The sequence below is a fragment of the Formosa algae genome, from assembly GCF_001439665.1.
Taxonomy (GTDB): Bacteria; Bacteroidota; Bacteroidia; order Flavobacteriales; family Flavobacteriaceae; genus Formosa; species Formosa algae.
Map to the genome: position 1 here is coordinate 1 of NZ_LMAK01000035.1, position 48,290 is coordinate 48,290.

40 protein-coding genes are annotated in these 48,290 nt (G+C 34.2%); 26 read left to right on the forward strand and 14 right to left on the reverse strand.

Features of this window, described 5'->3' with window-relative positions; translation table 11 throughout:
* The 4 genes from AST99_RS10050 to AST99_RS10065 form a co-directional block, all read right to left on the reverse strand.
* Positions 1-479, reverse strand: a 479-nt coding sequence (locus tag AST99_RS10050; RefSeq protein WP_157486354.1) for a hypothetical protein, incomplete at its 3' end; no start/stop codon positions are given.
* A gap of 374 nt (positions 480-853) precedes the next feature.
* Complete coding sequence (gene deoD / locus AST99_RS10055; protein ID WP_057781709.1) at positions 854-1,549, reverse strand: purine-nucleoside phosphorylase; 696 nt, start codon at positions 1,547-1,549, stop codon at positions 854-856.
* A gap of 39 nt (positions 1,550-1,588) precedes the next feature.
* Positions 1,589-2,245, reverse strand: coding sequence for a deoxyribose-phosphate aldolase (gene deoC, locus AST99_RS10060; protein ID WP_057781710.1), 657 nt, complete (start codon positions 2,243-2,245; stop codon positions 1,589-1,591).
* A gap of 250 nt (positions 2,246-2,495) precedes the next feature.
* A complete protein-coding gene (locus AST99_RS10065) occupies positions 2,496-3,173 on the reverse strand; it encodes a YiiX/YebB-like N1pC/P60 family cysteine hydrolase (protein ID WP_083495660.1) in 678 nt (225 codons plus the stop codon).
* Positions 3,174-3,273: 100 nt separating this feature from the next.
* Between AST99_RS10065 and AST99_RS10070 the strand changes: the two genes are divergently transcribed.
* From AST99_RS10070 to AST99_RS10115, 10 genes are all read left to right on the forward strand, one after another.
* Entirely contained in the window at positions 3,274-3,789 is a 516-nt protein-coding gene (locus tag AST99_RS10070; RefSeq protein WP_057781712.1) for an adenine phosphoribosyltransferase, read from the forward strand.
* A 383-nt stretch (positions 3,790-4,172) separates the two neighbouring features.
* The gene (locus tag AST99_RS10075) at positions 4,173-5,042 is read left to right on the forward strand and encodes a hypothetical protein (protein ID WP_057781713.1); all 870 of its coding nucleotides are present in this window, start codon (positions 4,173-4,175) and stop codon (positions 5,040-5,042) included.
* 149 nt (positions 5,043-5,191) lie between these two features.
* A complete protein-coding gene (locus tag AST99_RS10080) occupies positions 5,192-6,706 on the forward strand; it encodes an arylsulfatase (RefSeq protein WP_057781714.1) in 1,515 nt (504 codons plus the stop codon).
* A 172-nt stretch (positions 6,707-6,878) separates the two neighbouring features.
* Positions 6,879-8,414 (forward strand): arylsulfatase, encoded by a 1,536-nt coding sequence (locus AST99_RS10085; RefSeq protein ID WP_057781715.1) that lies wholly within the window; start codon positions 6,879-6,881, stop codon positions 8,412-8,414.
* A gap of 159 nt (positions 8,415-8,573) precedes the next feature.
* Complete coding sequence (locus tag AST99_RS10090; protein WP_057781716.1) at positions 8,574-9,548, forward strand: AAA family ATPase; 975 nt, start codon at positions 8,574-8,576, stop codon at positions 9,546-9,548.
* 26 nt (positions 9,549-9,574) lie between these two features.
* On the forward strand, positions 9,575-10,510 hold the full coding sequence (locus tag AST99_RS10095; protein ID WP_057781717.1) for a DUF58 domain-containing protein: 936 nt from the start codon (positions 9,575-9,577) through the stop codon (positions 10,508-10,510).
* 5 nt (positions 10,511-10,515) lie between these two features.
* Complete coding sequence (locus AST99_RS10100; protein ID WP_057781718.1) at positions 10,516-11,034, forward strand: DUF4381 domain-containing protein; 519 nt, start codon at positions 10,516-10,518, stop codon at positions 11,032-11,034.
* Complete coding sequence (locus AST99_RS10105; protein ID WP_057781719.1) at positions 11,024-12,016, forward strand: vWA domain-containing protein; 993 nt, start codon at positions 11,024-11,026, stop codon at positions 12,014-12,016. Before AST99_RS10100 ends, AST99_RS10105 begins: the two co-directional genes overlap by 11 nt.
* Before the next feature lie 3 nt (positions 12,017-12,019).
* On the forward strand, positions 12,020-13,765 hold the full coding sequence (locus AST99_RS10110; RefSeq protein ID WP_057781720.1) for a VWA domain-containing protein: 1,746 nt from the start codon (positions 12,020-12,022) through the stop codon (positions 13,763-13,765).
* Positions 13,759-15,126: a BatD family protein gene (locus tag AST99_RS10115; RefSeq protein ID WP_057781721.1), complete on the forward strand. Its 1,368-nt coding sequence runs from the start codon at positions 13,759-13,761 to the stop codon at positions 15,124-15,126. The genes AST99_RS10110 and AST99_RS10115 overlap by 7 nt, the downstream gene beginning before the upstream one ends.
* A 64-nt stretch (positions 15,127-15,190) precedes the next feature.
* On the opposite strand, the gene AST99_RS10120 is transcribed toward AST99_RS10115, so the two are convergent.
* The 4 genes from AST99_RS10120 to AST99_RS10135 form a co-directional block, all read right to left on the reverse strand.
* Positions 15,191-16,078: a bestrophin family protein gene (locus AST99_RS10120; RefSeq protein ID WP_057781722.1), complete on the reverse strand. Its 888-nt coding sequence runs from the start codon at positions 16,076-16,078 to the stop codon at positions 15,191-15,193.
* Between the two features lie 132 nt (positions 16,079-16,210).
* Positions 16,211-16,996, reverse strand: coding sequence for a TlpA family protein disulfide reductase (locus AST99_RS18940; RefSeq protein WP_083495661.1), 786 nt, complete (start codon positions 16,994-16,996; stop codon positions 16,211-16,213).
* A gap of 13 nt (positions 16,997-17,009) precedes the next feature.
* Entirely contained in the window at positions 17,010-18,857 is a 1,848-nt protein-coding gene (locus tag AST99_RS10130; RefSeq protein WP_057781724.1) for a M56 family metallopeptidase, read from the reverse strand.
* A 2-nt stretch (positions 18,858-18,859) separates the two neighbouring features.
* On the reverse strand, positions 18,860-19,219 hold the full coding sequence (locus tag AST99_RS10135) for a BlaI/MecI/CopY family transcriptional regulator (RefSeq protein ID WP_057781745.1): 360 nt from the start codon (positions 19,217-19,219) through the stop codon (positions 18,860-18,862).
* 184 nt (positions 19,220-19,403) lie between these two features.
* Between AST99_RS10135 and AST99_RS10140 the strand changes: the two genes are divergently transcribed.
* Positions 19,404-20,348 carry a calcium/sodium antiporter gene (locus tag AST99_RS10140; RefSeq protein WP_057781725.1) on the forward strand — a complete coding sequence of 315 codons (945 nt, stop codon included), beginning with the start codon at positions 19,404-19,406 and terminating at the stop codon, positions 20,346-20,348.
* A 285-nt stretch (positions 20,349-20,633) separates the two neighbouring features.
* Here AST99_RS10140 and AST99_RS10145 read toward each other — a convergent pair whose 3' ends face one another.
* Positions 20,634-21,656: a glutamine synthetase beta-grasp domain-containing protein gene (locus tag AST99_RS10145; RefSeq protein WP_057781726.1), complete on the reverse strand. Its 1,023-nt coding sequence runs from the start codon at positions 21,654-21,656 to the stop codon at positions 20,634-20,636.
* 191 nt (positions 21,657-21,847) lie between these two features.
* On the opposite strand from AST99_RS10145, the gene AST99_RS10150 reads away from it, so the two are divergent.
* The 8 genes from AST99_RS10150 to AST99_RS10185 all read left to right on the forward strand — a co-directional run bounded on the left by AST99_RS10150 (position 21,848) and on the right by AST99_RS10185 (position 33,309).
* On the forward strand, positions 21,848-24,034 hold the full coding sequence (locus AST99_RS10150; RefSeq protein WP_057781727.1) for a glutamine synthetase III family protein: 2,187 nt from the start codon (positions 21,848-21,850) through the stop codon (positions 24,032-24,034).
* Between the two features lie 626 nt (positions 24,035-24,660).
* Positions 24,661-25,842: an AIR synthase related protein gene (locus tag AST99_RS10155; RefSeq protein ID WP_057781728.1), complete on the forward strand. Its 1,182-nt coding sequence runs from the start codon at positions 24,661-24,663 to the stop codon at positions 25,840-25,842.
* Between the two features lie 35 nt (positions 25,843-25,877).
* Positions 25,878-26,843: a DUF3078 domain-containing protein gene (locus AST99_RS10160; protein ID WP_057781729.1), complete on the forward strand. Its 966-nt coding sequence runs from the start codon at positions 25,878-25,880 to the stop codon at positions 26,841-26,843.
* A gap of 194 nt (positions 26,844-27,037) precedes the next feature.
* Positions 27,038-29,596 carry an adenosylcobalamin-dependent ribonucleoside-diphosphate reductase gene (locus tag AST99_RS10165; protein WP_057781730.1) on the forward strand — a complete coding sequence of 853 codons (2,559 nt, stop codon included), beginning with the start codon at positions 27,038-27,040 and terminating at the stop codon, positions 29,594-29,596.
* A 209-nt stretch (positions 29,597-29,805) separates the two neighbouring features.
* A complete protein-coding gene (locus AST99_RS10170) occupies positions 29,806-30,435 on the forward strand; it encodes a hypothetical protein (protein WP_057781731.1) in 630 nt (209 codons plus the stop codon).
* Positions 30,436-30,537: 102 nt separating this feature from the next.
* A complete protein-coding gene (gene prfA, locus AST99_RS10175; protein WP_057781732.1) occupies positions 30,538-31,614 on the forward strand; it encodes a peptide chain release factor 1 in 1,077 nt (358 codons plus the stop codon).
* 77 nt (positions 31,615-31,691) lie between these two features.
* Positions 31,692-32,510 carry an orotidine-5'-phosphate decarboxylase gene (gene pyrF / locus AST99_RS10180; protein WP_057781733.1) on the forward strand — a complete coding sequence of 273 codons (819 nt, stop codon included), beginning with the start codon at positions 31,692-31,694 and terminating at the stop codon, positions 32,508-32,510.
* A gap of 4 nt (positions 32,511-32,514) precedes the next feature.
* Positions 32,515-33,309 carry an ABC transporter substrate-binding protein gene (locus AST99_RS10185; protein ID WP_232301610.1) on the forward strand — a complete coding sequence of 265 codons (795 nt, stop codon included), beginning with the start codon at positions 32,515-32,517 and terminating at the stop codon, positions 33,307-33,309.
* Here the strand turns inward: AST99_RS10185 and AST99_RS10190 are convergent.
* The 4 genes from AST99_RS10190 to purU all read right to left on the reverse strand — a co-directional run bounded on the left by AST99_RS10190 (position 33,278) and on the right by purU (position 35,807).
* The gene (locus tag AST99_RS10190) at positions 33,278-33,502 is read right to left on the reverse strand and encodes a Lacal_2735 family protein (RefSeq protein WP_057781734.1); all 225 of its coding nucleotides are present in this window, start codon (positions 33,500-33,502) and stop codon (positions 33,278-33,280) included. The two genes, AST99_RS10185 and AST99_RS10190, sit on opposite strands and share 32 nt — an antisense overlap.
* A 78-nt stretch (positions 33,503-33,580) precedes the next feature.
* Entirely contained in the window at positions 33,581-33,781 is a 201-nt protein-coding gene (locus tag AST99_RS10195) for a Lacal_2735 family protein (RefSeq protein ID WP_057781735.1), read from the reverse strand.
* Positions 33,782-33,997: 216 nt separating this feature from the next.
* Positions 33,998-34,765 carry a DUF4197 domain-containing protein gene (locus AST99_RS10200; RefSeq protein ID WP_057781736.1) on the reverse strand — a complete coding sequence of 256 codons (768 nt, stop codon included), beginning with the start codon at positions 34,763-34,765 and terminating at the stop codon, positions 33,998-34,000.
* Between the two features lie 187 nt (positions 34,766-34,952).
* Positions 34,953-35,807 (reverse strand): formyltetrahydrofolate deformylase, encoded by an 855-nt coding sequence (purU, locus tag AST99_RS10205; protein WP_057781737.1) that lies wholly within the window; start codon positions 35,805-35,807, stop codon positions 34,953-34,955.
* A 145-nt stretch (positions 35,808-35,952) separates the two neighbouring features.
* Here purU and AST99_RS10210 point away from each other — a divergent pair, with 145 nt between their 5' ends.
* From AST99_RS10210 to AST99_RS10220, 3 genes are all read left to right on the forward strand, one after another.
* A complete protein-coding gene (locus tag AST99_RS10210; RefSeq protein ID WP_057781738.1) occupies positions 35,953-39,402 on the forward strand; it encodes a methylmalonyl-CoA mutase family protein in 3,450 nt (1,149 codons plus the stop codon).
* A gap of 397 nt (positions 39,403-39,799) precedes the next feature.
* Positions 39,800-41,338, forward strand: coding sequence for a PhoX family protein (locus AST99_RS10215; protein ID WP_057781739.1), 1,539 nt, complete (start codon positions 39,800-39,802; stop codon positions 41,336-41,338).
* Positions 41,339-41,353: 15 nt separating this feature from the next.
* Positions 41,354-43,171: a cytochrome-c peroxidase gene (locus tag AST99_RS10220; RefSeq protein WP_069727836.1), complete on the forward strand. Its 1,818-nt coding sequence runs from the start codon at positions 41,354-41,356 to the stop codon at positions 43,169-43,171.
* A gap of 74 nt (positions 43,172-43,245) precedes the next feature.
* On the opposite strand, the gene AST99_RS10225 is transcribed toward AST99_RS10220, so the two are convergent.
* Entirely contained in the window at positions 43,246-43,971 is a 726-nt protein-coding gene (locus AST99_RS10225) for a hypothetical protein (RefSeq protein WP_057781741.1), read from the reverse strand.
* A 132-nt stretch (positions 43,972-44,103) separates the two neighbouring features.
* Between AST99_RS10225 and AST99_RS10230 the strand changes: the two genes are divergently transcribed.
* The 4 genes from AST99_RS10230 (at position 44,104) to AST99_RS10240 (ending at position 48,239) form a co-directional block, all read left to right on the forward strand.
* Complete coding sequence (locus tag AST99_RS10230; RefSeq protein ID WP_057781742.1) at positions 44,104-44,712, forward strand: DEAD/DEAH box helicase; 609 nt, start codon at positions 44,104-44,106, stop codon at positions 44,710-44,712.
* 119 nt (positions 44,713-44,831) lie between these two features.
* Entirely contained in the window at positions 44,832-46,124 is a 1,293-nt protein-coding gene (locus AST99_RS10235; RefSeq protein WP_057781743.1) for a DUF445 domain-containing protein, read from the forward strand.
* Between the two features lie 232 nt (positions 46,125-46,356).
* The gene (locus AST99_RS19005) at positions 46,357-46,524 is read left to right on the forward strand and encodes a DUF3050 domain-containing protein (protein WP_420865357.1); all 168 of its coding nucleotides are present in this window, start codon (positions 46,357-46,359) and stop codon (positions 46,522-46,524) included.
* Positions 46,525-47,336: 812 nt separating this feature from the next.
* Positions 47,337-48,239 (forward strand): hypothetical protein, encoded by a 903-nt coding sequence (locus AST99_RS10240; protein ID WP_232301611.1) that lies wholly within the window; start codon positions 47,337-47,339, stop codon positions 48,237-48,239.
* Positions 48,240-48,290 lie beyond the last annotated feature (51 nt).

Below are 48,290 nucleotides of genomic sequence, written 5' to 3' on the forward strand. Positions count from 1 at the left end.
TAACCATAAATACTTTTAGTGCTTTTTTTAAAAATTAATTCTTTTTCTCCTTTTTGATTAGTAATATAATTTAAATTTTCAGGTAAAATTTTAATATTTAAACCAAGCATTGGTCCGTGATTGAAATCTTTAACACGAAAAATAATTCTAACAGAATCATTTATTTCTTCTAAGCTAGAAACAGATATCTTGCTTGTTTTTCTAAATTCAGGTTCTTTGTATATAAGTGTTAACGTATTATTTTTATAAAACCAATTACCCGAAAGGTTAGATTTATTATTTAGGTGCTCATTAAATATTATATTGAATTTTTTATTTTTCTTTAGAATAAGACATTTAGAAATACTTTTTATTCCATTATCTACACAATATTTACCCTCTACTTTTTCTTGTCCATACATTTTAATACTACCCAAAAAAAGTAGTAAAATAAAAAATAGTTTAATTACATTTTGTTCCTTTTGAATTGCTATTACCATTTTGCTCTGATGTTATAATATTTCTAATCTTTAGTCTGTCTTAAATATTAAGCAATAATATACGCATGTATAGTTTCGATAATTATAGTTCTAGCAATTGACAATTCTGTAGTGCTACTGGGGGATTGATGTGACGCCTTTCGGTTTGAGTACATAGATAGTAGATAAGAACTAAATATTTTTGAAATCAATATTTCAAAAATAAAATAAATTAAAATAATTGGGTTGCGGTAAAACCGTAATAAAATGAATTAATTCTAGAGTGTAGTGTGTATTCTATTTGGTGCTCAGAACTGTATTGTGCCTATTACTTGTGAAGAGTGGGGGAAGAAGTATACAAGCGCAGTATAACTTTACACTGCGCTTTATGTGTGTTATGCCAAGTCTAAGGCAATTTCTATCATGTCTTTAAACGTGGTTTCACGTTCTTTGGCAGTCGTGCGTTCGCCTGTTACTAAAGAGTCGGAAATGGTTAGGATGGCTAAGGCATTTACATTGTATTTGGCGGCTACGGTATATAAACCTGCAGCTTCCATTTCTACACACAATACTCCAAAGTCTGCCCACTGTTTATACGAGTCGAAATCGTCTGCATAAAACTCGTCGCTAGACAATACATTACCGGCCTTTATTGGTACTTGCTTGGCTTTAGCACTGGCAGTAGCTTTCATAAACAAGTCGAAACTTGCTGTAGGGGCAAAATCGGCTCCATTAAAACGGGTTTTGTTAATTCCAGAGGAAGAGGCAGCCATGGCAATAACAATATCGCGAATCTTTACATCTTCTTGATACGAACCTGCCGATCCCACGCGTATTAAGTTTTTAACACCATAATCTTTGATAAGTTCCCGACTGTAAATCGAGATACTCGGAATTCCCATACCGGTGCCCATAACAGAAATACGCTCGCCTTTATACGTCCCAGTGTACCCAAACATATTACGTACGGTGTTAAAACATACAGGGTCTTCTAAATAGGTTTCGGCAATCCATTTGGCACGTAACGGATCTCCTGGTAGTAAAATAGTTTCGGCAATGTCTCCTTTTTTGGCTTCAATATGTAAACTCATGTGGTACGTCTTTATTTTTAAATAGGGAATAGGCGGGTGTTATACGGTTTGTGTATAGGCTTGAACTATGGCTACCCCAGACGAGGTCCCTATACGGTCTGCACCTGCTTCTATATATGCTAAGGCGGTTTCTAAATCGCGTATCCCACCAGAAGCTTTGACTAAAGCTTTACCATTAGCTGTGGCTTTCATTAAAGTGACAGCTTCTATGGTGGCACCGCTACCAGAAAATCCAGTCGATGTTTTTATGAAATCGGCTTGGGCTTTTATGCACAATTCGCTTGCGGTTTTAATCTCGGCAGCAGTAAGTTCACTAATTTCTAAAATCACCTTTAAAGTGACATCACCCATACAGGCTTTTACAGCTCTAATGTCATTATATACAAAATCGTATGCTCCAGCGCGTAGCATACCTACATTTAAAACCATGTCTATTTCTTGAGCCCCTTGTGCGATGGCGGTTTGGGTTTCGAATACCTTAGTTTCGGTAGCCATGGCACCTAACGGAAAGCCGATTGTGGTACACACCTTCACATCAGATCCGCGCAGTAAGTCGCGCACTAATGGCACATAATAACTGTTTACACAAACAGAAAAGAAATTATAAGTAATGGCTTCCTGACACAATAATGTTATGTCTGTAGGCGTAGCCGAAGATTTTAAAAGGGTATGATCTATATATGTTGCGATATTCATAATGATACGGATTAAAACATTTAATACAGTAAAAATACAACGAACCGCAAGCAATAAAAATTATTTATCGCATAAAAATGCTCGAAATTTTACTTTTCGTGTCGAAATACCACAGGCGTACACTATAAATTTTTGATATATGTAAACCCTTACCAAAGGATTCATTCATAGATTGAACAAAATAGAAGGATAAAAAGGGAAACTAAAACCTTGGTAAAAGCCACTATGCTTCAATCTGTATTAGGAGTGTTTAGGGTGTCGATCGTGTAGGTTCGCCATATTTATAAACCATATCTATAAATGGCGAGCGCGACATGCCACCAGGATTTAAGCCCGGTTGCCCTTCTGGGATGCTGTAGTTTAAATCGTTAAAATAGGTTTCCCAAATGGCAAAGGTTTGTTGGGTGTCTGGCGCAATAAACGTCATAGGGTATTCTTTAAAAATAGGCATATCGCCATTGGCATGTTTAAAAGCTAAATGAATTAATTCTGAACAATAATACTGGTCGTTATTAATATCGAAATACGGATCGTACGCAGCCGTCATTTTAGATTGTATAAAGTCTATCGCTCCAGGAATGAGGTCTTTAAAGTCTGGTTTTACACGTCCTACTAGTACTTTCGGGGCGTTGTGTACGTCGCTGCTTCGGCTTAAAAAGGTGTCTATAGGGGTTAATACCACGCCTGCGCTTACGGCTTCCATAACTTTTAAATGCCCTTGAGCATCTTTCATCACTAATCCCACATGCGAAAAGTTATAATCGTCAAAACCTTGTGTTACAGCTTCTATGGCATTACAGAACGGACCGCAATCTACATCCTGAAATAATAAATCGCCTTCTTTAAGTGTAAAATCGGGTTCAGAACTACAATTACAGCACAGCAAAGAAAGTGTCATACACGACACAATATGTATAAGCGATTTCATGATATAAACGGTAAGGTTGAGACAAATGTAAGCAATTGAATTTAAATGAAACAGTTCGGGTAGAGTGGCATAATAGAGATGCTTTTTTTATCTTCGTAAAATGAATAATATAGAACCTTTTATCCGCGATATAAACGATTTTCCAAAACCAGGTATTGTCTTTAAAGATTTAACGCCTTTATTAAATAATCCAGCAGCCACCGCCTCTTGTTTACAGCAGCTATTAACTTTGGTAGGTGATAAGCCAGTAGATAAAGTTGTAGGGATGGAAGCCCGAGGCTTTTTCTTTGGGATGCTTATAGCACAAGCCCTAAATGCTGGATTTGTACCGGTACGTAAACCAGGTAAACTCCCTCACCATACCCTAACAGAAACTTACGCTTTAGAATACGGTACCGATAGTTTAGAAATTCATGAAGACGCTATTAAACCGGGAGACCGCGTGTTAATTCACGACGATGTTTTAGCCACAGGCGGAACTGCTGCTGCAGTTTGTAAATTGGTAGAACGGCTTGGTGGTGAAATTGTACAGTGTAATTTTATTATGCAATTGGATTTTCTTGATGGTAAGGCACGTCTTAAAGGGTACGATGTAGGCTCGGTATTGACGTATTAGATGTGGATGGTTTGTAGTTAGTGGTTTTAGTTGTTGGTTTTTATGATTGGCGAATAGTGATTGGCGAATAGTGAGTGATGAAATTATACATACCAAATTAAACTTGAATAAAAAATGCGTATATTAGCGTATGTGGTTGTTTTTTAGAGTGTTGATTTTTTGTAACACGTGTAAGTAGCTAGAAATTTTTGGAAAACTTTTAGGTTTGCAAGGGTTTGCGTCTCTTATTAAATACACCAAAACCGTTATAAAGCGTAGCGATTTATAAATTACAGACAGTAAAAACAATGACAATGGTAAACACAACAGTATAGGCGTTTGTAAGATATATCTGTCTAAAGTTTTATATTTTTACGTCTTTAAATGTAAACAGAATACATAACATGGAAGATATATTTAAGGCAGGTCTCGATACTGTACCTTTAGATTCTATATATAATCAGGAGTTGGTAGATTGCTTGCCTGGTATTTTTTATTTATACGAAGTTATCAATGAAAAAGCATATTTATTGCGTTGGAATACTAAGCATGAAACTGTAACCGAACGCACACCTGAAGAGTTGTTACATGCAGAATTATCATCGTTCTTTAATCCTGTAACTGTGCCTTATATTATAGATTGTTTTAGTATAACGTTAGATATTGGATTTGTTAAAAATGTATATGCTAGTATACTAACTAAAAGCGGAAAAGAAATTCCGTATGTGTTTGAAGCTTACAGGTTTTCTAAAGACGGTAAGATGTTTTTTATGGGTATGGGCATGGATGTCTCTGATTTAATGAGTGCTAAAGAACAAATTAAACTGTTAGAGCTTCAAAAACAGCAAAAAGAGAAAGAATTGTTTTCTATTGCATTACAAGAACAACAAAAAGAAGAGTTGCTTCAAAATGTATTGTTGAAATTAGAAGCTATAGAGTCGCAAGAGGTGAGTCAGTTACGTACCAAAGAGATTAAAGCCCTAACAAGCGAAATTAAAAGTCATTTTTCTACGCACGATAATTGGAGCGTATTTAAAAAGTTATTTCAAGAAATACATTATGATTTTTTTGAAACCTTATCCGCTAGACATCCCCAACTCACTAAAGGTGAATTAAAATATTGTGCCTATTTAAAAATACAAATGCATACTTCAGAAATCTGTAACATTATGAATATTTCTAAAGAAGGTTTAGCTAAAAAAAGATATCGATTAAAGAAAAAATTAGATTTAAAACCAAAATTGAGCATAGATGCATACATCAGTTCATTTTAAATAAAAAGATAGTTTTGTCCATGATTTGTCCATAATTATGTGGCTATAAAACTACTATTTTTGTCAACATATAATCGCGAAATTAAAAGCAGCCTATAAGCTGTATTTAAAATATTAATCTTAGAGTCTAATTTTATTAACCATTTTTTATGAAAAAAAACAAATTTTTTACATTGTTGCTTGTCGGCCTTGCCACAGCAGCATTCGCCCAAAATAAGCCCAATATTGTGGTGTTTTGGGGAGATGATGTAGGGATGTGGAACATCAGTGCATACCACAATGGTATGATGGGTGGAACTACGCCTAACATAGACCGTATTGCTAATGAGGGTGCGCTATTTACCGATCATTATGCGCAACAATCATGTACTGCTGGACGTGCGTCTTTTATCTTAGGACAACACCCATTTAGAACAGGATTATTAACTATTGGTATGCCAGGTTCAGAACATGGTATTAATGAAGCAGATCCTACCATTGCAGAATTATTAAAGCCACTAGGTTACAGTAGTGGGCAATTCGGTAAAAACCACTTAGGAGATCAAGACAAGCATTTACCAACTAACCATGGTTTTGATGAGTTTTTTGGAAACTTATATCACTTAAATGCTGAAGAAGAACCAGAAACAGAATTTTACCCAAAAGATCCTGAATTCAAGAAAAAATACGGACCAAGAGGGGTGTTAAAATCTACTGCCGATGGTAAAGTAGAAGATACAGGACCATTAACGTCTAAAAGAATGGAAACTGCAGATAGCGAATTTATCGATGCAGCTTTAAAATTCATTGACAAAAATGCTAAGGCTAAAAAGCCATTCTTTGCATGGGTAAACTCGACGAGAACTCACGTATGGACACATTTATCTGATAAGTACTTACACAAATCTGGTTACGGTTTATATGCTGATGCCATGATGGAATTAGACGATGGTGTTGGTCGTGTATTAGATAAATTAGACGATTTAGGTATTGCAGATAATACTATTGTGGTATTCTCTACAGATAACGGTGCCGAGAAGTTTACATTCCCTGACGGTGGAACTATTCCATTTAGAGGTGAAAAAGGAACAACTTGGGAAGGTGGATTTAGAGTGCCTGCTATGGTAAGATGGCCAGGTCACATTAAGCCAGGAACAGTTATTAACGATATCTTCTCTCAAGAAGACTGGATGCCTACATTGTTAGCGGCAGCTGGAAACCCTAATGTTAAAGAAGAATTATTAAAAGGAAAGTCTTACTCTGGTAAAACGTTTAAAGCGCACTTAGATGGGTATAACCAATTACCATTATTAACTGGTGAACTTAAAAAAGGAGAAGGTTTAAGACATGAAATTTTCTATTTTGATGCTGCAGGAAACTTAAATGCATTACGTTACGACGATTGGAAATTACACTTCTCTATCATGGAAGGTTCAATTAACGAAGCCTACAGAAAATCGCCAAGTTGGCCATTAATTTTAAACTTAAGAAACGACCCATTTGAAGTATCTATGGATGCTGCATTATACATAAGAAATTATGCAGACCAAATGTGGATGATGGTACCAGCTCAAAATTATGTTGGTAAGTTCTTAGGAACATTTAAAGAATTTCCTCCAAGAAAAGGAAGCTCTTTAAGTATAGATAAAGTAATTCAAACTTTACAAACACCTACAAGAAACTAAATCTAGTAAGTGTCACATATTTAAAACTGATATTATGTAAATAATATCAGTTTTTTTTATCATTTTTTTTAGAAAAGTCCTCTATTTTTCAGAATATATTGTAATTTAAAGGTCTAACAAGCTATTATACAGAGGTGTGTAATTGCTACTAATCAATTTATATAATACCAATATGAAAACAAACCGCAGACTAGCATTGCTGTTATTGGCGTGTGCCACAACAGCCTTTGCACAGAAAAAACCTAATATTTTAGTCCTTTGGGGTGACGATATCGGACAATCTAATATTAGTGCCTATACCATGGGGTTAGTAGGTTATCGTACTCCTAACATCGATCGTATTGCCGATGAAGGTATGATTTTTACAGATTATTATTCTGAACAAAGTTGTACGGCAGGACGTTCTACTTTTATCTTAGGGCAAAGTGTATTACGTACAGGATTAAGTAAAGTAGGAATGCCAGGAGCAGAACAAGGAATTTCTGAAAAAGATCCTACTATTGCCGAACTATTGAAGCCTATGGGATATGTAACCGGGCAATTTGGTAAAAACCACTTAGGTGACCGTGACGAAATGTTACCAACCAATCATGGTTTTGATGAGTTCTTCGGAAACCTATATCACTTAAATGCTGAAGAAGAGCCAGAATTAGAAGATTATCCAGATCCGGCTAAATATCCAAATTTTGCTAAGAAATATGGGCCTAGAGGTGTCATTCATTCTACCGCCGATGGTAAAATTGAAGATACAGGACCCTTAACTAAAAAACGTATGGAAACTATTGATGACGAATCGTCTGATGCTGCCATTGCGTTTATCAAAAAATCTGTAGCTTCAGGAAAACCATTCTTTGTTTGGTGGAACGGAACGCGTATGCACTTTAGAACGCACGTGAAAGACGAACACCGTGGCATTTCTGGACAAAACGAGTATGGAGATGGTATGGTAGAGCACGATATGCATATTGGTAAATTTTTGAAAGTTATCGATGAATTAGGTGTAGCAGATAATACGATTGTTCACTACGGTACAGATAATGGACCTCATAAAAACACATGGCCAGATGCAGGTGTAAATCCGTTTAGAGGAGAGAAAAACACCAACTGGGAAGGTGGATGGAGAACACCAGCAATGGTGCGTTGGCCTGGTAAAATTAAAGCAGGGTCGGTGTCTAACGAAATCATGTCTGGTTTAGACTGGATGCCAACTTACGTTGCTGCTGCAGGAGATGCAAATGTGAAAGAAAAACTATTAACCGGACATAAAGCAAATGGTAAAACTTTTAAAGTGCACTTAGATGGTTATAACTTCTTACCATATTTAACTGGTAAAGTCGATAAAGGACCACGTGAGGAATTATTCTATTTCTCTGATGATGGAGAATTGATGGCATTGCGTTTTAACGATTGGAAAGTGACATTTATGCATCAGGAATCTCAAGGGACTTTAGATACTTGGTCTAAACCTATGGTTACCACAAGAATTCCTTGGATTTATAATTTAAGAAGAGATCCTTATGAGTTTGCGACAACTACTTCCAATACGTATTGGGATTGGTATTTAAATCACGTATATCTTTTATTACCAGCTACAGAATATGTAGGGAATTTTATTTCAACATTTAAGGAATATCCACCACGTATGAAAGCCGCTAGTTTTAATTTAGGAGACACCATGGAATCTTTAACAGAAGCAGGAAAAAAATAAAAAAAATAGTATTTAGCATGAAAGCCTCTTTAATAGAGGCTTTTTTTATGCCATAACATTCACAGGTGTTAAAGTGATATAATTTGGTCTTTTAGGTTTTTTCTTCAAAATGAAATGTTTATATTTAGATTTCAATATGTTTTTCAAAACCATCTCATTATGACGCCATTTGAAGCTGTAGTGCATTTAAAATCAGCCATGTCCAAATCTATTATTGGGCAACAAGACCTTATAGACCGTTTAATCTTGGTATTACTTGCCGATGGTAATATGCTATTAGAGGGATTACCAGGTTTAGCAAAAACAAGAGCCATAAAAACATTGTCTAAACATTTGGATTGCGACTTAAGTCGGATACAATTTACACCAGATTTATTACCTACAGATATTACAGGAACAGAGATCTATCAGCCCGATGAAGCTGAAAAATTCACCTTCCAAAAAGGACCTATTTTTAGTAACCTAATTTTAGCCGACGAGATAAACCGTGCACCTGCTAAAGTACAATCGGCTTTATTAGAGGCTATGGAAGAGCGCCAAGTTACTGTTGCAGGAAGTACATATAAAATGGACGATTTGTTTATGGTAATGGCTACCCAAAATCCTATAGAACAAGAGGGAACTTATCCGTTGCCCGAAGCCCAAATGGACCGTTTTATTATGCATGTGGTAATTGATTACCCAGATGATGCCTCGGAATTGGGGATTTTAAGATTAAATAAAAAAGAACAAAGTGTTGCAGATAAGGCTGATAAAACGTCTTTGGAAACCATTTCTCAAGACCATATTTTTGCAGCTAGACACGAAATTAACGTCATTCCCGTTACAGAAGCCTTAGAAAAATATATGGTGAGTTTAATCTCGGCAACGCGATACCCAGAACGTTTTGATGCCGGTTTAGCCGAGTGGATAGATTTTGGAGCAAGCCCAAGAGGAACCATTGCTTTAGACCGTTGTAGTCGAGTAAAAGCGTGGATGGAAGGCAAAGATTATGTGTCGCCAGACCATATTCAAGCCGTAATTAAAGATGTGCTAAGGCACCGTATTTCATTAAGTTACAAAGCCCGTGCAGAAGGTATAACAACCAATCAGGTTATCGATAAAATATTAGAAGTTGTGGCTGTAGTGGCCTAATGCTTTAACATTCCAAACGCTATTTTATGGCATCACAAACAAAAGATCCTAACGTATTTTTAACGCTCGAGCATTTATTGCAATTCGAGTGGATAAATACGGTGCTTAATTTTAACGTTGGACAACAAAAATCTAATAGTGTGTTGTCGGGCCGCTATGCCTCGCGTTTACGGGGTCGAGGTCTCGATTTTGAAGAAGCCAGACCATATGTTATTGGTGACGATATTAGAAATATAGATTGGAAAGTTACCGCTAAAACAGGAGTAACACACACCAAAGTATTTACTGAAGAAAAGGAGAAACCTGCCTTTATTTTTGTAGATCAATCGCCGACAATGGGCTTCGGATCTGTTAACAAAACAAAGGCTGTAGTAGCTGGAGAATTAGCAGCAATAGCGGCTTATAAAATATTAAAAGGGGGAGATCGTATAGGCGGATTAGTCATGAAAGACGATACCTATGATTTGTTAACGCCTAAGCGTGACCATAGAAATATGTTACAATTTTTTCAGAAGATTGTAGACGCCAATGCAGACATTTATAATCGGAACGATTTTGATTTTGAAGCCGCATTAAAAACCATGGTTGGAAAGCTTAATAACATCATTACACACGACTTTTTAGTAATTATTATTAGCGATTTCCACAGATATAATCCAGAAATGGTTCAGTACTTAAGTATGCTGTCACAGCATAACGATGTTGTACTAGTAAAGGTATTCGACCCTATGGAAGTGGAGTTGCCTTCAGAAAAAATGACTTTAACCAACACCAAAAAACAAATCAGTCTTAATTTCCATAAAGACCGCATAGTAAATCATTTAAAAGAAGATTTTAAAGGTAATTATGATGGTTTTAAAGAGGAAGTCGAAAAATATGGTATTACGTTGTTTAAAATAAATACGGTAGATCCTTTAGAAGAGCAATTAGTTAATGTGTTTACACAATATAAACCACAATAAAAGACATGACGTTTGTAAAACTGCATAGCCTATTCTGGTTTCAAAACCCTACACCGTCCTCCGATTTAGATTTTGGAGAACTGATAGAACCTAGTCCAGTACCCTTTACATTTAATACCATAGGTTGGAAAGTAGTGGGCGTGTTACTCATTGTATTAATCGCTTTGTTGTTATATAAAGGGTATAAGGCTTACCAAAAGAAACAGTATTTAAGAACTGCTGTAGCCGAAATTAAAAGTTTACAAGCTCAGTCAGACTTGTCGGCAGAAGCCTTTATTAATACAGTACTCTTTCTATTAAAAGACACAGCAATACAATCGTACGGCCGACAAACCGTTGCGGGATTATTCGGCCGAGAATGGTTAACGTTTTTAGATTCAAAGGTAAAAAACTCTGGATTTATAGACGATGAGGTTATTATTTTAAATGCCGTATATAAACAACAATTACCCGATAATCAAGTCTTTAATAAAACGCAATTTACTAATAAAAGCATCCATTGGATAGAACACCATGCCAGATAATTTTCAATTTGCATATCCGCTAGTCGTCCTATTACTGCCGCTACCGCTGTTGGTGTATTGGTTGTTGCCTGCTATAAAAAACAAAAGCAGTGCCTTGCGCTATCCGTATTTTAAACGTGCGGTGGCTGTTACTGCGCAAAAACCTAAAACGGCTTCGTATGTGAAAAAACGAGGTATTATTCCTTGGGTAGTTATGTACAGCATATGGGCGTTATTGTTGGTGGCCTTAGCATCGCCTGAATTGGTAGGGAAACCAGAAAAAAAGATTAAAACATCACGTAATTTTTTAATCGCTGCCGATATTTCATTTAGTATGGCTAACACCGATTGGACTATAGATGGTAAGCGCGCCAGCCGTTGGGATGCCGTAAAAGACATCATGAAAGACTTCGTTAAGGAACGTAAAAGTGACCGTTTAGGTTTATTGTTTTTTGGGTCGAATGCCTATGTACAAGCACCATTTACATCAGACTTAAATACAGTAAGTACCATGTTAGATGAGGCCGATGTGGGGATGGCGGGACAAATGACTAACATTGGGAAGGCTATAGTAAAAGGGATGGATTTGTTTCAGCGCGATACGATTCCGCATAAAGTCATGCTCATCTTAACAGATGGCGTAGATAGCGGCATGGAAATCTTGCCTTTAGATGCGGCCAACTTGGCTAAAAAAGATTCAACAGTGATTTATACGATCGGGATTGGAGATCCAGACAATAGTGACTCTGATTTAGATGAACGCACCTTGCAAGATATTTCTGAAATGACCAATGGTGCTTATTTTAGAGCTAAAGACGCCAAAGCGCTTCAGGAGATTTATAAAACTTTAGACACCTTAGAGCCTATAGAATATGAGGAAGAAAGTTATACGCCCAAAACGCTGTTATATTACATTCCGTTAGGCTTTGCTTTGGCTTTAGGAATTATAGCTATGGCCATAAATAATTTAATATTAATTGTGAAACGATTTAAAAACCGCTAATCTATGACTTATTTGGAAGATATAGATTGGGAAAAATTCCACTTTTTACGCGCCGAATATCTTTGGCTAGCAATTCCTTTGGCTATTATTATCCTTTTAGGTTTAATTGCCTACGGAGAAAGTAACCGCTGGAAAAAACACATCGCCAAACATTTACGTCCGTATGTAATACAGCAGGGAACCACTTGGAAATCACGACTTATACATGTGTCGGTTTTATTACTATTCGCGATTGGGTTTATTGGGTTTTTAGGACCTACATGGAGTGAAGAAAAAGCACCCACTAAAAAAGTAGCCTCTAAATTGGTGATTGCTTTAGATTTATCGCAAAGCATGTTAACCACAGATGTATCTCCAAATCGTTTAGAACGTGCGAAATTTAAAATTAATGATCTATTAGAAGCAAATCCGCGTGCAGAAACCGCATTAATTGTATTTGCAGCTTCCACACATACTGTCGTGCCTTTTACCACAGATTATAAAATTATTACGGATAATTTAGATGGTTTGCAACCTCGGATGATGCCTACAAGAGGAACCGGATTTAATACTTTACTGTCTAAGTTAAGCGGACTTTTTGAAGGTGATAAAGCGCCAGGTAAAATTCTACTAATTACAGATGATCTTGAAGGTTTAGACACACAAGGTGTAAGTGCATTTGTGCAACAAAATAATGTGAGCCTACATGTGTATCCGTTCGCTTCAGAAGTTGGTGGTCATGTTCCTGCGTTTACAAATCCTAAACTAGATTTAAAAATAAAGGGGCAGTCGGTTAATTCAGCTTTAAACACAGCAACATTAAATGGTTTAAAGAGTGTTGAAGATGTAACTGTTATGGAGTTAACTTTAGATAAAAGCGATGTTAGGTTATTTGCAGAAGCTATTAGCGACCATCTTATTTTTGAAGAACAACCCAAAAATGAAGATGAGCATTGGGAAGATCGAGGATATTGGTTAATTATTCCATTACTTGTATTATTTCTATTCAGTTTTAGAAAAGGATGGAGTCTGTTAAGTCTACTGTTGCTAATTAGTGTAATGTCTTGTAGCGACACAGAAAATTTGAAAAAAGCTACGGAGTCCTTTCAGTTTAAAGATTTATGGTATACTAAAGCCTACCAAGCACAACAAGAATATGATGCCGATAATTATATCGCTGCTGCGGAAGACTTTAATGATCCGATGAGAAAAGGCGTGGCATATTATAAAGGCGGTGATTATACGAAGGCCAAACGCGAATTTGAAAAAGATTCGTCGGCTACAGGGCTATATAATTTAGGCTTAGCTTATGTAAAATTAGGCGATTTAACTCAGGCACAAGCTATTTTTGAAAAAGTATCGAGTATGGATCCGTCTATGGCTCAGGCCAAACAAAACGTAGAACAGATCAACGAGATGTTGCTACAAACAAGTGGTATGACAGCCGAGGAGAGTAAAGTTGAAGACGGGAAACCCAATGCTAAAAATAAGAAAAACGATTCTCAAGAAGATTTTAGTGGTGGCGGACAAAAAGCGACTAAAAAGGATATGGAGAAAGAGCGTTTGGAAGAAGAAGTCGCGACAGGAAAACGAAAAGGAAAAGAATTGGACGAATTGCCAGACGATTTTAAATCGGGGAAGGGATCGATTCCTAAAAATATATTAATGCGAAAGGTGGATGATGATCCGGCATTATTTTTAACACGCAAATTTAAGTATCAGGTTAAAAAAGCACAAGTAGATGTTGAACAGACACAAACGACATGGTAGCAAAGTTTAAAATTATAGCACTGTTGTTTTTGTTGAGTACGTCCGTTGGATATGCTCAGCAGTTAATTAGCTATGCAACTATAAACCATAACGAAGCGTATATAGGGCAACCCATACAAATGACGGTTTCTGTATATTCTAACACCTGGTTTACTAAAGGTGTAGACGTTGGGAATATTCAAGTAGAAGGTGCATTAACTGTATATTTTAGATCGGTGTCTAACACCAGAACCTTTAGCGGTAAACAATTCTCGGGTGTCGATTTTATTTATAACGTTTTCCCTACACAAGAAGGTGTTATTACCATACCAGAGCTAACCATTCATGTCGAGTCACCTAAACCAGGAGGTTATAAAGGGATAAAACATACCATACATACCAAGCCTAAAAACATTACGGTAAAAGGAGTTCCTGTTGGATATAATCCGAATAATTGGTTAGTCTCAAGTACATTAACCGTCCATGAAAAATGGAATGTAAATACCAATAATGTTAAAGTAGGTGATGTGTTACAGCGTACGATTAGTAGGAGTGCGTCGGGGACTTTAGGTGAGTTTATTCCTGCAGTAGTTTGGGATAGTATTTCTGGAGTAAGCATTTATCCTAAACGCCCATCGGTAAATACTAATAAAACCAAAACCTATGTCTCTGCGAGCAGAACAGATGGGGCAAACTATTTATTTGAAAAGGAAGGGGAGGTGACGTTACCTAAAATAGAATTTGTGTACTGGAATTATAATTCACATAAATTTTATAAAAAAATTATTGATTCGGTTACCATTACTGTAGCACCTAATCCAGATTTAAGTATGCTGGCTGGTGTTAAAAAAGAGTTGGAAGCTGAGGTTAGTCAGGTTCCAGAAGAAGAGCAACCGTTTTTAATTCTAGGTTTACCTGTAAAAACATTTGTATTGTATTGTGTTTTGGGGGTGTTGATATTGTATGTACTTTATAAAGTAATACCATGGGCAGTTAGAAAAATAAAAGCACGCAATAAAGAATATCACGGCTCTGAAAAATATGCATACCGCACTTTAAAAAGCGCTTTAGGTGGTACAAAAGATTACGAAACTTTACATGCGTTGAAAGTTTGGCTGATTAAATTAAACCCTGCAATTCCGAGTATACATGCTTTTGTGAATACGTATGGTTCTAAAGCCATGCAACAAGAATATTATAATTTAGAACGTCGTGCTACAGGACATACAGATGCTGTTTTTAATGGTAGTGTGTTTAAATCTGAATTAAAAGAGGCAAGACAATCGTATTTAAATCAAAGAACTACTGCGGTTAGTAAACAAGACAAAGGCGCTATCGAGAAACGTTGGCTAAACCCAACATCTTCAGAAACTTCATATTAAAAAACGCCCGAATGTCAGTTTTAAAAGTTTCACTTTCAGGCGTATGGTATTCGTGTGTTTTTAACTAAGGATGCAAGACTTCGTGTGCATGTTTCTTAATGTTTTCTGCCATTTTCTCTATTGGTAAGTCGTCGTAATCTGTGCCAAATGGATCTTCAATTGCTTCAGCAATTAACTCTAAAGATGCCAAAACGTATAAAATAAAAGGCACTGCTAGAATAACGAAATAGCCTAGAGAAAACACATAGCCTATAGGTAAAGTGGCCACGTAAAGGGCGATGAATTTTTTAATAAATGTACTATAAGAATGTGGAATAGGTGTATTTTTAATACGTTCGCAAGCACCACAGATATTTGTTAAGCCTTCTAACTCGTGATTCACCATTAGCAATTGCTCTCCCGAAATTTTATTTTGTTTGTACAAGAGATTTGTTTTCTTAAAAATTAATGAAGCCACCTGATTTGGACCGTGTTTCTTTTTACTAAAAGCATCTCCTAATTCAGGATGTTCATTTTCGTCAAGCATAAATGTAGTGTAGTCCGATCTTAAAAAGGCATACAAACTTTGGGAATACATCGGGATGGATTTTCTATAAAAATGACGATTAGAAGCATCATTGTCATCTAATAGTGCATTCAGTTTAAGCGCTAAATTTCTACTAACATTAGTTAAAGCACCCCATTGTTTTCTGGCTTCCCACCATCTGTCGTACGCTGTATTAGTTCGAAATACCAATAATAGCGATAAGGCAAAACCTAATAAGTTATGAACGATGGTGATGTTTTTTACCCAACTTTTAGTCGATAGATTTAAAAATTCCAATTCTAAGTAGGCGATACCTCCAGAGAAGGCAGCGATAAATAGCAAATAGGGATATAATTTTCTTAGCGTATCTGATTTATGAATAAAAAATACGGCTTTAAACCATTCTTTGGGATTGTATATTCTCATGATTCAAATATAATAGGATATCTTAACTTATTAAAACAGTTTTGCAGAGGTTTAATACTATTTTCTGTAAAAGAAAACATCCGCCTTACAAGATGCAAGCGGATGTTAAATATAGTATTTAGATTACAGGAATTAATCTGTTAATAATTTTTCTATCTCTTTAGCTATAGTGTCTACACTACCTTCATAATTTCCTGTTGAAACATATTGAATGATCCCATCTTTATCAATGATGAAGTTTTTAGGAATGAATTTTGTCGCATATTGATTCCAAATAGTTTTGTCAGGATCTAAACCCACATTAAAATCAATACCTTTTTCTTTCAATTGAAGCATTTTTTTAGAAACAATAGTTTCGGCTTCACCACGTGAAATAGGAAGGAAAACAAAATCTTTATCTTCAAAGGGTTTTAGAATTTTGCCTGGCATCTCATAAAATTCCATTAAACAAGGTGCACACCAAGTGGCCCAAAAGTTTAAGAGTACAACCTTGCCCTTTAAATCGGATAGTTTTATGGTTTCTCCAGTAAGCATTTTTACTTCAAAATCCTGGGCAGCATCGTTAACTTTTAGTATTAATCCAGTGTCTTTCGCTATTGTGGTATCAGGTTTTTTCTCTGTTTTTAGTTTATTTTGGTTAGCTTCCTTTTCTTCTTCAGTAAATAAATCAATGGTAATTATAAATGCTCTATCTCCAATCTTGTCTCCAAATTTAGTCGCAAATTCATTTCTAGTTTCTTCAGAAACACCTTTGTTTATGGCTTTAATATAGCCCTCTTTTGCATATTCATTTAATTGTTCCTTTGTAATAATTTGGTCATTCGCTATAATAACGTAGTCTGGTTTTTTAATGCTTGCTTCTTGTGCGCCCATGACAACACTATAGGCTGCAAAAATTAGTAAGATGATATGTTTCATGTAAATATGGGTATTAGTCTTTTTTGAGTGTTAATTCTATAACCCCTTCTTTTGCTTTATCTCCGTATTTTTCAGTTGCAGCATTTCCCCTTAGAACATTCATACTTTCTATAGTATCTGGATTAATATCGTTTAACGGTGTTCCAGTTTTGTCTACGCCATCTATGAAAATTAGAAAGTTGGTTGGTTTATTTGTTTCTGTATTTTTTGATTGAGTAGATGTTTCAATGTTATCAGAATCCTTTTTTAGTATAATTTTTATTACACCATCCTTTGCATCATCACCATATTTATCTATAGTCAGCTGATCTTTGAGAACATTTACTTCAGCAATCGTTTCTGGGTCTATAGCTTTCATTTCTTCTGGAGTTATTTTTTTATCATCTAAAAAGTATAATATAGATTTTGCATTATTCGACGTAACTGTTGCCGTGGAGTTTTCCTGAACTACTGTAGTGTTTTTATCTTGCTCATCGGGACTGTTTGTTTCGTAGGTTTCTTGAGTTTCTTCTACAACAGTTCGAGTACTTCGCGTAGTAACATGGGTTCTTTTTCCATCTTCACTAATATACATGACGTTACTATCTGACAGGTCTTCATTAAGTTTTTTAAGAGTAATACTGGATCCGTCGCTTGTTTGTACAATAAAGGCATCTTTATTATTTGTGTCTACCTTTGAAGCATTTTTACTTGCGGTAAATACGATGTCTGAATTGGTTTTCTCTGCACTAATTCCTAAGGTTTTTTCATCGATATTAAGTGTGATTTTAATGGCTGAAATAGGGGAATCCGAGTCTTTTTTATATGTTATTTCGCTGTTTTTAGATTTTGCATCTATTGTAATACTTATAATTTCGTTTGCTGCATTGCGCTTCACGTTTTTAATCTTTAAGATAACATCTTTACTTTTAAAAGATTCAACTAACGATTCTAAATACTCGTCGGTATTGTCTTTTGAAATTATGGTCACTAATTCACTTTCGTTAGTAGCTTGAAGAGAAGATTCGCTTTGGATGGTGTTATAAACTGTTTTGGTATTAAAACTCATCATAAAAAGGACTAAAGCTGGGATAATTACGGCATACTTAAACGTATGAATGGTTTTTGATTTTGAAGTGTTTAACATGAGTATTCGTTTCTTGATTAATGAATTGTAAAAATTAGTAGTGAGTGCCAATTGCTGTATAGGTACTGTCGTTTTTAATAGTAGTTTTTGATAGACTTTAGATGTTGGTGCGTGCTGCATTGCTGACTGATCTGCAAGAAATTCTAAATTCTGAATAAGAGCTTTTTTATAAAGCCAAATAATAGGATTGCACCAAAAGAAAACTGTAGCAAGTTTTGATACTAAGATATCTATGGAGTGGAATTGAGAGGCATGAATTTTTTCATGATTTATTATATGAGTGAGTTCTGTTTCTGTAAAATGATTAGGGTTATAAACAATGTATTTAAAAAAGGAGAAAGGTGAAATTTCATTGGTGGTCACTGCCATACTATAGCCGTGTTGTTTATTGATGTTTAGTTTAGAAATAAATATTTTTAATGAAAACAATTCAATGATAAATTTTATCAGAAAAAATAAGACACCCAAACTATATAATATAGTCCCTAATTCTAACCAAGAGAATGAGGTTTGTGCTGTTGAAACATTTACTGTAGATGTTGTTGTAAATTGATATGTTATTGGAGCTCGATCTATATAAATGGGTATAATTATTAAAGGAAGAATAGCCGAAACCATTAATCCAGCTAATAAAAACCAACGGTTACTATTAAAAAAGGTTTCCTTTTGTAACCAAAACATATAGACCACGTAAAATATGGTTATTACAGCACTAGCTTTAAGAAAATAGTCCATGCTTAATTATTTTTTTCAATGACGTTAATTATTTCTTTTAACTCTTCGACACTTATTTTTTGTTCGTTAGCAAAAAAGGAAACTACATTTTTGTACGAGTTATTGAAATAGTTTTCAATAGCCGAATTCATAAAACGTTTTCTGTAGGCTTCTTTAGTTATAATAGGGTAGTATTGGTGTGTTTTTCCATAAGCAGTGTAGCCAACATATCCTTTTTCTTCTAGATGTCTAATAATTGTAGAAAGGGTGTTATAGTGAGGCTTGTTTTCTGTAATTTCTTCTAAAACATCTTTTACAAAAGCTTTCTCCAGCTTCCATAAAATATGCATGATTTCTTCCTCTTTATTTGTTAGTTTCTGCATGGTGTAAATTGTTGTCATTTATAACTGATTCAAATATATAACTATTTTAGTAGTTTCAAAACTATATTTATAGTTTTATAACGATTTTATTAGTTTTAAACTTTAAGATTATTTTAATTGAAATTTTAAAAGCCTTAAAGTATTTGTTTTTTCTGTAGTATATTCGCGTAAAATAAATTGCATTATGAGTATAGTTTGGGTTATTTTAGGATTGTTGTTGTTGGTTGTTGGCGGTGAATTTTTAGTGCGAGCATCTGTAGCATTATCTTTTAAATTAAAAATCTCAAAATTAGTAATAGGGATGACGGTGGTGTCTTTTGCGACTTCTGCTCCTGAGCTTTTGGTGAGTTTACAAGCTGCGTTAGATGGTGCGCCAGATATTGCCTTAGGAAATGTAATAGGCTCTAATATTGCCAATATAGGCTTGGTGTTAGGTATAACCGCTATTATCTCTCCGCTTACGGTAGATCGTGGTTTTTATAAACTGAACTGGCCAGTCATGATGCTTTTATCTGTAGTGTTGTATTTCTTTTTAAGAAGTGGATTGCTACTAGATTTTTGGGAAGGTATAGCACTTTTTTCTTCACTTGTAATATTCTTAGTGGTTTTAATACGAAATTCTGCCAAAGACGATTTAGCTGTAGATGAAGTAGATGATACTTTAGAACAGACCTCTAATTTTAAAATGATTTTATGGTTGCTAATAGGCGCTGCTGCATTGTATTTTGGTAGTGAGTGGTTAGTCTTAGGAGCGATAGATCTAGCAACATCTTTAGGAGTGAGCGAACGTGTTATTTCTGTAACTATGGTTGCCATTGGTACAAGTGTTCCAGAATTAGCTGCATCTGTTATTGCAGCGCTTAAAAAGGAAAAAGCTATATCTCTAGGGAATCTAATAGGATCTAATATTTTTAATATTGCATGTGTGCTTGGTTTAACTGCAATGATTGAACCTATAAAAGTGATGAGTCCAGAATTATTGACTTCAGATATTTTTTGGATGTTGGGGTTCTCTGCAGCGCTTATTCCATTAGTATTTATTCCAAAACAATTTGTGTTAGGTCGTTATAAAGGCGCTATAATTTTTGTAGCGTATGTGGTGTTTATTGTGTCTACGTTCGCAGAGTAATGGTGTGGCTAATCGCTTTATAATTAAAAAATAATGCATTTAATAAGTGTGTAGTATATTTTGTATGCTTCTTATGTGCAGTTACTATAAAGGGAATTCTTATTTGTTAATCTAAAGTTTAAGTGGACTCTAATAATCTAATTATCATTATAAGTAAATCGGTGTTGTGTATGTAAATAATATACATCAATTACATTTAAAAATACAAGCAGAGTTCTGCACATAAAAAAAACCGTTTAGAAATAATTCTAAACGGTTTTTTGTAAATATAAATTAACTTAAAAATTAAACTTTTGCAGATTTAACTGTAGTAATAATTCTAGCAGCAATCTTATATGGATCTGCGTTTGAAGCTGGACGTCTATCTTCTAACCATCCTTTGTATCCTTTTTCTACAGCGATTAAAGGAATACGGATTGAAGCTCCTCTATCTGAAACTCCCCAAGAGAAATCTGTAATAGCAGCAGTTTCGTGTAAACCAGTTAAACGTTGGTCGTTAAACTCACCGTAAACAGCGATGTGTTCTTTTACGTAAGGTCTGAAAGATTCACAAATAGCAGCATAAGTTTCTTTACTTCCACAAGTTCTTAATGTTGTGTTAGAGAAGTTAGCGTGCATACCAGAACCGTTCCAGTCCATATCTTTACCTAAAGGTTTTGGGTGATAGTCAATATAGTAACCATACTTTTCAGTTAAACGGTCTAATAAATATCTTGCGATCCAAATTTCGTCTCCAGCTTTTTTAGCACCTTTAGCGAATAATTGGAATTCCCATTGTCCACAAGCAACTTCTTGGTTAATTCCTTCAAAGTTTAAACCTGCTTCGATACATAAATCTGCATGCTCTTCAACTAAACCTCTTCCGTGTGTGTTTTTACCACCAACAGAACAGTAGTACATACCTTGCGGTGCAGGATAACCACCAATAGGGAAACCTAAAGGAAGTTGTGTTCTAGTATCCATTATAAAATATTCTTGTTCAAAACCGAACCAGAAATCATCATTGTCGTCATCAATTGTAGCTCTTCCGTTAGAAACGTGAGCAGTTCCATCAGCATTCATAACCTCAGTCATCACTAAGTAACCGTTAATACGATCTGGATCTGGGTAAATAGCAACAGGGACCAATAAGCAGTCAGAAGACCCTCCTTCGGCTTGTCTAGTTGAAGACCCATCAAAAGACCAGTTTCCTATCTCTTCTAAAGTTCCTTTAAAATCTTCATGTTCTTCTACTTTTGTTTTACTTCTCAAGTTCTGAGTTGGAAAGTACCCGTCTAACCAAAGGTACTCTAATTTAATCTTGGCCATAATTTTTATTAAGTAATAGTTATTAATGTCACTAACAAATATAAATTATTTTTCGATAACCTGACAAAATAGTGGGGTCTATTCAAAATTTTTGTGAAATTATTAGTTAAACCCTATCTTTTTTAGGGGTATTTGTTTTTTAACGAATAAGACGAGGTGGAATTTCTATATTTGTAAAAAAATTAAACGAAATGGCAGAATTACGATTTCATGCTTTAAAACAAACGCTAGAACGTGTACCTATTTACATAGAAGAAAAAGAACGCCGTTCTAGTATTTTTGGAGCAAATGTTTTTAACGAATCTACTATGCGTCAGTACTTAACGAAGTCTGCGTTTAATGAAGTTATGGATGCTATCGTAAAAGGATCTAAGATTGATCGCTTGGTTGCAGACCATATTTCTACAGGCATGAAAGAGTGGGCTATTTCTAAGGGAGCAACCCATTATACGCACTGGTTTCAGCCTTTAACTGGTGCAACTGCTGAAAAACATGATGCCTTTTTTGAAACTATAGGAGAAGGAGCGTCTATAGAAAAATTTGGAGGAGGTGAATTGGTACAACAAGAACCTGATGCATCTAGTTTTCCTAATGGCGGGATCAGAAATATGTTTGAAGCACGTGGTTACACAGCTTGGGATCCTACATCTCCTGCTTTTATTTATGGTACCACTTTGTGTATTCCAACCGTTTTTGTGTCGTACACAGGTGAAGCTTTGGATTATAAAACGCCACTTTTAAGAGCTTTACAAGCTATAGATAGTGCTGCAGTTGCCGTGTGTAAATATTTTGATAAGAATGTAAAAAAGGTAAATGCATCTTTAGGTTGGGAGCAGGAATACTTTTTAATAGACAAGGCTTTAGTTGCGTCTCGCCCAGATATTGTTGCTACTGGACGTACGTTGTTAGGACATTCTTCGGCAAAAGGGCAGCAGTTAGACGATCATTATTTTGGGACCATACCAAATAGAGCGATGTCTTTTATGCGCGACTTAGAACATGAGTGCATGTTGTTAGGGATTCCGGTGAAAACTCGTCATAATGAAGTCGCTCCTAATCAATTTGAGCTCGCTCCAATTTTTGAAGAAGCCAATCTTGCTGTAGACCATAATTCGTTATTAATGGACTTAATGCATAAGACTGCTGAACGTCATCATTTTAAGGTTTTATTTCACGAAAAACCATTTGCTGGTGTTAACGGGTCTGGTAAGCATAACAATTGGAGTTTAAGTACAGATACAGGTGTTAATTTACTTGCACCTGGAAAAACACCAATGAGCAACCTGCAATTTCTTACCTTTTTTATAAATACAATTAAAGCAGTACATGATAATGAAGAATTGCTTCGTGCCGCAATAGCATCTGCCAGTAACGACCATAGGTTAGGTGCAAACGAGGCGCCTCCGGCTATAATTTCAGTATTTATAGGGAATCAATTAACCAAAGTGTTAAGTGAGCTTAAAAATGTTACTAGTGGTAAATTATCGCCTGAAGAAAAAACAGAGCTCAAGTTAAATGTTGTTGGAAAAATTCCTGAAATTATGCTAGATAATACAGATAGGAATAGAACGTCTCCATTTGCATTTACAGGTAATAAGTTCGAGTTTAGAGCAGTAGGTTCTAAAGCCAATTGTGCTAATCCGATGACGGTTTTAAATTCTATAGTCGCTAAACAGCTTATAGATTTTAAAGCAGAAGTCGATGTCCTTATAGATAAAAAGGACATGAAAAAGGATGATGCTGTTTTTAATGTATTGCGTGAATATATTAAAAAGTCTAAAAATATTCTTTTTGAAGGTAATGGTTACGGAGAAGCTTGGGAGAAAGAAGCAGAAAAGCGCGGATTAAGTAATAATAAAACAACGCCTGAAGCCTTAAAAGTTAGAGTGTCTAAAAAAGTAATAGACTTATTTGAAGGTTTAGGAGTTATGAATAAGATAGAGTCTGAAGCACGTTACGAGATAGAAATGGAAGATTACGTACATCGTATTCAAATAGAAGGTCGTGTTTTAGGAGATATTACTAAAAGTAGAGTTGTACCAACTGCTGTAAAATATCAGAACACTTTAATAGAGAATGTAAAAGGGTTAAAAGAAATATATGGTGCAACCTTTAAGACTGTAGCTAAAGAGCAACTCCGTTTAATAGAAGAAATTTCTAGCCATATAGAATCTATAAATTCTAAAGTCGATAAAATGACAGAAGAACGAAGAGCTGCTAATCATGAAGAAAACATTGAAACTAAAGCGTTAGCTTATGCTTACAAGGTAAACCCAATGTTTGCAGATATAAGATATCATTGTGATAAATTAGAATTATTGGTCGATGATGAGCTCTGGCCGCTTACAAAATATAGAGAGCTTTTGTTTACAAACTAAGCAATAGCCTGCATTAATCGCCTAAAGCTGGCTGTAGACAGCTTTTTTTATTTTAGCTTGTTTTTGGAGTTTTAATAGCTTTGATTTCAGTTTTAAAAGCAATTTTTTTATAGATAAATACGATTAACGGTAATTTTTAGAAAGAAAAATCTTACAATTAATACGTAGTTATTTGACTAATTATTGCGTTTTGTCTAACAAAAATGTGAGTTGTCGAAAAGACTTTAAAATGATATAGATTACGTATTAGTGGTGGAACTTTTTTGATATATTTGTCACGCTATTAATCTATACAATTTAATTATGAAACAGCTCTTTGTAAGTGTGCTGTTGCTATTAGTTGCTACTCTAGTTTTTTCTCAAGCGGACAATGATTCGCAAGAGCAAAGTGTTAGGAATGAGACAATTAAAGAGCAATCGGTGCAGATGAAAAATTCACTTGTAGCTAATTTAAACTAAGCTCAGAACAGTGAACACGTAAAATTTAAATCATATATCTTCAATCATTTATTCGTTAATAGGTGTTTGAAGATATTTTTTTTGCCCTCTATTTTCCTCTAAAATATTCTGAAAAACTAATTTACAATGCTTACTTTTGTAAATCATTTTTTCAACCTAAAATTCATATGAGTCAAGAAGTCAGTAAGCGATATGCGCAACGAGGAGTTTCAGCTTCAAAATCAGATGTTCATAACGCCATAAAAAATATTGATAAAGGATTGTTTCCTAAGGCATTCTGTAAAATAGTGCCAGATTATTTGTCTCAAGACGATGCATACTGTTTAATTATGCATGCCGATGGTGCGGGTACTAAAAGTGCTTTGGCTTATATGTATTGGAAAGAAACTGGTGATGTTTCGGTTTGGAAAGGTATCGCTCAAGATGCATTAATAATGAACATAGACGATTTATTATGTGTAGGTGCTACAGATAATATTATGTTGTCTTCGACTATAGGACGTAATAAAAACCTAATTACTGGCGAAGTGCTTTCTGCGATTATTAATGGAACTGAAGAGTTAATTGCAGATTTAAAGTCTTTTGGAGTGACAATTCATTCTACGGGAGGAGAAACTGCAGATGTTGGTGATTTAGTAAGAACGATTATTGTAGACTCTACAGTAACAGCAAGAATGAAGCGTGAAGATGTAATTGATAATGCTAATATTAAAGCAGGAGATGTTATTGTTGGTTTAGAGTCTTTTGGTCAGGCTACTTACGAAAAGGAATATAATGGCGGTATGGGAAGTAATGGATTAACATCTGCAAGACACGATGTGTTTCATAATTATCTAGCTGAAAAATTTCCAGAAAGTTTTGATGCTGCTGTGCCAAGCGATTTGGTGTATTCTGGACAAATGAAACTTACAGATGTGGTTGAAGGTGCACCGTTAGATGCTGGTAAGTTAGTATTGTCTCCAACAAGAACTTATGCGCCAATAATAAAAGCAATTTTATCTAAGTATAATAAAACAGATATTCATGGTATGGTGCACTGCTCTGGTGGAGCGCAGACTAAGATTTTACATTTTGTAGATCAATTTCATATCATTAAAGATAATTTATTTCCAATTCCACCGTTATTTAAACTGATCCAAGAACAGTCTAAGACCGAATGGAAGGAAATGTATCAAGTCTTTAACTGTGGTCATCGCATGGAACTTTATGTGTCTCCAGAAGTTGCAGAAGATATTATTGCAATTTCTAAGTCCTTTAATGTCGATGCGAAAATAATTGGTAGAGTGGAACCATCAGAAACAAAACGATTATCTATTAAAAGTGAATTTGGTGAGTTTGAATATGAATAACTAATTGCGTTTAGGTAACTATCGTGTGTATTACTATGAGATATAATATTTTTTTTCTTTTTGCTTTCATTGCCCAATTTTCAATTGCGCAACCTGACTCTTTGTATATTCAGAAAAAACGTATTGTTGAAACACCAACGCCTAAATGGGTAAATACCAATAAAGGAACCTTAGATTTAAACGAGGTTGCTTTTGTAAATTGGAGCTCTGGGGGTAGTAATTCTATTTCGGCTATCGTTAGTGGTAAGTCTTCTTTAGAATATTCTTATGAAGATTTTGTATGGACTAGTGCTTTAAACGCGAGTTACGGTATTAACCAGCAAGAAAGTGAAGTATTAAAAAAGACAAACGATTTATTAGAAATCAGTTCCTCTGTGGGATATAAACGTTCTGGATCATCTAAATGGTATTATTCAGGACGATTAACGTTTTCAACACAATTTGCGAATGGTTATTCGTATCCGGACACTTCTAATCCCATTTCAAAATTTATGGCACCAGGATATTTGTTTTTTGGGGGCGGAATGGAATATGGTAAAGACATAAAAAAATTATCTATATACTTATCTCCGTTAACATTTAAATCTACTTACGTTTTAGATGATGATTTAGCCAATGCAGGATCGTTTGGTGTAGATCCAGCAGAGTACGACGACGATGGTAATATTGTTGTTCCAGGTGAAAAGGTAAGACAAGAGCTTGGAATATTAATAACAAATTACTATGAGGTAGATGTCGCTAAAAATGTATTGTTAAAAAGTACTGCCAATTTCTATACAGATTATTTAAATAGTTTTGGTAATATTGATGTGAACTGGGAGTTGTTAATAGATTTTAAAGTTAATAACTTTATTAATGCTTCTTTTGGCTCTTTGCTTAAATATGACAATGATGTTAAGACGCTAGTGGTTATCGATGAAGATGCCGAAGAGTACGGAGAATCTGGTGCTAAAGTGCAGTGGAAACAGCTTTTAGGTATTGGTTTTGTTGTCGATTTTTAAATTTTGATTAAAAAAATAAATTAAATTATTTGTTAACTATTTAATGTTGATAAATTGATAAATCATTGAAAACAAGAATTTTACGTATTTTTAATGAAAACTTTGAAATAATTTTAATGTAGATTATTTCAAATTCTTACCTATATTTGTAGTCTGAAAATTATTCTAGTAACAACCTTTAATTTATCAAGACAATGAATGTAGATTCCTTACCTATTCCTCAAAAAACCTATACACAAGACGAAGCATTTGAAGCTTCATTAAAATACTTTAAAGGCGACGACCTTGCTGCAAGAGTTTGGTTAAACAAATATGCGCTTAAAGATTCTGACGGAAATATTTACGAGTTAACACCTAACGATATGCACCGCAGAATAGCAAAAGAAATTGCTAGAATAGAAGTGCGTTACCCTAATCCATTGTCTGAAGATGAAATTTTTGATTTAATTAAAGATTTTAAATATATAGTCCCTCAAGGAAGTCCAATGGCAGGAATTGGTAATCCGTTTCAAATTGCATCACTTTCTAACTGTTTTGTAATTGGAAATAGTGGCGATTCAGATTCTTATGGAGGTATCATGAAAATAGACCAAGAGCAAGTACAATTAATGAAACGTCGTGGAGGTGTAGGTCACGATTTATCTCACATTCGTCCAAAAGGCTCTCCGGTAAAAAATTCAGCATTAACATCTACTGGAATTGTACCATTCATGGAGCGTTATTCTAATTCTACTAGAGAAGTGGCTCAAGATGGTAGACGAGGGGCATTAATGTTATCGGTTTCTGTAAATCATCCAGATTCAGAAGATTTTATAGATGCTAAATTAGAGCAAGGTAAAGTAACCGGTGCTAATGTATCTGTACGTATTGATGATGAGTTTATGAAAGCTGTGAAATTAAACAGTGAGTACACTCAGAAATATCCAATTTTCAGCAAGCAGCCAAAGTTTACTAGAACAATTCAGGCAAATGGTATTTGGAAAAAAATTGTACATAATGCATGGAAATCAGCAGAACCAGGAATTTTATTTTGGGATACTATAATTAATGAGTCTGTTCCAGATTGTTATTCAGATTTCGGATACAAAACGGTTTCTACAAACCCATGTGGAGAAATTCCATTATGCCCATACGATTCTTGTCGTTTGTTAGCTATTAACTTATTCTCTTATGTAGATTCACCATTTACTAAAGAGGCATCTTTTAATTTCGGTAAATTTAGTAAGCATATTGCCGTAGCACAGCGCATTATGGATGATATTATTGATTTAGAATTAGAAAAAATCGATGGTATTTTAGCTAAAATTGATGCCGATCCAGAATTAGATGTTGTTAAAGCAACAGAAAGACAACTTTGGCAAAATATTAAAAATAAAGCAGAAGAAGGACGTAGAACAGGTATTGGTATTACTGCAGAAGGCGATATGTTAGCAGCTTTAGGTATTCAATACGGTAGTGAAGAAGGAAATGCGTTCTCTGTAGAAGTACATAAAAAATTAGCAATAGAAGCTTATAGAGCTTCTGTATATACAGCGAAAGATCGTGGAGCATTTGGTGTTTACGATTCTGAGTTAGAAAAAAACAATCCGTTTATTAATCGTTTAAAAGAAGCAGATAGTAAGTTGTATTACGATATGCTAGAATACGGACGTCGTAATATTGCTTTATTAACTATTGCGCCAACAGGAACAACAAGTTTAATGACGCAAACAAGTTCTGGGATAGAGCCTGTATTTATGCCAGTTTACAAACGTAGACGTAAAGTTAACCCGAACGATAAAAATGTTCGTATAGATTTTGTAGATGAAGTTGGAGATTCTTGGGAAGAATATGTGGTATTCCACCACCGTTTTAAAGAATGGATGAATGTGAATGGATTCGATTTATCTAAAAATTATTCTCAAGACGAAATAAACGAGTTAATTGCAAAGTCGCCTTACCATAAAGCGACGTCTAACGATGTAGATTGGTTAAGTAAAGTGTCTATGCAAGGTGCTGTACAAAAATGGGTAGACCATTCTATTAGTGTTACCATTAACTTGCCAAATGATGCTACAGAAGAATTAGTAGGGCAGTTATATTTAAAAGCTTGGGAAGTTGGTTGTAAAGGAGTAACGGTTTATCGTGATGGTTCACGTTCTGGAGTTTTAATTTCTAACGACGAAAAGAAAGAAGAAGAAGCTACTACAGATGTATTAACAACATTCCCAACTAAACGTCCGCAAGTGCTTGAAGCAGATGTTGTACGTTTCCAAAATAATAAAGAAAAATGGATTGCTTTTATTGGTAAAATAGATGGTAAGCCTTACGAAGTCTTTACAGGATTAACAGATGATGAAGATGGAATGATCATTCCGCGTTGGGTAAACGAAGGTCTAATCATTAAGAATAGAAATGAAGATGGTACGCGTCGTTACGACTTTCAATATCATAACAAAAGAGGTTATAAAACCACTATCGAAGGATTGTCTCATAAATTCAATCCAGAATTCTGGAATTATGCAAAATTAATTTCAAGTACACTGCGTCATGGAATGCCTATAGATAAGATTGTAGACTTAATTAATAGTTTACAATTAGATAGTGAATCTATAAACACTTGGAAAAATGGTGTAGTTAGAGCCTTAAAACGATTTGTTGCCGATGGAACACAAGCAAAAGGACAGACGTGTAGTAATTGTAATTCAGAAAATTTAATTTACCAAGAAGGTTGCTTAACCTGTAAAGATTGTGGCTCTTCAAAATGTGGTTAATTTACTTTCAAAATATATGATTTTAAAAAAAAAGCGAAGGTTATCTTTCGCTTTTTTTTTAATTAAAATAAGCCTAAAAAGATTAATTTAAAAGTAGTTTCATTACTTTAGATATTCTAAAAGCAAATATGCTCTCTAAAAAAATAAGCATAGCCATACTAACAACTGTCTTGATTTTAATAAATATTTTTTTTATTAAATATCTTACTATGGACTATATTGAACCTTTAAGAGTAATTAATACTTTTTTATATCTTGTTGTATTTGTGCTGTTTAAAGGCTATCGAAAAAAGAAATTAGCCATCGCCATGCTATTGTTTTTTGTGTCAGATTTTTGTGTCATGAATTACAATCAGCTTCTATACAATAATCTAACGTCTATTATAAGGACCTTGGGCTATTTCTTTATTGCATTGCATTTGGTACCAAAATTCAAGCTAGAAATGGAAAGTAAAAAAGCATTATTAGCTTACTCTATTGTAATAATATTTTGTGCAGTAATGTTTTACGAACTTATAGATCTCATGTCTTTAACCTTACAAGATGTATTCCATAAATACTTATATTTCTCTTATGCCTTAGTATTACTTATCTTACTTATTATAGTAGGTAATTATAATTTTAGGTATAACTCCATACAGTCTACTACTAGTATGTATTTTATATTTTCATTAATCATCTCAGATTTATTTGCATTCATTACATATTATCTGGATATGGATGCCTTTTATTATCCAACACGTATTTTCTACATTATTGGTTTAGCTACATTAACAGCTTATGCTGTACTGCCTTTTAGACAAGAAGTTTTGTTTAAAGATGAAACATTAGCTAATTAAACCCACTTTCATCTCTTTTTTACACTATTAAATTATGTATTTGATATTGATATGGAGTATTCATAATTTTACGTATTTTTGCACCACAATTTAATAAGGTAGATGTTAGACAAGTTACAAATAGTAAAACAACGTTTTGATGAGGTTAGTGATTTAATCATTCAACCAGATATTATTACAGATCAAAAACGTTACGTACAATTAAATAAAGAATACAAAGATCTTAAAGCTCTTGTCGATAAGCGTGAAGAGTATATAGAACTTACTGAAAATATAAAAGAAGCTGACGAAATTATTGCAGATGGAAGTGATGCCGAAATGGTAGACATGGCCAAAATGCAATTAGATGAAGCTAAAACACGCATACCAGAACTGGAAGAGGAAATTAAAGTGATGTTAATTCCTAAAGATCCAGAAGATACTAAAAATGCTGTAGTTGAATTACGTGCGGGTACAGGTGGAGATGAAGCTAGTATTTTTGCAGGTGATTTGTTTAGAATGTACAGCAAATATTGTGAAGGTAGAGGATGGAAAGTAGATACTGTAGATTATAGCGAAGGAACCAATGGCGGATTTAAAGAAATTCAGTTTGAAGTTTCCGGAGAAGATGTTTACGGTACATTAAAGTTTGAGGCCGGAGTTCACCGTGTACAACGTGTGCCACAAACAGAAACACAAGGGCGTGTGCATACTAGTGCTGCTACAGTAATGGTATTTCCTGAAGCTGAAGAATTTGATGTTGAAATCAACCCGAAAGAAGTAAGAGTAGATTTTTTCTGTTCATCAGGACCAGGAGGACAATCGGTAAACACAACCTATTCGGCTGTACGTTTAACGCATATTCCAACAGGTTTAGTGGCGCAATGTCAAGATCAGAAATCACAACATAAAAATAAAGAAAAGGCATTTAAAGTGTTACGTTCCCGTTTATACGAAATGGAATTGGCGAAGAAAAATGAAGCCGATGCTGCAAAACGAGGATCTATGGTAACTTCTGGAGATAGAAGTGCCAAAATTAGAACTTACAACTATTCTCAAGGTCGTGTAACCGATCACAGAATTGGGTTAACACTTTATGATCTATCTAATATAGTAAATGGTGATATTCAGAAAATAATAGATGAGTTACAATTAGCAGAAAATACTGAAAAGTTAAAAGCTAATGACGATGTCATTTAAAAATAATTAGCCTCGTTTAGAGGCTTTTTTATTGTACATTTTTAAAGTTAAGTTTAAATCTACAAAAGTAAATTACAGTGACTACCGAACAATTAATTGAGCAGATTAAAATAAAAAAATCATTCTTAGCAATTGGCCTTGATGTCGATTTAAGTAAAATTCCACCACATTTATTAGATACAGAAGATCCAATTTTCGAGTTTAATAAAGCCATTATAGATGCAACGCATCACTTATGTGTAGCCTACAAACCAAACACCGCTTTTTATGAGGCTTATGGTTTAAAAGGATGGAAGGCTTTAGAAAAAACCATTAATTATTTAAATGAAAATTATCCGGAAATCTTTACAATTGCCGATGCAAAACGTGGAGATATTGGGAATACAAGCACCATGTATGCCAAAGCTTTTTTTGAAGATTTAGCGTTCGATAGTGTCACTGTCGCACCGTATATGGGTAAAGATTCTGTAGAGCCTTTTTTAGCGTTTAAAGATAAGCATACCATTGTATTAGCCTTAACATCTAATCAAGGTGCTTTCGATTTTCAGACTAAATTAGTAGATGGAAAGGAAGTTTATAAACAAGTACTTGAAACTTCTAAAACATGGGAGAATTCAGAAAACCTTATGTATGTTGTAGGTGCAACTAAAGCAGAATACTTAACCGACATCAGAAAAATTATTCCAGAAAGCTTTTTATTAGTCCCAGGTGTTGGGGCTCAAGGCGGAAGTTTACAAGAGGTGTGTAAATATGGTATGACGCAGAATGTTGGCTTATTAATAAATTCGTCTCGCGGAATTATTTACGCTTCTCAAGGCAAAGATTTTGCCGAAGCTGCTGCTGTAAAAGCAAAAACACTGCAACAAGACATGGCATCTATTTTAAACGCACAATAAACGGGTGTCTATAATTAAAGATCAATTACAGCGTGTTATTAAACTTCAAGGGATACCAAAACGTATTGTATCTCTAGTACCTAGTCAAACAGAATTGTTATGCGACTTAGGCTTAGAAGCAGCTATAGTTGGTATTACTAAATTTTGTGTACATCCTAATCATTTGTTAGAATCTAAAACCAGTGTTGGAGGGACCAAACAAGTGCATTATGACAGAATAAAAGCATTACAACCCGATATTATTTTGTGTAATAAAGAGGAGAATGCAAAAGATATGATGGCGGAGCTTGAACGCATTGCACCAGTTCACTGTTCGGATATTTATACTTTAAATGATAGTCTGGAGTTAATTGAAATGTATGGAGATATATTCCAAACTATAGAAGCATCAGAATGCATAATTAAGGACATAAAAAAAAGTAAGGCTGAGTTTGAAGAATTTATAGCTTTAAAATCCTTGAAAACTGTGGCTTACTTTATTTGGAAATCACCGTGGATGGTGGCTGCAAACAATACATTTATCAATTACATGCTTACATTAAATAAACTAGATAATGTGTATTTACATACATCTCGTTATCCAGAAATTAATGTAGATGCTATTGAAAATACTCCCGATTTCGTGTTTCTATCTAGCGAACCTTACCCATTCAATCAAAACCATATAAACGAAGTACAATCCTATTTCCCAAAATCAAAAATAATTTTGGTTGATGGAGAAATGTTTTCTTGGTATGGATCAAGATTGATACAGGCTTTCAATTATTTTAAAGACCTGAATGGAGTTTTGAATTGTTAGCTTCTACACGTATCATTTGTTTTTTTACTTTAAAAGCTTCAAAATATAAATAATCGCTTAAACTAGAATCTGTTTGCATAACATTATATGCTTCTTCTATAAAAGATTTATATAAGTTTTGTAATTCTTCAATTTTTAAGAATTTTTTGATATTTGGTTTTACGTGACCTACTTTGCTAAATTGATTTTTCATGATATTAGATATTTTTATAGTATAAAGGAAAAATCATGCCAAATATTACCCTGATATAGTTAATAAAATGATAATGTTTTATTGTAAGGGCAAGTTGGGTTCTCCACGCTGTAGGTATTTCAAGCGATTTAATTTGTTTAATATTTTAATGGCTTGAAAATCAGAAATATCACTGATTTCAGAATCTGTTTGTCTAAAATTATAAGCTTGTTCTATAAGTTGCTTATAGCGTTTTCTAAGCCTTTGTTGATTTTGTTTTATGGTGTTATATCTGTTCATCTTATTGAGTATTAGTATTTTAAATATACATTAAAAAAAATGAAAGATGAAAGTGAAATACTATAAAATTTTCATAAAAAAAAGCAACCCTAAAAAGAGTTGCTTAAATTTTTACAAACTAACTAAACTTAATATATATGAATATATGCTTAAAAGTATAGTTTATATGGGTATATCGTGTTATTTCGGTGTTAACTGTAAATTATATAATTGTGCTTAATCTTGTAATTTAAATACAGATTGTAAAAGATCTGTAGATCTCGCAGCAGTAGAATTTCTGATTTCTTTTTCTTCTACAGCAATCATCGTGTACACACCTTCTAATGCTTCATTAGTAACGTAATCGGTTAAATCTGGATTAACTTGAGATACAAATGGCATACTATTATATTTAGAAATTATTGTACTCCAAATCTTGTCTGCACCTACTTTACTAAAGGATTCGTTAATTACAGGGCTAAATTTATCGTAAAGCGAAGTTTCTGTTTTAGCAGTTAAATATGTTGTTGCAGCAGTATCTTCTCCTAATAGGATGGTTTTGGCATCATCAAAAGTAATATCTTTAACGGCGTCTACAAAAATAGGAGTAGCTTCTTTAACCGCATCTTCTGCAGCACGGTTTAAGGCTTTAATACCTTCATCTGCTAAACTTCCTAATCCAACACTACGTAAAGCGGTGTCTACTTTTTGTAATTCGCTAGGCATTACAATTTTTACTAAGTCGTTTTTATAAAATCCGTCTGTTTGTGTTAATTTCTCTACTTGTTCTTCGATACCTAAATTTAAGGCTTCTCTTAAACCTGATGCAATATCTGTATCTGAAAGTAATGTTGAAAGTGTAGACGAAGTTGATGAGTCGCTAGAACTGCTATCACTACTACTTTTTGTAATAGAGTTTTTAACAGAATTAGCAAGTTCACTTAATGTTTGTGCAGATGTACTTAAAGAAAGTAGTAAGCATGCAGTGATAATAATGTGTTTCATTGTATTATAATATTTTGAGCAACAAATTTAGACGTATAATTTTAAAAATGCATGTTAATTTGTATCTATTCGATTAAAGTAAGGGGTGTTTTTATAAGACATGTGTTTTACATGTTAGTAAATTAATGTGTTATTTGATTGTTAGCTGTTGGGTAAAGTCTGTATTAAATCTTAAATCATGAAGGTTTTAGTAAAAAATAAGCGTCTTATTATTATATACCATTACTTTTCTATTAATGTGGTGCTTAATAGCAGTCGCTAAAACTATTTTTTCTAAATCTCGTCCTTTAGCAATCAGATCTTCTATGGCATGGTTATGAGTCACTCTCGTTACATCTTGTTCTATAATTGGTCCTGCATCTAAATCTTCAGTCACATAATGACTTGTTGCTCCAATAATTTTAACTCCGCGTTTGTAAGCAGAATGATAAGGTTTAGCGCCAACGAAAGCCGGTAAAAACGAATGGTGAATATTAATAATTTTATTAGGATACTCGTTTATCAGTTTTGGAGAGATTATCTGCATATAACGGGCCAGCACTATAAAATTAATCTTATGCTTTTTTAATAACTCTAATTGTTTTGCTTCTGCTTCAGGTTTGGTGTCTTTTGTAACAGGAACATGATAAAATGGAATATCAAAACTATCGGCTATCGGTTTTAAATCTAAATGATTGCTTAGTATAAATGGAATTTCAACATTTAATTCACCCGACTTATAGCGACCTAAAATATCGTAAAGACAGTGGTCGTATTTAGATACAAATAGTGCCATTTTTGGTTGAACTTCAGACGTGTAAATTCGCCATTTCATAACAAACTGTTTAACCAACCCGTTTTTAAAAGTATCTTTTAAATGTTCTAGGTCCAGTATGTCGTTGTCAAACTCAGACTCCAATCGCATAAAAAAGATATTCTGTTCGCGATCTACATGTTGGTCAATATATACAATGTTTCCACCAAGCTCGGCGATAAAATTAGATACAGCAGCAATAATCCCAGATTGGTCTTTGCAGTGCATTAAAAGGGTGATTTTATTCATTTAAATAGGTTCTAAAAGTGCGTAAAAATACTGAGAATTATGTAGGTATGCACCTCTTGAAAACATTTTAGATAAATTAACTTAAATCTTAGTTTTTTTTGAATATTCCGTAAATTGCATCACAATTAAACAGTTTTTATTGATAATGAAGCAAATAGATCCTTACAAACCAAAATATAAAGTCCGTATAGTCACAGCAGCATCACTTTTTGATGGTCACGATGCCTCCATAAATATCATGAGACGTATCATTCAGGCCACAGGTGTAGAAGTTATTCATCTTGGTCATGACCGTAGTGTGGATGAGGTTGTAAATACAGCAATTCAAGAAGATGCTAATGCCATTTGTTTAACCTCATATCAAGGCGGACATAACGAATATTTTAAATATATGTTCGATCTATTGCAAGAAAGAGGTGCTGGACATATAAAAATCTTCGGAGGTGGAGGTGGTGTGATCTTACCGTCAGAAATCAAAGAATTAATGGATTATGGTATTACCCGAATCTATTCGCCAGACGATGGGCGCGAATTGGGCTTACAAGGTATGATTAACGACTTGGTTGAGCAATCAGATTTTAAAAGTCCAGCTTTAATCCTTCCTAAAGGAAAAGAAATAGCAAGTTCTTTAAAAAATAAAGATGTAACTACCATTGCGAGATTGATCTCGTTTGCTGAAAACGATCACGATACATTCGAAGAGCATTTTTCTGCCGTAGAAAAGTCTGAAAAAGAAACTGCTGTGCTCGGAATTACAGGAACAGGAGGCGCGGGTAAATCGTCTTTGGTAGATGAGTTGGTACGACGTTTTCTTATCGATTTTCCAGAAAAAACCATTGGTTTAATTTCTGTAGATCCTTCTAAACGTAAAACTGGAGGAGCGCTTTTAGGTGATAGAATCCGAATGAATGCCATAAATAATTCTCGCGTGTACATGCGCAGTTTGGCAACTAGACAATCAAATTTAGCCTTATCAAAGCATGTAAATGAAGCGGTAGATGTTTTAAAAGCAGCTGCATACGACTTAATTATCCTAGAGACTTCAGGAATTGGACAATCTGATACCGAGATTATTGAACATAGCGACTTGTCTTTATATGTTATGACACCTGAATTTGGAGCTGCTACTCAGTTAGAAAAAATTGATATGTTAGATTTTGCCGATTTAGTAGCGATTAATAAATTCGATAAGCGTGGCGCTTTAGATGCCATTCGCGATGTAAAAAAACAATATATGCGTAACCATAATATGTGGCACGCAGATCCAGATACCATGCCTGTTTTTGGAACCATCGCTTCTCAATTTAACGATCCAGGAATGAACACTTTGTATAAAGCGGTTATGGATGGTTTAGTTGAAAAACGAGATTCCGATTTAAAATCTAGTTTTACCATTTCAAAAGAAATGAGTGAAAAGATTTTTGTAATTCCACCATCAAGAACGCGTTATCTTTCAGAGATTGCAGAGCGTAATCGTGCATATGATAAAACAGCAAATGATCAGGTAGGTGTAGCACAAACCCTTTATGGTATTTATAAAACAATTTGTTCTGTATTAAATGTCACATCGAGCGAAGTCGAGATGTCTTTACTTGATAAACACGGATTAAACTCCGATGAAATTCTTAATTCAACAGAAAATGGTAACCAAGATTTTATAAAGCTTTTGACAGCTGAATTTGATCGCATAAAATTAAATTTAGATCCTTATAATTGGGAAATCATTACAGGTTGGGATGCTAAAGTAGACAAGTACAAAAATCCGGTATATGCGTTTAAAGTTAGAGATAAAGAAATAAAAATAGACACACATACCGAGTCGCTTTCGCATTTGCAAATTCCAAAAATAGCCTTACCAAAGTATCAAGCTTGGGGCGATATTTTACGTTGGTGTTTACAAGAAAATGTGCCGGGAGAATTCCCATATACTTCAGGTTTATATCCGTTTAAGCGTACCGGTGAAGATCCTGCGAGAATGTTTGCTGGTGAAGGCGGACCAGAACGAACAAATCGTAGATTCCATTATGTAAGTGCTGGTTTGCCAGCCAAACGATTATCTACAGCGTTCGATAGTGTAACCCTTTACGGAAACGATCCTGGTTTAAGACCAGATATTTATGGGAAAATAGGAAATGCAGGTGTAAGTATTTGTTGTTTAGACGATGCTAAGAAACTGTATTCTGGTTTCAATCTAGCAGATGTAATGACGTCTGTAAGTATGACTATTAATGGTCCTGCGCCTATGCTTCTTGGTTTTTTTATGAATGCAGCAATCGATCAGCAATGTGAGTTGTATATAAAGGAGCATGATTTAGTTGAAGCTGTAGAAGCTAAAATTACCTCTATTTATAAAGAAAAAGGAGTGCAACGTCCGACTTATAATGGCGAACTTCCTGAAGGTAATAATGGATTAGGTTTATTCCTTTTAGGCGTTACAGGAGATGAAGTGTTGCCTGCCGATGTATATTTGGAAATAAAAACAAAAACCATTGCTCAAGTTCGTGGAACCGTTCAGGCCGATATTCTAAAAGAAGACCAAGCACAAAACACTTGTATTTTTTCTACAGAATTTGCCTTGCGTTTAATGGGCGATGTGCAAGAATACTTTATAGAGAATAATGTACGTAACTTCTATTCGGTGTCTATTTCTGGATATCATATTGCAGAAGCAGGAGCTAATCCTATTACGCAATTGGCGTTAACCTTGTCTAACGGGTTCACCTATGTCGAGTATTATTTAAGTCGTGGTATGGATATTAATAAATTTGGTCCGAATTTATCCTTCTTCTTTTCTAATGGAATCGATCCAGAATATTCGGTTATCGGACGTGTAGCACGTAAAATTTGGGCAAAAGCATTGAAGTTAAAATACGGTGCAAATGCGAGAGCGCAAATGCTGAAATATCATATCCAAACCTCTGGACGTAGTTTACATGCTCAAGAAATAGATTTTAATGATATTCGTACCAGTCTTCAAGCATTGTATGCCATTTACGATAATTGTAATTCGTTACATACAAACGCATATGATGAAGCCATTACAACACCAACAGAAGAATCTGTGCGTCGTGCGATGGCTATTCAGCTTATTATTAATAAGGAATTAGGCTTGGCTAAAAACGAAAATCCAATACAAGGTTCTTTTATTATTGAAGAATTAACCGATTTAGTTGAAGAAGCAGTGTTGTTAGAATTCGACAGAATTACAGAACGTGGTGGTGTTTTAGGAGCCATGGAAACCATGTATCAGCGTTCAAAAATTCAGGAGGAAAGTTTGTATTACGAAACCTTGAAGCATAATGGGAAATTTCCAATTATTGGGGTGAATACATTTTTAAGTTCAAAAGGGTCTCCAACAGTCATTCCTAAAGAAGTGATTCGTGCAACGGAGGAAGAGAAACAATTTCAAATTAAAACCCTCGAAAATCTTCATAAAGGAAACGACACCGAGGCCATGTTAAAAGACCTTCAGCATAAAGCCATTCATAACGAGAATATTTTTGAAGCCTTAATGGATGTATGTAAAGTCTGTTCTTTAGGCGAAATTACAGAAGCCTTATTTGAAGTGGGCGGACAATATCGCAGAAATATGTAATACTTACATCTCTAAATATATTTAAAAGCCTCAAGTCTACCCGATTTGAGGCTTTTCTATTTCTATCGTTCATACTGCAAACAATCAAAAACGTCTCTTAATATTACATTTAAACACTTTGTTTTATCGTATTATTTCAACTTATATCATCAATTTAATTTCAAATGTTAACATGTTAATAGTTTGAATTTTAGAGGTATACGGGTTTTATTAGGTCGTGTTCTTAATTTCAAATTAACATAACAGCTTATTTTGCATCTTCTTATTAATACGCTGTTAATATAGGTAACCTTAGGGTAGCAATTACTTAACTGTAGTACATTACTTACTTAACAGACTTTCAACAAGCTAATAATAAATTTGGTTTTCAACTAAAAATCAACTTAAACTGAAAATTATGAACAAAATTATTAGAATTTTTCTATTATCATTTGTGTTAACAGCAACAAGTACATTAGTAGTGAGCTGTGATGTAGAAGATGGAAAAGATGGTGTAGACGGAGTAGATGGTGCGGACGGAGAAGATGGTGAAGATGGAGAAGACTTAACTCTGGATGAACTTATTCCTTTAACGGCATCTAAAACACCAAACGTATTAAAAGTAGAAAGTGCATTTTCATCTATCGATGTTACTCCTATTTTATCTTCAGAAGATGTGTTAGAAAGTACTCCAGATTTCGTGTACGGTTCTCTTGCCGATGGTGCTGGTTTACTTGCAGAAAGCGATGGTAGCTTTACTTTAATAAACAATATTGAAGGAGATTATTCTATCGCTCGCATAAAATTAAACTCAGATTTACAACCTATGCATGGTGATTATATTGTGAATGCTTTCGCAACTGCATTTACAGCACAATGTTCAGGAACATTAATTACTCAAGAAGAGCATGGTTTTGGTCCGTTATACCTTTCAGGAGGAGAATGGGGTGGATCTTCAAAAGGTGTATTTGCTACAAATCCTTACAAATCTGCAGACGATGCCGATACTGCAATCATGTTACCTAATTTAGGACAATGGTCTACAGAAAATGCGGTGCCAATTGGTAAAGATGCATATGCTAGTCAAACAGTAGTTTTTATCGGAGACGATCATTCAGACAATTCAGTGCCTTCCGGTCAGTTAGGAATGTATGTTGGTAGTCGTGGAAATTTTGACGATGGAAAATTATACGGTTTAAAAGTTACAAGTACGGGTATCGATTTTGAAGCAGATATGGCTGAAGGTACAGAATACGAAGCAGAATTTGTTGAATTAGAAGAAACTCAAATCGATTTATTAGATGCCGAAGCAAAAGCTAAAGGTGTTATGGGCTTCTCAAGATTAGAAGATATTGACTGGAGAAGAGGTTCTGCAGCTAACCAAAGAGAAATTTACTTTTGTGTAACTGGACGTTATAGTGATGATTTAGTTGGAAAAGGAAGTCTTTTAGGTCGTGTGTATAAAGTGGTTTTAAATGAAACAGACCCTACAGGTCCGGCTACAATCACTTGTGTTTTAGATGGAGATATTGTTGGTGGTAAAGCAGATGGTTTCCACTCACCAGATAATATTTTAGTAACAGAAAACTACGCGTATATTCAAGAAGATCCTAACGGTTATGCTGCTTTAAATTCAGCAATTACGGGTTATGCAAAATTATACCAATACAATCTTTCTACAGGAGAATTAAAAACTGTTTTAGAATGTGATCAAGATTACGCAGAATCTTTAGGGTATGGAACAGCGTCTTCTATGTGGGAAATCACAGGTATGATTGATGTTACAGAGGTTGTAAATAATGGTGAAAATACATTTATGGTAATGACTCAAAACCATGGTTGGAACGCTCCAGACGGTACTTACTTTACAGATCCAAAAGCAAATTCTGTACTAGAAGGTGCTACTGCAACTAACGAAGGTTCTGTATTATTTAAAATAACAGGATTAGATAGATAAGCTAAATATATTTACATGAATAACATATTATTTATGAAAGCTAAGACATATACTTTGGGTATATGTCTTTTGCTTTTCATGCTAACAGGCTGTAAAGAGCAACCTAAAACTGTAAATCAGCAGTTATCGACAAATGAACAGATTCAAGAATTATACAAATCGGAGATAGAACAGAGTATTCAAGCTCTAGATTCTATGTCTGTTTTAAATGCAACATCAGATAAAATTGAAGCCTATAAAAAGGCAAGACAACATTTTAAAACGATAGAACCTGTTTTGGCTTTTGTAGACCAGAACAATTATAAGTCACTTAATGCGCCTAATATTCTTCAAGTTCTAGAAGAAGATGCAACAGATATAAAAATTAGAAATCCTTTTGGTTTTCAGGTTATAGAAGAATTGTTACATGAAGAACCATTAGATACTATACTATTACACCAAACCATTAATATAACAAGAAGCCGCTTAAGTTTAATACAAGCTAACACGGCTATAGAATTAAAAGATTATCACATTATTTGGTTACTCAGAAATCAAGTGGTAAGAATTGCAACTACGGGAATTACCGGTTTCGATTCTCCTGTTTTGGGCCAATCTTTAACCGAAAGTCAGTATACGTATAAAACCTTACTCACTTTAGTAGATCTATTTAAAGATGAGTTTTCTTCAGAAACCGTTTATAACGACTTAAAGGCGTCTTTTGAAACGGCTATAGAAGTTCTTAATCACGATTTCGATAGTTTTGATCGGTTTAATTTTATTCAAAATCATACCGATCAGCAGTTAAAATTATTGATAAAAACTCAAAACGATTGGCAAGTCACCTTTCCTTTTGAGATGGCTATAGCCAATACTGCTGAATCTCTTTTTGGAGCAAAGACATTAAACGTATCTTTTTTTACAGATTATAAAAACGATACAATAAATCTTAATGCCAAAGCTCAGTTAGGGAAGGAATTATTTAACGATAAATTGCTGTCTAGAAATAAAACGATGGCGTGTGCAAGTTGTCATATTTCAGATTTAGCTTTTACAGATGGACGAAAAACTTTTGATGAAAGACAACAACGAAATTCACCAACGTTAACGTATGCGGCATATCAGCAATCTTTTTTTATGGACGGAAGAGCCGGAAGTTTAGAAGGTCAAGTCGTTGGTGTTGCAGAAAATCATGATGAGTTTAATTTACCAATGGATTCCTTAGTGAATCGTGTGATGAAGCATCCAGAATACAAGACTTTAATGACAAGTTTGTATACCAATAAAAGAATTGAATATAATATAAGACATGCCATTGCATCTTATGTGCGAACGTTAAGTAGTTTCGATTCTAAATTCGATAATAATATTAATGGGGTAGAACATACTTTAACGCAAGCAGAAAAGGATGGTTTTAATCTCTTTATGGGTAAAGCCGTTTGTGCCACTTGCCATTTTCCACCATTATTTAATGGTACTGTGCCTCCAAATTTTACAGATACTGAAGTCGAATTACTGGGAACACCAGCAGAAAACGATACTATTAACGCTACAATTAGTGACGATTTAGGACGTTACGATGTGTTCAATACCAAAGAGCGTGAACACTTTTTTAAAACACCAACGGTTCGAAATATAGAAAAAACGGCACCTTATATGCATAATGGGGTGTATAATACTTTAGAAGAGGTTGTAGATTTTTATAATCGAGGAGGAGGTAAAGGTATTGGGATTCAAGAAGAGTATCAAACCTTACCATTTGATTCTTTAAATCTGACTACAGAAGAACAAGCCAATTTAGTTGCATTTATGAAAACACTCACAGATGCCGATTTCAGCACTAAAAACGATTAACTTTTAAAAGGCATTGTTCCTTATATATTGTTTAACAAAAAATCCCGAGTCAATGGCTTGGGATTTTTTTTGTGTTATTTTGTGCGCGTACGTTTTTTTAGTTTTTCAATTTTGTCCTTATAATATAAGATCAGTTCGTCTACAAAATGTAACGGATTTTTATATGTAGATATAATTGTATATAATTCGTTTGTTTTTAAGGTGGCAAGTTGCTTTTCTAATTGTTTTAAAGTAAGCTGTAAGGCTTCAGTTTTATTAATTGAAGGCGGTGTTTTTATCTGTGTATTTACATTTATATTTAAACTGTTAGAAAAAATTTGAGCATGAAAGGCTTGTAAAGCTTCTAAATCTTCGTGTTTATAGATCTGAATAAGCTGAGTTGTAATTTCTGTAGCAGATACTTGTTCAGACGGTGACAAGCTAAATTTATCGGGATGCACATATAGCATGGCTTCGCGATACAATTTTTTCTTCAGCATTCTTGTGTCGGCATCTACATTAGAAACGGATGCTGTAGGTTTTGTAATGGACTGTAAACCTTTTGGGGCTTTGTAATGCTTGCCGCGTTGTTTTTGAGCTAAACGCTTGTCTTTTTTTGCCCGTTTTTGTTGTTTATAAAGTGTGCTTAATTCTTGAGTTTCTATAATGTAGTCCGTAAGATGTAATCTTAACACATCTTCAAAAGCATTAATCTGATTGGTAATGGTATCAAGTTCTTGTTTTACAGCTTCAATAGAAATTTGTAGTTGTAATTGAGTATCATCAGGAGGTAAAATATTTGGCAATGTATCATCATTCATATGGCAAAAATAAGAGGATACTTCAGAATAAAAAAGTGAAGCGTATTTAGTTTGGTATTGAAAATGTGTTTCAAATTAGGTCGGAGAAAGTATAAGCACGTTCTTTGTAACTTCAAAATAATCTGAAATTTTATGTCTTTTAAAAAAATACTTCCTGTTCTTAAAGAAACTCTAGATCATTTAGAATACGAAACCACGACGCCTTTACAGAAAAAAGTGTTGTCTACTATAAAAAGTGGTGCTAATGTATTTGGAATAGGACCAGAAGGAAGTGGTAAATCTACCGCGATAGTATTAAGTGTTATTCAGAAATTAAAAGGGGAAGCCGTTGGCGATGCGCCTCGTGCTATAGTTTTAGTAAAAGATAAGACAGAAGCATTAGCTTTAAAAGAAAAGTTTGAAGTGTTTACCAAACCTACAGATTTACGTGTGTATTGTATTTATGATGAGCATAAAATTGATGCACAACGCGACGAAATTTATATGGGCACAGATATTTTAATTGCAACCATAAAACGTTTAAACAAATTATACTTTTTAAATAGTATCCATTTAACAGACGTGCAATTAATTTGTATTGAGGATGCTCAGTTTTTAATTCGTCAAAACACCTATAACGATATTTTGCGTTTATCTGAAAGTGTAAATTGTCAGTATGCGGTATTTGCAGACGAATTCGATTCTAGACTTGAACGTTTTGAAACCGCTTTTATGTTTGATGCTTATAGATTTAAAGTTTAAATGAAACTTCACTATCAATTTTTCTAGATTAGAAAATCGCTTTACAGGTTCTAATTAATGCAATTAAGATCAGGTTTCTCAATATTTTTTATAACCTTGTCTTGTAATTTAAAGGGATCATGAAAAAAAATAAATTAGGAAATCGTTCGCTGGCTATAGCTGTTATTTGTATGGCTGGATGCCTGACTCTGAAATACTTTAAGATTTACAATGGAGACTGGTTAGAAATTCTGCTCGCTGGTTTTGAAGCCGCTGTTGTTGGTGGAGTAGCAGATTGGTTTGCTGTTCGGGCCTTGTTTCAGGAAATTCCTATTCCTATAGTTAAAAAACATACTAATATTATTGTAAAAAGTCGAGAGAAATTATCGGCTGGTATTGTCGATTTGGTCAATAACGAGTGGTTGTCTAAAGATATGATTCGCGATAAAATTTCGGCAGTCTCAATAGCAAAACCAATTGTATCATATTTGTTAGAAGACAATAATCAGGAATCCATTCGTAAAACTTTAAAACCGGAACTTGAAGCTTTAATTTTAAAGTTAGATCATCAAGATGTGGTTCATACTTTAGAAGGTATTATAAGACCGGCTGTAAAAGGAAACAATTTAGCAGAACCTTTAGGGAATTTATTAAAGCAAACGGTAAATCAGAAAGATCATTACGGTATGCTTTATGTGTTTTTAGAAGTCTTAAAGGATAAGATTTCTGCAGAATCTACCCTAGACTTTTTGGTTGCTGAAGTAAAAATCCTTGTGAATAAACAAAAAGAAGGCTCGCAATTAAAAGGATGGTTAGTTGGTGCTGGCCAAATTTTAGGAGCTATTAAACCACAACGCATTGCTGAAGGAATTCAAGAACAACTTGTACAACTTATAGATGATATAAAAGCAGATCCTGAAGAACACAAAATTATTATCGCCTTAGATGCGCAACTTTATGATTATGCCACCCGTTTAACTAATGGCGATGAAAAAGCGCAAGCCGATGTAAATCAGTTTGGAGAACATTTTTTAGAACGTTTAATAGATTCTGGAATTGTAAAACAAAGCTTAACACGATTGAAGGACATGATAAAAACGTCCCTGTTTGAAAATGAAAACGAATACACCTTATTGATTAGAGATAAAGTAAATATGATGCTGCATGCTTTTAATGAGGATACGTCTAAAATAGAGCAAACAGATGCATGGTTAAAATCGACTATACTTCAACTTATAGATACACATCATCATAAAATAGGAGAATTGGTAGGCGAAAGTTTGCAAAAACTATCTAATGTAGAATTGGTAAAACAAATTGAAAGTAAGGTAGGAGAAGATTTGCAATACATTAGATTGAATGGTGCCATAGTTGGTGGCATTGTCGGGATGCTTATAATGATTGTGAAGATTTATGTATTGCGGATTCATTAATTAATTGGGTAAATATGGCATGAATAGTAGCTTTATTTACTCGCTTAGAATATACATAAAAAATAGCCATTTCAATTTACAGTGGTTTCAAGTAGGTTGTTTGTTTGCTACAAGTGGTATTGAAAACAACCTAGTGTAACTATTTAAAAACCGTCTTTAAAGGCGGTTTTTGTATTTATACACTTAAAATTTCAGGCGATTTACAAGGTCTTACAGACGTATTCATAGGGTTATAAAAGGTGTTTTTAAGACTCACAAACCGCATGGTGTTGCTCCTGCCTTTATATTTGTACGAGAAGATGTTATCCCGAATAGGTTTATAGAAATTCTGAAAACATCTGATTCTGATGACAAATTATATAATAAGTTAAACTATGATTTTATAAGACCTATAGCATGAGACGGAGATGAACACGGACCATGATTTCTCAACACGATTATAGAACGCTGTGGCCATAACACCAAAAAGTGGGAAGTCACACTAACAGGAGCAAAGTAAATATGGCGATAAGCATGAAACTTCGGGATGTTATTAACAAGGTAATCCAAATAGAAAATCTGGTTAACAAAAAAGCATTGGATTAACAAGCCAGTCCGCTCTACAAAACTATTCATCACTACCATATTAAACTTACACCGTCACTTAACTGGTTTTGCAAGCTTACTTTGTAAGTAATAGATTGCTTGTGTGTAGGAATAGAATAATTGTTTTAGTGGTAAAACCCTCTTTTTTTTAGGTGTTAATCGAGTTTTGCTCCGGTATTCTTCGGGAATGGGTCTATTTTTTAAAAACACACTAAAACAAGGGGTGAAGAGGTACTGGAGAAGACTCGAACAAGACTCGAACAAAACCCCTAGCAAAACAAGCCTCGAATTCGGGGTGATTTCACTCCGTTTTTACTCATTTTTTGAGCCGTTTTAAGAGTAAGACGCCATAAAATAAGTCCTGATATGACTTCATGAAGGTGTTCGTACATTTTGTAGGAAAAATTTAAAGTTAAGTTGCAAGATGTAATCACTACGAGTTTTTAGTATGAATAAGCTTAATTGTTTTTTTATGCTAAAAATCATATAAAGGATGTCTAAAATATCTTATTTTAGAGGTTTATAAACACCATACAAACATTAGTTTAACCCGAGGCTGAAACCTAAAACAGGTAACTTTTGTTTGTATATAAGGAGTTGGCGGTAATTAAGAGAAACTAAATGAAAATGACAATTTTATTACATCACAATACAATTTTTGACTTTACACCGAATTGGTTTGATTGGTTAACTCTTTTACTTACTATCGCCAGTATTGTAGGTGCATATTTAGTTTCGGAATCAGTTTTCAAAAGAGAACAAAAGAATAAAGAAAAAGAAAATAAAGAACTCGAAAATTCTGAAAATCTATTATTAAAAAACAACCTTGAAACAATTCAAAAACCGATTGAAAAACAAATAAAAAGTCTGGAAGAATACACAGAAAGTAAAGACTTCCGACTTTCCTTTTATTCAGACATTCAAGTGGATTTTTTACAGTTTATAAGTGTTAAGGATATTTATAAAAAATACGGTTTTGAGAATACTGAAAACACGAAAACAATTAATAGTCTTATGACCAATCTTTATTCTTTATATGATTTCAGAAGTTCATTAAGAAGTGAGGTTCGAACTTATATCGAGAAATATAATTATCACGAGCAAAAATTTTATAAATACCGAGATTTATTATACACCAAATATTTTGAGCTATGCAATTTAAGAGCTGAAAATATTATTAATGAAAATGGAATTAAAAAATTTAGTTTTAATCCAGATGACAAGTTTATGGCGGAATTTACTCAATTACGAGTAACAACCTTTAACGACAATGAAATTATAGATAATAACGGACTAAAAGACAGAAATTTATTGGTAGAACGATTTATAAAACCTTTGATTGGAATTTCGGCAAAGTTTATTCCAGAGGATTATAACGCAATTGAAATTAGCGAAATTGCAAATCAAGTTCTTTCTGCTTTTAACGATATGGAACACGTAACGGGAAAACATATGAATGCAATTAATGGACATATTGAATCTTTGAAAAGTGTGAATAGTAAAATAAAAGAATTTCAGGAATTAAAATAACTACCGCCAACAACGTGTATAATTAATGGCTGGTTCTCGCCTACTTACGAA

Bases quoted from the DNA above. Each gene is read 5' to 3' on its own strand.
- deoD (WP_057781709.1), bottom strand. From the start codon at position 1,549: ATGAGTTTACATATTGAAGCCAAAAAAGGAGACATTGCCGAAACTATT.
- deoC (WP_057781710.1), bottom strand. From the start codon at position 2,245: ATGAATATCGCAACATATATAGATCATACCCTTTTAAAATCTTCGGCT.
- AST99_RS10065 (WP_083495660.1), bottom strand. From the start codon at position 3,173: ATGAAATCGCTTATACATATTGTGTCGTGTATGACACTTTCTTTGCTG.
- AST99_RS10070 (WP_057781712.1), top strand. From the start codon at position 3,274: ATGAATAATATAGAACCTTTTATCCGCGATATAAACGATTTTCCAAAA.
- AST99_RS10075 (WP_057781713.1), top strand. From the start codon at position 4,173: ATGGAAGATATATTTAAGGCAGGTCTCGATACTGTACCTTTAGATTCT.
- AST99_RS10080 (WP_057781714.1), top strand. From the start codon at position 5,192: ATGAAAAAAAACAAATTTTTTACATTGTTGCTTGTCGGCCTTGCCACA.
- AST99_RS10085 (WP_057781715.1), top strand. From the start codon at position 6,879: ATGAAAACAAACCGCAGACTAGCATTGCTGTTATTGGCGTGTGCCACA.
- AST99_RS10090 (WP_057781716.1), top strand. From the start codon at position 8,574: ATGACGCCATTTGAAGCTGTAGTGCATTTAAAATCAGCCATGTCCAAA.
- AST99_RS10095 (WP_057781717.1), top strand. From the start codon at position 9,575: ATGGCATCACAAACAAAAGATCCTAACGTATTTTTAACGCTCGAGCAT.
- AST99_RS10100 (WP_057781718.1), top strand. From the start codon at position 10,516: ATGACGTTTGTAAAACTGCATAGCCTATTCTGGTTTCAAAACCCTACA.
- AST99_RS10105 (WP_057781719.1), top strand. From the start codon at position 11,024: ATGCCAGATAATTTTCAATTTGCATATCCGCTAGTCGTCCTATTACTG.
- AST99_RS10110 (WP_057781720.1), top strand. From the start codon at position 12,020: ATGACTTATTTGGAAGATATAGATTGGGAAAAATTCCACTTTTTACGC.
- AST99_RS10115 (WP_057781721.1), top strand. From the start codon at position 13,759: ATGGTAGCAAAGTTTAAAATTATAGCACTGTTGTTTTTGTTGAGTACG.
- AST99_RS10120 (WP_057781722.1), bottom strand. From the start codon at position 16,078: ATGAGAATATACAATCCCAAAGAATGGTTTAAAGCCGTATTTTTTATT.
- AST99_RS18940 (WP_083495661.1), bottom strand. From the start codon at position 16,996: ATGAAACATATCATCTTACTAATTTTTGCAGCCTATAGTGTTGTCATG.
- AST99_RS10130 (WP_057781724.1), bottom strand. From the start codon at position 18,857: ATGGACTATTTTCTTAAAGCTAGTGCTGTAATAACCATATTTTACGTG.
- AST99_RS10135 (WP_057781745.1), bottom strand. From the start codon at position 19,219: ATGCAGAAACTAACAAATAAAGAGGAAGAAATCATGCATATTTTATGG.
- AST99_RS10140 (WP_057781725.1), top strand. From the start codon at position 19,404: ATGAGTATAGTTTGGGTTATTTTAGGATTGTTGTTGTTGGTTGTTGGC.
- AST99_RS10145 (WP_057781726.1), bottom strand. From the start codon at position 21,656: ATGGCCAAGATTAAATTAGAGTACCTTTGGTTAGACGGGTACTTTCCA.
- AST99_RS10150 (WP_057781727.1), top strand. From the start codon at position 21,848: ATGGCAGAATTACGATTTCATGCTTTAAAACAAACGCTAGAACGTGTA.
- AST99_RS10155 (WP_057781728.1), top strand. From the start codon at position 24,661: ATGAGTCAAGAAGTCAGTAAGCGATATGCGCAACGAGGAGTTTCAGCT.
- AST99_RS10160 (WP_057781729.1), top strand. From the start codon at position 25,878: ATGAGATATAATATTTTTTTTCTTTTTGCTTTCATTGCCCAATTTTCA.
- AST99_RS10165 (WP_057781730.1), top strand. From the start codon at position 27,038: ATGAATGTAGATTCCTTACCTATTCCTCAAAAAACCTATACACAAGAC.
- AST99_RS10170 (WP_057781731.1), top strand. From the start codon at position 29,806: ATGGACTATATTGAACCTTTAAGAGTAATTAATACTTTTTTATATCTT.
- prfA (WP_057781732.1), top strand. From the start codon at position 30,538: ATGTTAGACAAGTTACAAATAGTAAAACAACGTTTTGATGAGGTTAGT.
- AST99_RS10190 (WP_057781734.1), bottom strand. From the start codon at position 33,502: ATGAAAAATCAATTTAGCAAAGTAGGTCACGTAAAACCAAATATCAAA.
- AST99_RS10195 (WP_057781735.1), bottom strand. From the start codon at position 33,781: ATGAACAGATATAACACCATAAAACAAAATCAACAAAGGCTTAGAAAA.
- AST99_RS10200 (WP_057781736.1), bottom strand. From the start codon at position 34,765: ATGAAACACATTATTATCACTGCATGCTTACTACTTTCTTTAAGTACA.
- purU (WP_057781737.1), bottom strand. From the start codon at position 35,807: ATGAATAAAATCACCCTTTTAATGCACTGCAAAGACCAATCTGGGATT.
- AST99_RS10210 (WP_057781738.1), top strand. From the start codon at position 35,953: ATGAAGCAAATAGATCCTTACAAACCAAAATATAAAGTCCGTATAGTC.
- AST99_RS10215 (WP_057781739.1), top strand. From the start codon at position 39,800: ATGAACAAAATTATTAGAATTTTTCTATTATCATTTGTGTTAACAGCA.
- AST99_RS10220 (WP_069727836.1), top strand. From the start codon at position 41,354: ATGAATAACATATTATTTATGAAAGCTAAGACATATACTTTGGGTATA.
- AST99_RS10225 (WP_057781741.1), bottom strand. From the start codon at position 43,971: ATGAATGATGATACATTGCCAAATATTTTACCTCCTGATGATACTCAA.
- AST99_RS10230 (WP_057781742.1), top strand. From the start codon at position 44,104: ATGTCTTTTAAAAAAATACTTCCTGTTCTTAAAGAAACTCTAGATCAT.
- AST99_RS10235 (WP_057781743.1), top strand. From the start codon at position 44,832: ATGAAAAAAAATAAATTAGGAAATCGTTCGCTGGCTATAGCTGTTATT.
- AST99_RS10240 (WP_232301611.1), top strand. From the start codon at position 47,337: ATGACAATTTTATTACATCACAATACAATTTTTGACTTTACACCGAAT.